Origin of the sequence: Paracoccus tegillarcae (assembly GCF_002847305.1) — a bacterium.
In the GTDB taxonomy this organism is placed as follows: domain Bacteria; phylum Pseudomonadota; class Alphaproteobacteria; order Rhodobacterales; family Rhodobacteraceae; genus Paracoccus; species Paracoccus tegillarcae.
The window spans coordinates 282570-337804 of the sequence record NZ_CP025408.1; the positions used below are offsets into that span (position 1 = coordinate 282570).

Here is a 55235-nt window from a genome sequence, read left to right on the forward strand (position 1 = left end):
GACGCTGCCCGCCCTGCCCGCACTGGCACAGGACGAGTTGCGGGGCCCTGACGCATTCACCGATATCACCGACGAGGCCGCACGTTCTGCCGCCTTGTTCGAGGAAATGGGCAAGGTCATCACGCATCCACGCTGCCTCAACTGTCACCCCGTCACGGGGGGACCGACGCAGGGCGAGGACATGCATCCGCACAGCCCGCCGATGGTGCGCGGGGCCGCTGATTTCGGTCCCGACGGGATGAACTGCACCACCTGTCACGGGTCCGAGAACGTCGCCTATACAACCAGCCCCGGCTCGATCCCCGGGCATCAGCCGTGGCAATTGGCCCCCGAAAGCATGGGCTGGGTCGGGCTGTCGCTCGGCCAGATCTGCGAGCAGATCAAGGATCCCGAACGCAATGGCGGCCGCGACCTTGAAGAGATCCACGAACACCACGCCACCGACGGTCTGGTCGGATGGGGCTGGGAACCGGGCGAGGGCCGCGCGTCGGCACCCGGCTCGCAAGAGGTGTTTGGCCAGTTGACCCGCGCCTGGATCGACACAGGGGCCGCCTGCCCGGGCGCCTGACCTTCTGCTGATTGGCGGCAAAAATGGAAATGCCCCGCAGATTGCTCTGCGGGGCATTTCCATGTCGGGTCAAGGGATCGGATCGTGTCAGGCGCTTAGCGCCTCTGGTTCCTGATCGTCGCTTTCATCCGGGGCGATCATCTCGGCCACGGTCTTGGACAAGGTGATGACGCCCTGTTGCTGACCATTCTCGTCCAGCACATTGGCGCGATTGGTCCCGGCATCGGTCATGGCGCGGGCCGCCTCTTCCAGCAGGGTCGAGTTGGGCAGGCTGACCGGCGTTTCCGCGTGCTGGCCCTTGCGCATGACCTGACGCACGCTGATCACATTGCCGCGCCGCACATCGCGCACAAAGCTGCTGATATAGTCATCTGCAGGGCGCAGCACGATTTCCTCGCCCGTGCCTTTCTGGATGATCTTGCCGTCGCGCAGGATCGCAATCTGATCGCCAAGGCGCAGCGCCTCGTCCAGGTCATGGGTGATGAAAACGATGGTCTTGCGCAACTCTTGCTGCAGATCCAGCAGCACGCTTTGCATGTCGGTGCGGATCAGCGGATCCAGCGCGGAAAACGCCTCGTCCATCAACAGGATCTCGGCGTCATTGGTCAGCGCACGCGCCAGGCCGACGCGTTGCTGCATCCCGCCCGACAGTTGATTGGGATAGCTGCCTTCAAAGCCATCCAGACCCACGCGGCTGATCCAGCGGCGTCCGCGCTCTTCGGCCTCTTTGGCGCTGATGCCACGGACGCTCAGCCCGTAGACGGTGTTTTCCAGCACGGTCCGGTGTGGAAACAGCGCAAACTTCTGGAACACCATCGCGGTCTTGCGACGACGAAATTCGCGCAATTCGTTTTGCGACATCTGCACGATGTCATCCCCGTCAAAGATCACCTTGCCGGCCGTCGGATCGATCAGCCGGTTGATGTGACGGATCAGGGTGGACTTGCCAGACCCTGACAGCCCCATCACCACCTGAATTTGCCCCGCCGGGATGGTCAGGTTGATATCGTCGAGGCCAAGCACATGGTCGTGACGTGCCTTCAACTCATCCTTGGTCATGCCGGCTTTTACATCTGCGACATAGTCGGCGCCGTTGGGGCCGAAGATCTTGTACAGATCGCGGATCTCGATGTCGTGAATGGCATCAGCCATGGATCACCTCCAGGTGTTTCTGCAACCGCTTGCCATATGCCTGGGTCGAACGGTCGAAGATGATGGCGATGGCCACGATGGCCAGTCCGTTCATCACGCCAAGGGTGAAATACTGGTTGTTGATTGCCTGCAGCACCGGCTGGCCCAGCCCGCGCACGCCGATCATCGAGGCGACGACGACCATCGCAAGGCTCATCATGATGGTCTGGTTCACGCCCGCCATGATCGTCGGCAAGGCGAGTGGCAATTGTACGTCCTTCAGTTTCTGACGCGGGTTCGATCCAAAGGCCTCTGCCGCCTCAAGCACATCGGCGGGCACCTGGCGGATCCCCAGATTGGTCAAGCGGATGACCGGCGGGATGGCATAGATAACGACCGCGATCACGCCGGGCACCTTGCCCAGACCAAAGATCATCACGACCGGGATCAGATAGACGAAGCTCGGCATCGTCTGCATCATGTCGAGGATCGGCGTGATGATCGCATTTGCGCGTTTCGAGCGCGCCATCAGAATGCCGATCGGAATGCCAAAGACCACCGCGATCAGCGTACAGACCGCGACCATGGCGATGGTCCGCATGGTGTCTTCCCACATGCCGAAAAAGCCGATCAGCAGCAGCGCGATCACGGTGCCCGTGACGATCTTCCAACTGCGGCTGAGGCCCCAGACGATCAGCGCCAACCCGGCCATGACCAGAATCCACGGGCTTTCGATCAATAGGTCTTCGATAAAGACCAGCAGCACCTGAATGGGATGGAATAATCGTTCCAGCCCCTCGCCGTAAGCGCGGGTAAAGTCGCGAAACGCGGTGTCGATGGCGATGCGCATATCACGCAACTCACCCCGACTCATGGCTGGAAACTCTACGAAATCCATCTTGCCTCGATCTGTTGGTATACACGTCGCTTTGGGGCGTCATGCACGCCCCAAAGCCTTGAACCCTGCCTTAAAGCGCGTCCTGCACCTTGGCGGCGACGTCCTCGGGCAGCCAAGCCTGCCAGACATCCGGGAAGGTCTCGAAGAAGTAATAGGCGCCATCTTCGTTGGTTGCCTGATTGTCACCCATCCAGGCCAGAATGCTGTTCACCGTGTCATTCGACCAGGCGCGAGCCTGCAAATAGTCCATGGTGATCGCATTCTCGCTCGAGAATTCCTTGGTCACGGCGGTAAACACGTCCGAGCGCGGCCATTCGTTCAGCGTAGGCTCTGGGCAATCCTGCACAACGGTACAGTTGTCCCATTCTTCCCGCTCATGTTCGACGCCCAGCTCCAGCATGGTCATGTCGAACTTGCCCAGGATGGCAGTCGGAGCCCAGTAATAGCCGAGCCAGCCTTCCTCACGATTAAAGGCGCGCGCGATCGAGCCGTCCAGACCGGCGGCAGAGCCGGAATCGACCAGTTCAAAGCCTTTTTCCTCGGCCCCGATTGCGCGGTACTGGTTGGCTGTGATGATCTGGCATGCCCAACCCGACGGGCAGTTGAAGAATGCGCCCTTGCTCTGATCCTCGGCACCCGGGAATAGCTCGGGATGGGCCAGCGCGTCCTCGATGGTCACGATGCCATGCTCTTCCGCCAATGCGGTCGGCACCCAAAAGCCCTCGACCCCACCATCGGTCAGAATTTCCGAGGCGATGACGATGCGGTCCTCTGCCACGGCGGCATCAAGCGGTATCTTGACGGCATTGACCCACAATTCCGGCGCAAGATCGGGTTCGCCCTTTTCGTTCATCGACGTGAACGTCGGCACCGTATCGCCATTGACCAGCGACACATCGCAATCATAGCCCTCTTCCAGGATGATCTTGTCGACCCAGGCCGCAAGTCCGGCAGAGGCCCAATTCATCTCGGCAATGGATACATCGCCACAGCTTTCCTGAGCGAATGCGGCGGGCGCAGCAAAAGTCAGGCCCAGAAGAGCCAGCGCAATTTTTGGGGATGTCATGGATTTCCTTCCGTTTCTTCGGTCATCGGTGGGGTCGGATAACCCCTCGATACCCGCCTGGGCGGCGGCCATCAGCATCGTTGCTGCCCGTGGTTTTAAAGTATGCTCGGCAATTTGTCACATCTTAAGCCCCAAATTATCCTAAATTTACCTGACCTCAATTGAATTGGGTTTAATTTTTTCTTTTATTTACAATTGGAAACCACAATCATCTGCAGAACGTGCATATGTGTTTAAAGGGGTCAAAACCCCGCAAAAACCTTCCTGTCGGATGATGGCACCTGCGCGCGATCAACCGCAGCGAGGGGCATTCGGTCAAAAGGCCACCTTGTCTGCACCCTTCAGCGACAGGATCTCTCGCGCCTCATCCGGGCTTGCCACCTCCAGTCCCAGCCCCTCGATGATCTGACGGGCCAACCGCACCTGCTGGGCGTTGCTTTCGGCCAACTTGCCCGGTCCAGCCCAGAGCGAGTCCTCCAAACCCACGCGCACATGCCCGCCCATGGCGGCCGACATGGCGGCGATGGGCATCTGGTTCTTGCCAGCGCCAAGCACCGACCAGCGATACTGATCGCCAAACAGTCGATCCGCGGTGCGCCGCATATGCATGACATCCTCGGGATGGGCGCCGATCCCGCCCATCAGGCCGAACACGGTCTGGATGAACAATGGCCCCTTGACCAGTCCGGCATCAAAGAAGTGTTTCAGATTATAGAGATGCGAGCTGTCATAGCATTCGAATTCGAACCGCGTACCATTGGCGCGGAGCGTCGTCAGAATATGCTCGACATCGCCAAAGGTGTTGCGAAAGACGATATCCTTGTTGCCCAGATAGTCACGCTCCCATTGGTGCTGCAATTGCGCGTCGAACCGGCCCAGCATCGGGAACAGTCCGAAATTCATCGTGCCCATGTTCAGCGATGCCACCTCGGGTTTCCAGGTGGCGGCGGGTCGGATGCGTTGCTCGATGGTCATGGTCGGCGCGCCGCCGGTGGTGATGTTCACGACGCAATCGCTGCGCTGCTTGATCACCTGCAGAAAGGGTTTGAAGGCCTCGGGCGTCTGGTCGGGTCGACCGTCCTTGGGGTCGCGGGCATGCAGATGGATGATCGCCGCGCCAGCCTCGGCTGCGCCTATGGCTGCATCGGCAATCTGGTCGGCGGTCACCGGCAGATGCGGCGACATCGACGGTGTGTGGATCGCACCCGTCACGGCACAGGTAATGATGGTCTTGCGTGTGCTGGCCATATCTACAGTCCTTTCGTGGTGGCAGCGTCGCGGCTGCGCAGATAACGGTCCAGCGCCGCCAGTTCACCGTCGCGCCACGCACTGAGGGCCGCGACCTGATCGGGCGGCGGAAAGGCGGCGGCAATCTTGTCCCCGGCCGCTTTCGTGAACGCCTCGCCCCGCGCGCTGTCATCGGTCAGGCCCGACAGCATGGGGCCATAGCGGTCGATATAGTCGCCCACCCCGGCCGGCGCGTTCAGATAAATCGTGGCCAGCGGCCCCAGAAACGACCACCGCCGCGCCAGCCCGTGGCGGATGGTGTCATCCAGCCCCTCGACGCTGACAATGCCCTGATCGACCAGCGATAGCGCCTCGGCCAGCAGCACCGCCTGCAAGCGGTTGAGCACAAATCCATCGACCTCGCGCGTCAGTCGGACTGGCACCTGCGCCACATCACGCATCAGTTGCTCGGCCCGGTCCATCACGGTCGGATCGGTATCGGGTGAGGGGCACAGTTCGACAACCGGCACCACATGGGGCGGGTTCACCGGATGGGCGACCAGAATGCGCCCGCGCCCGACCAGCCCTGCCGCAAAACGCGAGGCGGTCAGGGCGGAACTGGAAGAGGCAAGGATGGTGTCGCGCGCCGCCAGACTGTCCATCTCGGCGAACAGCGCCTGCTTGGCGTCCAGCCGTTCGGGGCCGTTTTCCTGCGCATAATCTGCAGATTGCAACGCGTCGGCCAGCGTTTCGCAGACGGTGACGCGCTCAACGGCCTCGGGCGGCATATCGCCCGCAGCCAGCGTCTGTGCGATGGCATCGGGCAAGGCGGCGCGCACTGCGGCGTCAGGGTCCCAGGCCCGGACCTGCAGTCCCGCGCGGGCAAAGACGACAGCCCATGACCGGCCGATCAGTCCGGCCCCGATGATGGCGATGGTTGTCATGGTCCCCCCGTGGCGCGGTTGCTGGCCTCATCGAACACCCGTCCGCATTCCGGCGCAAGTGCCCGTTCCCCGAAACCGCGCCCGCCGACGCGCATGAAAAAGGGGGCCGCCCGGATATGGCGGCCCCCTGTCTGCGATCCGGCGGTGCCGGGATCAATCGATGATCGCGCCCTGTTCGTCCTCGCGTTTGTGCATCGAGGCCTTGACGCGCCGACCGATGATAACGGGCAGCAGAAAGCCAATGATGGCGATGGTCCACAGCGTGAGGGCCAGCGGGCTGCTGAACAGCGTCCACCAGTTGCCATTGTCGATCTCGACCGCGCGCCGCAGGTTGTTCTCCATCGTGTTGCCCAACAGCGTGCCAAGGATCACCGGCACCAGCGGCACATCCAGCTTGCGCAGAACCCAACCCATGACGCCAAAGCCGATCATCACCAGCAGATCAAAGCTGGAACCGGAAATGCCGTAGATACCGACAAAACTGACCATCGCCACAATCGGCATCAGGATGCGCGAGGGAACCATCAGCAGGCGGGTGAACAGACCGACCATCGGGATGTTCATGGCCAGCAGCATGAAGTTGGCGATGAACAGCGCCGCGATCAGGCCCCAGACGACATCGGGATTGTTGGCAAAGAGCAGCGGGCCCGGCGTGATGTTCAGTGACAGCAGCACCGCCAGCAGAACCGCCGTCGTGCCCGAGCCCGGAACGCCAAGGGCCAGCATCGGCACCAGGGCACCACCGGCGGCGGCGTTGTTGCCGGCCTCGGGGGCGGCGACGCCACGCGGATCGCCCTTGCCAAAGGTGCCCTCTTTGTCGACCAGGCGCTTTTCCATCGAATAAGAGATGAAAGAGCCAAGCGAGGCCCCCGCACCGGGCAGCACACCCGCCAGAAAGCCCAGAAACGAGGTCCGCAGCATCGTCGGCGTGCATTGCTTGATCATCGACAACGGCGGCGTCAGCCGGCCGATCTTGAGCTTTTTGGCCGTTGCCTCCGAACCGCCGCGGTGGTGTTCCAGAAAGATGAACACCTCCGACAGCGCGAACAACCCGACGATGGCGACAAGGAAATCCAGACCGTCATAAAGGTGCACCTCGCCAAAGGTGAAACGCGGCACGCCGGTCTGGGTATCGACCCCGATGGTCGCCAGCCCAAGGCCAAGCGCCGCCGCAAAGGCCGATTTCGCCTGATTGGTCGAGCTGACCCCGCCGAGTGTCATGAAGGCCAGCGCGAAGAGGGCGAAATATTCAGCCGGTCCGAACAGCAGCGCAATCTTGACCAGTTGCGGCGCCAGCAGGATCAGCCCCCAGGTGGCCAGGAAAGCGCCCACGAATGAGGCGATGCCAGACAGCGACAGTGCCTCGCCCGCCATGCCCTTCTGTGCCATCGGATAGCCGTCCAGACAGGTCATCATCGCGGGCTCGTCACCCGGAATATTCAGCAGAATGGATGATATCCGCCCGCCATACATGGCCCCGTAATAGACCGAGGTCAGCAGGATCAGCGCCGGCGTTGCCGCCAGACCCATGGTAAAGGCCAGCGGGATCAGGATGGCCACGCCATTGGACGGACCAAGGCCCGGCAGCGCGCCCATGATGGTTCCCAGAAAGCAGCCCAGCAACGCAAGGCCGAGGTTCTGCCAGGTCAGCGCGATGGCAAAGCCGTCGCCCAGTGATGAAAGAGTTTCCATGATCGCACCCTAAAAGCCCAACGGGCCGCGGGCCAGCGACAGCCCCAGCACAAGATGGAAAATGACATAGATGCCGACCGAGGTTCCGACGCCGACCAGCACCGCCTCGAGCGGGCGCGACCCCAGACGCCAGGCCAGATAACCCGCCGCAAAGGCCGTCGAGATGACAAAGCCCACCACCGGCAGCAGCTCGGCGTAAAGGACCATCACCAGAACCGCGGCCGCGATTTCGGCCAGACGGCCAAGCGGCGGCCAGACCGGTTCGGGGTCGGGGCGCAGGGCGATCACCGCCGAGGACACGCCAAGAACGGTCGCAATGATCAGGGGAAAGGCCTTCGGGCCCACCACATCAGACAGGAAGCTTTCCTCGATGGCGAACGCGGCCATCACAAATCCGATTGCGAGCAGGATCCCGAACAGGCCAAATATGCGGTCAGTCATGACACATTCCTTCGACATGTTGATGAATGAAGATCAGGGCCGCCACATGGGCGGCCACTGAGGGGTGCCGGACCTGCGCCCGACACCTGTTGGGCATTACTTGATGATGCCGATCTCGCGAGAGATGTCCTGGATCTGGGTCACGGAATCCGCAACGAATTGCTGGAATTCCTCGCCTTGCAGGTCAAGCGGCGCGATGCCGTTGACTGCCATGACCTCTTTCCACTCATCCGAGGCGTAAAGCTCGGCGATCTTGGCGACCCAGGCATCATAGGCTTCGTCCGACATGCCGCCGGGCCCGTAAAAGCCGCGCCAGTTCGCACCGACTGCCTCGACGCCCTGCTCGCGTGCCGTGGGGAATTCGGCGAATTCACCCTCAAGGCGCTCGGGCGCAAGAACGGCGACCACCCGGATATCACCCGATTCGACAAAGCCCTTGGCTTCCGAGATGTCACCGGTAAAGGCCTGGACCGAACCCGCCAGGAGCTGGGTCACAGCCTCGCCACCACCATCAAAGGCGATGTATTTGACCGTGCGCACGTCCTCGATGCCATAGGCATTGGCCGCGATCAGCACCTTGAGGTGATCCCAGCCACCCACAGCCGAACCGCCGGCAACCGACACGCTGGTCGGGTCGCTCTTGATCTGATCCAGCAACTCGGGCAGCGTCTGCACTTCGCTGTCGGCCGCAACCGCGATCACGCCGTAATCGGCGCCGATCGAGGCAATCCAGCGGACCTGGTCCATCGTGTTGCCCGGAAATGCGCCCTGCGCCAGACGGGTCGATGTGGCTGACGATGCGGCCACGATCAGATCGTTGGAATCATTGCGTTTGTTGACCACCTCGGCATAGGCCACGCCACCGCCGCCACCGGCGAGGTTGACGACCTGCATGGTCTTGTCGATCAGCCCCAGATCCTGCAACGACTTGCCCACCTGACGGCAGGTAAAGTCCCAGCCACCGCCGGGATTGGCCGGGGCGATGCATTCGGGGTTCTCGACCGAGTAATCCTGTGCGCTGGCGCCAAAGGCCGAAGCACCCAGAATGGCAACCGCGATCAGGCTGCGTGTTTTGGTAAAGATCATCTGTTTCCTCCTCATCATCGGCAAGGCGCGTTTGTTCCCTGGCCATGCCGCTATTGGGCCCCCACTGTCAGGCGACGCCATGCGCCGTCCCTTGTTGCGAGCTGTAAAAAAGGCATAACGGGTAATCCTGTCACGAAACTGTCCCACCTGTCCGTGACCAAAAAAGGAGCATGCGGTCATGCGCGTCCTGATCGTCGAAGATACCGTCGACCTGGCCGAGGCGGTGATCGCGAGACTGTCTCAGTCAGGCATGGTTTGCGATCATGCCGACCGGATCGACGCGGCCGAGGATTTTCACGCGGTGCAGCGCTATGATGCCATCGTGCTGGACATCAACCTGCCCGATGGCTCGGGTCTGCAATTCCTGCGCAACATCCGCGCGGCGGGCGAACGCACACCGGTGCTGATGCTGACGGCGCTGGCCTCGGTCGATGATCGGGTCAAGGCGCTGGATCTGGGGGCCGACGATTATCTGGGCAAACCCTTCGATCAGCGCGAATTAGAGGCGCGGCTGAGGGCGCTGGTGCGGCGCGATGCCGATCAGAAAAGCGACCGTGTGGAACTGGGAAAGCTGTGTTTTTTCCCATCGGACCAAAGCGCCACGGTCGATGGCCGCCAGTTGAACCTGACCAGGCGAGAGGCCGCGCTGCTGGGCGTGCTGCTGCGTCATCAGGGGCAATATCTCAACAAGACCTGGCTTTACGATTCGCTTTATGGCTTTGATGATGCCGATGTCGGCATCAACGCGATCGAGTTGTATATCGGGCGGCTGCGTAAAAAGTTGACCGGCAGTGGCGCCGCGATCGCAACCCAACGTGGCATCGGTTATCGGTTGGGGCTGGATGACTGAACGGGGGCGCCCACCGCTAAGCCTGGCTGGGCGTGTCCTGCGTGCCGTCTTGCTGATCCTCTTGGCGGGCGGGGTGATGGTGGCGGCGGCGACCTGGTTCAACGGTCGCCAAGCCGCGCGGCAGGCCTATGACCGCATCCTTCTGGGCGCGGCCAGCGACATTGCCGAATCGATCACCATTCAGGACGGCGCGCCGATGGTCGATCTGCCGGTATCGGCCTTTCAGCTACTGGCGCAGGCACCCGACGACCGTATCCTCTACAATGTCATCGGCCCGGGTGGCACATTCATCACCGGGTTCGATCAGTTGCCCGACACCGCCAAGCCAACCGAGGGCACCGGCGTTCTGCCCGTCTTTTACGACGCGCTTTTGCAGGATGAACCGGCCCGCTTTATCCAGATCAAGCGCCGCTTTGCCGAGCGTGACTATTCCGGCGACGTCGCCATCACCGTCGGGCAGACTTTGCGCGCGCGCAAGGCAATGGCGCTGAGCCTGATGTTCGATGCGCTGGTGCCCGCGCTGCTGTCCGGGCTGTTGTTGCTGGTCATGGCCTGGTTCGTCACCCGCTCGGCCCTGCGCCCGCTCGAGGCGCTGTCGGATGGGCTGGCTCTGCGCGATCCCAATGATCTGACGCCGATGCCGACAGACGGCCTGCCGCGCGAATTGCAACTGATGCTGGGCGCGATGAACCGCTTCATGGGCCGGCTGGACCGACAGATCGCGGCGATGCGCAACCTGATCTCTGACACCGCGCATCAGCTGCGCACCCCTGTGGCCGCGATCCGGGCGCAGGCGGAGGCCGTTGTCGAACAGCCCGAACAAAGCCTGCAGCGCCGCGAGTTGGACCGTCTGCTGGCCCGATCTCGGTCACTTGGCACGCTGCTGGATCAGCTGTTGTCTCGGGCGCTGGTAATCCATCGCACCGACAGCGCCCCACGCCTGCCGCTGGATCTGCGCGAGGTGGCGCTGGATATCGTCGAGCGACGCGACCATGAATTGCTGTCCCCCGGCGCTGAGTTGCAACTGGTCATCGGCGAGCAGCCGGTGATGGTGCAGGCCGACAGCTTTTCCGTCACCGAGGCCGCGAAAAATCTGCTGAGCAACGCCCTGAAACATGGTCAGTCGCCGGTGCAGATCGGGGCCGAGCAGCACGGCGCGCATGCGATGCTGTGGGTCCAGGATGCCGGACCCGGACCCGCCCCACACCTTGTTCAGCGGCTTGGCGGGCGGTTCGAACGCAGTGCAACCTCGCCCGAGGACAGCGCCGGCCTGGGCCTGTCCATCGTCAAGGCGGTTGCCTCTGCGCTTGGCGGGCAACTGGATCTTGAACACCGCGACGACGGCTTTCGCATCCAGATGGTGCTGCCCGCCGCGACCGATGATGAGGGCACATGAACCGGCTGTTGCAAATCACCCTGCTGGGCCTGGCCCTGCTGGTCGCGCACCCCGCGCTGGCACAAGAAGATGTGGCCACATTCGGCGATGGCCGGACGCAGATCAAACTGCATTCAACGACGGATATCGGCATCGTCGCGCCGGTGATGCAGGATTTCGTCAGCGCCAACCCCGACCTGTCGATCCGCTATGAACAATGGGGATCGAACGATCTTTTTGCCAACAGCGGCGACGCTTGTGAGGGCAGACGCGAACCAGCCGATGCGGTCTGGTCATCGGCGGTGCAGCAAATGGTCTGGTTGGTCAACGCCGCTTGCGCACATGCCTATCACAGCAGCCTGACCACCGCCCTTCCGCCCGAACGACGCTGGCGCGACGAGGTCTGGGGCATCACCGAAGAGCCGGCCGTCATCATCTATAACAAGCGCGCCATCAGCGGCGATGACGTGCCGCGCAGTCGCTTTGACCTGCTCGACATGATGCGCGCGCGGCCCGAATTTCTTGGCGGGCGGATCGCCACCTATGACATCGACGAATCCGGTCTGGGCTATCTTTTCGCGCATATAGACAGCCTCGAGGCCACGAGTTTTGGTGCAATGATCGAAAGCTTTGCCCGCGTCGGTGCCGTCGCCACCTGCTGCTCGAACGAAATCATCGACGCGGTTGCCGAGGGGCGATTTCTGCTGGCCTATAATGTGCTTGGCTCTTACGTCTCGCAGGAGTTGGACCCGGATGTTGGCGTCGTCTTGCCCGAGGACTACACGCTGATCCTGTCGCGCGCCTACATGATCCCCAAAGGTGCGGCGCAGACAGCCGGTGCCGAGCGGCTGCTGGATTTTCTGCTGTCAGCCACCGCGCAAGAGGGCCTGTCGCGCGCCGGTTTGACGATGATAAGCGATCGTGAGCAGATCGGCCTTTTGCCAAGTGCGCGGCGGTTGATCGCGCTGTCGCCCGCGCTGTTGGTGGCGCTGGACCGGCACCGGCGCGCGGATCTGTTCACCTATTGGCAGGACGCCTTTGACAGCGACCGCGCTGACTGAGCGCGCCCTCCGACCTCGCCCTCTGAATGAAGCTCAGCTTCACTATTCATAAAGTCATGATGATTTTATGATCGCCACCCAGCAGGCATGTTGCGCCCCAGCAAGACCCAAGGAGGAGCACATGCCACAAGGCGCAACCGCGACCATGTCCAATGTTTCACTGGACCGGCGCGCATGGAATATCCGGCGCAAGGCGCTGTTGATGGGCGAGGTTCAGGGGCAAGGCTATATCGGGCAGGCGCTTGGCGTCGCCGATGTGCTGGCCGTGTCCTATTTTCATGCGCTGAACCACCGACCCGGAGATCCCGAATGGCAAGGCCGGGACCGTTTTCTGCTGTCCATCGGCCACTACGCGATCGCGCTTTATGCGGCCCTGATGGAGGCCGGCATTCTGCCCGAGGAAGAACTGGAAACCTATGGCATGGATGACAGCCGGATGCCGATGTCCGGCATGGCCGCCTATACGCCGGGGATGGAAATCACCGGCGGCAGCCTTGGCCACGGGCTGGGCATTGGCGTCGGCATGGCGCTTGGGCTGCGGCAGAAGGGCTCGGACGCCTTTGTCTACAACCTGATGTCTGACGGCGAGTTGGGCGAAGGATCGACCTGGGAGGCCGCGATGAGTGCGGCGCATCACGACCTGTCGAACCTGATCTGCATCGTCGATTTCAACGATCAGCAAGCAGACGGCCCCTCGACCAAGATGCTGTGTTCCGAACCGCTTGACGCAAAATGGGAGGCCTTTGGCTGGTACGTCCAGCGCGTCGACGGCAATGACATACCCGCGCTGGTCGCCGCTTTCGACCGCGCCCGCACGCTGAGCGAAAAACAGCCGCGCGTCATCATCTGCGACACCCGCATGTGCAAGGGCGTGCCGTTTCTGGAGGACCGCGAAATCACCCATTTCGTCCGCGTTGAGCCCGAGGAATGGGCCAAGGCACTGGATGTTCTGGAACAGGGGAAACCGCAATGACCGCCAACTCGCTTGCCCGCAAATATGAGGCCCGCCGCGTCATCCCCAAGGATCAGCGCGTGGCAACCTCGGCCATGATCGCCTCGCTTGCAGCCGAAGGCTATGACACCGTCGATGCGCCCTTTGGTCATGCGCTGGTGGATCTGGCCAAGGACCGTCCCGAAATCGTCGGGCTGACCGCAGATCTGTCGAAATACACCGACCTGCACGTCTTTGCCAAAGCCTGCCCCGACCGTTTTTTCCAGATGGGCATGGCCGAACAGGTGATGCTTTCGGCTGCCGCCGGCCTCGCGCGTGAGGGGTTCATCCCGTTCGCCACAACCTATGCCGTCTTTGCCTCGCGGCGTGCCTATGACTTCATCTGCATGGCCATCGCCGAGGAAAACCTGCCGGTCAAGATCGTCTGCGCCCTGCCCGGCCTGACCACCGGCTACGGCCCCAGCCACCAGGCCTTCGAGGATCTCGCGATCTTTCGCGGCCTGCCCAACCTGACCATCATCGACCCCTGCGATGCCGTCGATATCGCGCAGATGGTGCCCGCCATGGCCGATCATCCCGGCCCCGTTTATGCGCGGCTTTTGCGCGGCAAGGTGCCCAGTGTCATCGACCGCTATCGCCCTGACTACAAGTTCCAGATCGGCAAGGCCGCGTTGTTGCGCGACGGGCGCGACGTGCTGGTCGTCTCGACCGGGCTGATGACCATGCGCGCGCTTGATGCCGCCGAAAAGCTGGCCGCTGACGGTGTGGATGTGGCGGTGCTGCATTGTCCCACGGTCAAGCCACTGGATCGCGAGGCGATCCTTGCCGAGGCGCGGAAATCGGGCCGGCTGGTCGTGACCGCCGAAAACCACACCGTGATCGGCGGTCTTGGCGAAGCCGTGGCAGGCATCCTGATGCGTGAGCGGGTTCATCCCGATTTCCGCATGATCGGCCTGCCCGACGAGTTTCTGGAAGCCGGCGCCCTGCCGACGCTGCACGAGATGTACGGCATCTCGGTCGATGCCGTGGCCGCACAAATCAAGGGCTGGCTGTAAAGCCCGAGGGAGGAAAAGATGGGACTACTGGACGGACGCTATGCCGCCATCACAGGGGCGGCCGGTCCGCGCGGTCTGGGTCGCGCCATGGCGCAGATTTTTGCGGACCATGGCGCAACGATCGCCGTGCTGGACCTGGACGTGCAGCAGGCGCAGGCGGTCGCGGCGGAACTGGGGCCGGATCATGTCGGGCTTGCCTGCGATGTGACCGACAAGGCAGCCTGCGATGCGGCCATGTCCGAGTTGATCGGGCGTTGGGGCCGGATCGACATTCTGGTCAACAATGCCGGCATTACCCAGCCACTGAAACTCATGCAGATCGAGGCGCAGAATTACGATGCGGTGCTGGATGTGAACCTGCGGGGGACGCTGTACGCCAGCCAGGCCGTCATTCCGCAGATGCGCCAGCAGAATTCGGGCGCGATCGTGAACATCTCGTCGGTATCGGCGCAGCGTGGCGGTGGCATCTTTGGCGGGCCGCATTACTCGGCGGCCAAGGCTGGCATTCTGGGGCTGACCAAGGCGATGGCACGCGAATTGGCGCCTGACGGGATCCGGGTAAACGCGATCTGCCCCGGCTTTATCGGCACTGACATCACAGCGGGAAAGCTGACGCCCGAGATGAAGGAACAGATCATTGCCGGCATCCCCATGGGTCGCGTGGGCGATGCGCGCGATGTGGCGGGATGCGCACTGTTTCTGGCCTCTGACCTCTCAGCCTATGTCACCGGCTCCGAGGTCGATGTGAACGGCGGTTCGCTTATTCACTGAACGCGCCATCATCGAGGCGCGCCTGCGCCTTCAACCCCAGATCCTGCATCAGCGAGGCGGCCTGCTTTTGAAAGCCGGCGGCCTCGTCCCTGATCCAGTCAAAGAACAACCGCACCACGCGCCGATTGGTGTGGCGCGGCGGGCAGACGAGCCAATAGGCCGGAAAGCGGACGGTGCCCAAACGGGCGTCCAACGGCACCAGCCGTCCGGCCTTCAGATCGTCATGGGCCAGCGTCACCGAATCCATCGCCAGCCCCATGCCGTCACGTGCCAGCTGCAGTGACATCTGCGACCGATCCAGCCCGGTACGCGTGCTGCCCGACGGCCGGGCGATGTCTCGCTCGGTCATCCACAGATCCCACGGGTGCTGGCCCTTCACATTGTCGATAAGACGCGCGCGGGAGATCTGCTCCAAGGGGTCAGCAGATAGCCCGCGCAACCAATCGCGATAGGCCGGACTGCAAAGCGGCAGGACGTGATCCTCAAGGATCGGTTCGACATACAGACCCGACCAGTCGCCGGCCCCATAGCGCAGATCGAAATCCACCGCCTCGGTCTGAAAATCCGACAGGTCGGTGGTGGCGTCGATCCGCGTATCCCAACCGTCATGCTGCGTCAGGAATTGCGATAACCTCGGCGCCAGCCAGATCTGTCCAAAGCTGGGGCTGACGCGCAGGATCAACTGGCGCTGTTCACGCTGGCGCAGGATCGTGGCACGCGCGTCGCGCAACGCGTGAAAAGCCTGCGTCGCGGCGCGGTACAGCCGCTCGCCATCCATGGTCAGGATCAGCCGCCGCCCTTCGCGCCGGAACAGCTTGACGCCGAATTGCTGCTCGATGGCGCGCACCTGCTGACTGACCGCAGAAGGCGACACGCCCAGTTCGGCGGCCGCCTTGGCGACTTGACCCAAGCGGGCCACAGCCTCGAAATAGGCCATCGAATTCAGGTTTAGGTCGTTGATCATGTCAAAAGATTAGCTGAGCTTCATTAATGATTAAGCAATATTGCTGTTTTTTCAAGGCTGCGGGTGGAATTCTGTTCGCAGGTGATGGCCGCCCTGGTGGAGAAGCGCAGCCATCCTGACAATTGAGGAGGAAAGAATATGAAAACCCTGTTCGCAGGAGCCCTGACCGCATTTGCCCTTTTGGCGGGCGGCGTCTCGGCCGAGGTGCTGAAGATGGCGCATAACGCCGCACCCGGAAATCCCAAGGATCTGGCCTCGCAACGCTTTGCCGAACTGGTCGAGGAAAAGACCGAAGGGCGGATCACCGTCGATGTCGGCGGATCGGCCCAATATGGCGACGATGTCGAGGCGCTGACGCAGATGCGGCTTGGCACGCTTGCTCTGGCCGCAAATTCGCAGGGCTCGACCTCTGGCGTGGTCGAGGAATTTGCCGTGATCGGCCTGCCCTTCCTGTTCAGCGACCTGTCGCAGGCCTGGGAGGTTCTGGACGGCGAGGTCGGGCAAAAGCTGGACGAAGCCGCACAGGCGCAGGGTCTTAAGGTTCTGGCCTTTTGGGATAACGGCATCCGCCAGATCTCGAACAACACGCGCCCGATCACCACGACCGCCGATCTCGAGGGGCTGAAAATCCGCACTCCGCCCGATCCCATGACGCTGGAAATCTTTGAAACACTGGGGGCCAACCCGACTCCGATGGCTTTTTCGGAACTGTATGTCGCATTGCAGCAAGGCGTCGTTGACGGGCAGGAAAACCCGCTGATGAACATCGAAAGTTCTAAACTCTACGAGGTGCAGAAATATATCAGCCTGACCGGGCACAAATACGAAAGCACCCCGGTTCTGGTTTCCAGGATGATCTGGGACGGGCTGGAAGCCGCGGATCAGCAGGCCCTGCTGGATGCCGCAGCCGAAGCCGGAGAGTATAACCGCGAACTGTCGCAGAAATCAGATGCCGAACTGCGCCCCAAGCTGGAAGAGGCCGGCGTGACCTTCAACGAGGTCGACACCGCCCCCTTCATCGAGGCCACAGCCGGTATCACCGCGGAATGGCGCGAAAAGTATCCCGATCTGGTGGATACGCTGATGAGCGCGACCGGTCGCTGATCCGATGTCGCAAGAGCAGATGACACAACCGGGGGGCGGCGCGCGCGCCGCCCTGATGATCGACCGGCTGCTGACCGCCATGTCCACGCTGGCCATCCTGCTGACCCTTGGCGGGCTGTTCCTGTCGATGATGGCCGAAGTCGTCATCCGCTATGCGACCCGGTCCAGCCTGGGCTGGCCGAATGAAATGCCGGCCCTGCTGTTTCCCTGGCTGACCATGGCAGGCGCGGTGCTGGCGGCACAATATGGTCGCCACATCGCCGTGCAACTGTTGGCGCAAAGCCTGCCTGCGGGCGCCGCGCGGCTGCTGATGGCAGCGGGTGCGGTGCTGGCCGCCTGCACCTTTGGCTTTCTGACCTGGCACGGGATGAAGGTAATGAAGATCACCGGCGGCGAGGTCTATCCGGTCACCGGCCTGACCGCCAACATCCCCTATGCGGCGTTGATCGCGGGCTTTGTCGGGCTGGCCCTGACCGCGCTGACCACCCTGCCGCTGATCTTTCGCGCCGAAGATCCCGTTTTTGCACGCAACATCGCCGAGGAACACTGATGGCCATCCTGATGACGCTGACCTTCTTTGTGCTGATGTTCGCATCGGTGCCCGTGGCCTATGCGCTGATCATCGGGGGCAGCGTGGCGGTGCTGTCAACCGGCATGGCACAGGCCCCCCTGGTGATCGTGAAACTGTTCACACCCACCCAAAGCTATCCGCTGCTGGCCATCCCGTTTTTTATCCTCGCGGGCAGCCTGATGATGTCAGGCTCGCTTGGCAAAAGGCTGGTCGGCTTTGCCGCCGCGCTGGTCGGGCGCTATCCGGGTGGGCTGGGTCAGGTGTCGGTGGTCGGCTCGACTGTCTTCGGCGGCGTCTCGGGCTCGGCCGTGGCAGAGGCCTCGGCGCTTGGCTCTATGCTGATCCCCTGGCAAAAACGCGAGGGCTATCCGCCGGCCTTCGCTGCCGCCATCACGGCCTCGTCCTCGGTCATTGCCGGGCTGATCCCACCATCCATTCCACTGATCATCTATGCCACTGTGTCGAACACCTCGATCGCGGCTCTCTTTATCGCGGGCATTCTTCCGGGGCTGCTGCTGGCGGTGGGGCTGATGGCGGTCTGCTATCTGTCCGCCAAACGACGCGGATTTCCGGTGATCAGCCGCGAACAGGCGGGGCAGATCAGGGACAATCTGTGGGGCGCACTGCCTGCATTGGCGATGCCGGTCTTTATCCTCGTGCTGCTGCGCGCGGGCATCGCCACCCCGACCGAGGTCAGCGTCGTCGCCGTGGCCTATGCGCTGGTCATCAGCACGCTGCTTTATCGTGACATGAGCTTCGCGCGCCTGATCGCCGCGCTAAAGGAAACCGGCGTCGCAACCGGCGTGGTGATGATGGTCATCATGGGGTCCAACCTTGTGGGCTATGTGCTGACGGTCGAGCGTATCCCCGACACGGTCGCGCAATGGGCCATTGACACTTTGGGCTCGCCTGCACTGATACTTCTTGTGATGAACCTGCTATTGCTGGTGATCGGAATGTTTCTGGACCTTCCTGCCGCGATCCTTTTGCTGGGCCCGACTCTGGTGGGCCTTGGTCAGGCCATCGGTATTGATCCAGTGCAGCTTGGCATCATCGTCGCGGTCAACCTGTCGATCGGATTGTTCACACCGCCCATAGGAACGACGCTGTTCATATCATCCTCGATCGCGCGCCAGCCCATCGGCGCCGTGGTCAGGGAACTGTGGCCATTCTATCTGGTCGCCATTACCGTGCTGATGCTGTTCACCTTCATACCCCAACTGACGATCTACTGAGGAGCAAGGCGATGACGGAAAAGGCAAGGATCGGCTTCGTGGGGCTGGGCTCGATGGGTCTGCCGATGGCCTGCAATCTGGCCGCCGCCGGCTACGCGGTCAGCGGCCATGACATCCGGGCCGAGCCGATGGCCACGCTGCGCGCAGATGGCGGAACCGAGGCAAAGACCGCATTGGATGCGGCGCAGGGTGCCGATCTGCTGATCCTGATGGTGGTCAATGCCGCGCAGGCGCGTCAGGTGCTGCTTGATCAGGGCGCCGCCGCCGCGATGGCCGAGGGCGGCGTGATCGCGTTGATGTCCACCTGCGCCCCCGGCGAGGTCGAGGCCCTTGCAAGCGCCGTCGCCGAAACGGGCCGCATGCTGGTGGATGCGCCGGTCTCGGGCGGCGTGGTGGGTGCCGAGGCGGGGTCGCTGTCGATCATGGTGTCCGGCGCACCGGACGCGGTTGAGAGTATGCGTCCCGTTTTCGATATACTGGGCGCAAACATCTATATCGTCGGTGAAAACCCGGGTCAGGGCGCTGTGGCCAAGGCGGTGAACCAGTTGATGTGCGGCGTTCATATCGCCACCGCCGCCGAGGCGCTGTCGCTGGCCGAGCAATTGGGGCTGGATCGGCAGGTGATGCTGGAGATCGTGTCGGGCTCGGCTGCATCCAGCTGGATGCTCAGGGATCGTGGCCCGCGCATGATCGAGCAGCCGGGCGCGGTGACAAGTGCCGTCGATATCTTTGTCAAGGATCTGGGCATCGTCGCCCAGACAGGGCGCGACGCAAGGGTGCCCCTGCCACTGGCGGCAGCGGCGTTGCAGATGTTTCTGGCCGCATCCGTGGCCGGCGATGGTCCGCTGGATGACAGCCAGGTCATCCGCGCCTATCGCCGCCTGACGGGACGCCCCGAAACCGGCTAGGCGCAGGATGGCGCTCAGGACGCAGCGAAGGGGCGGCCCAGATAACCCGACAGGAAGGCCGCCAGCGAAGTCGTCAGATCGGGTGACAGATAACCGCCCTCTTGCACCAGCACCGTGGGCAGACCCGCCTGCGCGATCATCCGCCCGGCCCGGTGAAAGCCATCAAAGCTGATCTTCATCCCCAACAGCGGGTCGTTTTCATGCGCGTCCAGCCCCAGTGACAGAACCAGCGCGTCGGGTGCGAAGTCCTCGATCCGCGCCAACCCGTCCGCGATGGCCGCGCACCAGTCGTCATCCGTGGTCGCACGCGACAGCGGCAGGTTGAGGTTGAAACTCTCGCCCCTGCCGCGCCCGATCTCATCCGCATAGCCCGTAAAAAAGGGATAGTAATCCTCGGTCGCGGCATGAACCGAGACGATCAGCACGTCGTCGCGCTCGTAAAAGATATCCTGCGTGCCATTGCCGTGATGAACGTCGATATCCAGCACAGCAACGTTGCCGTACCGCTGGCGCAGCGCCTCGACCGCGATGGCCGAATTGTTCAGCAGGCAATGCCCCGCCGCCACCTCTGCCGCCGTGTGATGACCCGGTGGGCGGCATAGCGCATAGGCAGCATCCTCGCCCCCCAGAACGGCCAGCGCCGCAGAGTGGGCGGTTGCCGCCGCAGCCAGCGCCGCCTGCCAGCTGTGCTGCCCGATGGGGGCCGACGTATCGCTGCAATGCCAGCCCGCGCGCGCGACGATATGGCCGGGATAGGTCTTTTCAGCGTTCATGGGATGGGTGTTGGGCACCACCTCGGGGCCGGCACCGGGCAGTTTTTGCCAATCCTCCCACGCGGTTTCGACGAAATCCAGAAACCGCTCGCTGTGAACGCGCAGCAGGGCCTCGCGCGGGATCGTGCCCGGTTCTTCGGTGGTCAGACCCAGTTGCGCCAGCCCCTGCAACAGCAGATGCGCGCGTTCGGCCTGTTCGGCATTGCGGACCACAGTCCCGGCGGTCAGCCGAAAGATCGGATCATGCAGTTCGGTCGCGGCAGCGTAAAAGCACTTCATGGCTGTCTGTCTTCCCTGTTGGAAACGGCAAAGATGGGCGCCGCAACTGCTGCGGCGAACGCATCCCTGATCCCGCCCCGCTTTACCCTGATGCAGATTAAATGCCCAACTGAGGATTGTCGAAGCCTGATCTGGCCGGCCGCCGCCCAACCCTTGCCTCAACGGACCGGGCAAGGGTCGAGCTGACTACAGATAGCGGGCGCGTATGTCGTTGATGCACCGCTGTCGCGAAGATCGCGCAACCTCGTGTGGGGCGAAATCCGATGCGACGAGGTCCAGCATTGCCACGGCCTCGGCCAGCAGGGCTTGGTCCTGCTCGGTCAATGTCTCTGCCGGCGGCGCGGTCAGAGCCTCGATAAACATGACGCCTGCCTGTTTCAGAAAGATCGTCTCGGGCTGGCCATCACGGGTGCAGACACCATAGACGCCATCCAGAAAATTCCCCCATGTCGCGTCGGCATGCGCGCGGTCAAAGGCATCGGGCACATTCGGCGCCGCCCGAATGAGCCGCTGTCCAAGCCGCCCGTTCAGAAAGGCACTGCGCGCCGCATCATACCGGGCGGTGAATACTGCGCGCGCAGCCGTTTCATCGGCGATCCCCAGCCGTTCGATCTGCTCCAGCCAGCGCAGATGGCCCTTGAGATGGAACCGGCAGGGCCGCTGTTCGTCATGCGTCGCGACAAAGGAACGTACGCTCAGGGTGACATCCAGCCGGTAAGAGGCATCGGGACAAAGCCGCCCGGCGATATGCGAGCGCAACCCCGCAGAAGACAGGCCGGCCTGCTGCGCAAAATCCGGCTGATCCAGGAAATGAGTATAGAGATAAGTCATCAACATGGCCCTGCTTAGCAGCAGCGGATTGATCGATGCTTCGTCGCGGATCGAATTGTTTGCAGCAGCCCCTAGCGCCGCTCGCTGTTGTCGCCCTGCGTGATCAGACGGGCTGAATTCTGCCCGGTCACAAAGCTCCACAGCCAACTGAGCGCGACGGCCAGGCGAGAGCGGGTTCCGATCAGGAAATAGATATGGGCAATGCCCCAGGCCCACCAGGCGGGCCAGCCCCTGAGCCGCCATTTCTTGTACTCGATCACCGCCGAATTGCGTCCGATCGTGGCCAGATTGCCCATCGAGCGATAGCGGAACGGATCGGGGGCTTCGGCCCCTGTCAACCGCGCCCGGATCACCCGCGCAGCATATTGCCCCTGCTGCTTGGCCGCGGGTGCGATGCCGGGCACCATCTGGCCGTCGCTTTCGACATGGGCGGTATCGCCCAGCACGAAGATATCGGGGTGGCCGTCAACCGTCAGCGCAGGCGTCACCATCACGCGCCCGGCGCGGTCGGCCTCGGCGTCCAGCCATTCGGCAGCGGGCGAAGCCTGCACGCCGGCGGCCCAGATGACGGTTCTGGCCGGAATGAAATCATCGCCAACGGTGATTCCCTGCGCCGTGATCTGGGTGACAGGCGTGCCGGTCAGGATCTGGACCCCGCCCTTCTTTTCCAGCGCGTCGGCCGCATATTGCGACAGCTCCGGATCAAAGGCTGCCAGAATACGCGGGCCGGCCTCGACCAGCAGGATGCGGGCGCGATGCGTGTCGATCTGGCGGAATTCCCTGGGCAGGATCCGATGGGCCAGTTCGGCGATGATGCCGACAAGTTCGACGCCGGTCGGCCCGGCACCGATCACCGCAAATGTCAGCTCTGCCGCGCGTTCATCGGGATCGGTCGTGGTTTCCGCGCGTTCAAAGGCCAGCAGGATACGGCGGCGAATGGTCGTCGCGTCCTCCAGCGTCTTCAGTCCGGGCGCGTGTTCGGCCCATTCGTCATGGCCGAAATAGGCGTGACGCGCACCGGTGGCGATGACCAGCGTATCATAGGAAATCGCACTGCCGTCCTCTAGCCGGACCTCGCGCGCGGTGGCATCGACTCCGATGACCGTCCCCAGCAGCGTGGTCACATCATCGCGGTCGCGAAACAGGCGTCGGATCGGCCAGGCGATTTCAGAGGTCGCCAGCAGCGTGGTCGCGACCTGATAGAGCAGGGGCTGGAACAGATGGTGGTTGCGCTGATCGATCAGGGTGATGCGAACGCCCGCCCCTTTCAGATCCTTGATGAATTGCAGCCCGGCAAAGCCTGCCCCGACCACGACGATGTGCCGCCCGTTTTCATCCATTGCCCCGACCTCAACCAGATACACAGTCGCGGTTTCAGTTTGTGGCAAAGCGGCGCGAAGTAAAAGGGCAAGGCCGTCGCCTGGAGGATCCCCAAAAAGCAAATCGGCCCCGCATCGCTGCGGGGCCGGTTCATTCAGATCACGCAGGCCCGATCAATGTGCGTGCTGGTGATCCCAGTCCTCGCGCTTCGGCAGTTGCTCGAACGTGTGCTCGGGCGGGGGCGAAGGCAGGGTCCATTCCAGCGTGTCGGCGTATTCGTTCCAATAGTTATTCTCGGTCACGCGTTTACCGTAGAACAGCGTGTAGAAAACGATGCCGATGAAGAACAGGAAGGACGCAAAGGACAGATAGGCGCCAAGCGAACTGATGTTGTTCCAGTACGCAAACTCGACCGGATAGTCGATGTAACGGCGCGGCATGCCCTGACGGCCAAGGAAGTGCTGCGGGAAGAAGATGATGTTCGAACCGATGAACATCATCCAGAAGTGAACCTTGCCCGCCCATTCAGGATACTGGCGACCGCTCATCTTGCCGATCCAGAAATAGACCCCGGCAAAGATCGCAAAGACCGCACCAAGCGACATCACATAGTGGAAGTGCGCCACGACGTAATAGGTGTCGTGATAGACCCGGTCCAGCGGGGCCTGCGACAGAACCACCCCGGTCACACCGCCAACGGTGAACAGGAACAGGAAGCCAAAGGCCCAGAGCATCGGGGTTTTGAACTCGACCGAGCCGCCCCACATCGTTGCGATCCACGAAAAGACCTTGATGCCGGTCGGCACGGCGATCGTCATGGTGGCCAGCATGAAATAGCTTTGCTGGGTCAGCGACATACCCACCGTGTACATGTGGTGTGCCCAGACGACGAAACCCAGCACCCCGATCGCAATCATGGCCAGAACCATCGGCAGATAGCCGAAGATCGGCTTTTTCGAGAAGGTGGCGATCACATGGCTGATGATCCCGAAGCCCGGCACGATGATGATATACACCTCGGGATGGCCGAAGAACCACAGGATATGCTGGTACAAGATCGGGTCGCCGCCGCCTGACGGATCAAAGAAGGCGGTGCCGAAATTGCGGTCCATCAGCAGCATGGTGATTGCGCCTGCCAGAACCGGCAGTGCCAGAAGGATCATCCAGGCGGTGATGAAAACCGACCAGGCGAACAGCGGCACCTTGAACAGGGTCATGCCCGGTGCACGCATGTTCAGGAAGGTGGTGATGATGTTGATCGCGCCAAGGATCGACGAGGCACCCGAGACGTGGACGGCAAAGATTGCCAGATCCATCGAGTAACCGCCCTCGGTCGTCGACAGCGGCGGATACAGCACCCAGCCCACGCCAGAGCCGGCCTGCTGGTTACCACCAGGCGCAAACAGCGATGCGAGGCCAAGGCAGACACCGACGACATACATCCAGTAGCTGAGGTTGTTCAGCCGCGGAAAGCTCATATCCGGGGCGCCAAGCTGCAAGGGCATGAAATAGTTGCCGAAACCGCCGAACAGCGCGGGGATCACGACGAAGAACATCATCAGCACACCGTGATAGGTGATCATGACGTTCCACAGATGGCCGTTGGGCGTGCATTCGGCCGACGCATCCGCGATCAAGCGCGCGCCCTCCATGCACATGTACTGAACACCGGGATGCTGCAGCTCCATCCGCATATAGACGGTAAAGCTGACCGAAATCAGACCCACCAGACCAGCGGTGAACAGATACAGGATGCCGATGTCCTTGTGGTTGGTGGACATGAACCAGCGGGTAAAGAACCCGCGCTGGTCGTGATGGTCGTCGTGGCCGTGAACAGCTGCGTCTGCCATGCGCGATCTCCCTCGTAAGTCGTGCGACCGTCCCTTTGGGCGGTGATATTGGCCGCCTTTGTAGACGAGCCCTTCAAACCCGGCAATGCGTCGTTTGCCCTAAAAGAGAACGCCCCCGCCAAAAATAACACATTCGGCGAGGGCGATATCAATTTTGGCAGCGACGCATTGTCGCACCAGACCGGTTAGTTCGACGCCGCCGGGGCATCTGCGTCTGCTGCATCCGCCGAATCGCCCGCGGGTGCATCGGGCGAGACCGAGACCAGATAGGCGACCAGATCTTCTTGGGCCTTGCGCATCTTGAAGGTCATCTTGGTCTTGCCATCGCCGCCATTGGCGTCGATCCAGGCCTGCGGGTCGGTCACGTACTCCGTCAGGTGAGCCTCGTCCCAGACCATGTCCGGGTTTGCCGCGGCAACCGAAGCAATGCCGTCACCGTAGGAAAACCCCTCCAGCGATGCGACATTCCGGCCAACGACATTCCACAGGTTCGGGCCAACGCCGCCACCTTTGACGATATCGGTGCCATCAGCGTCCTGGATCATGTGGCAGGCCTTGCATTTGCGAAATTCCTTTTCGCCATTGGCGACATCCTGCGCGATGGTGGGGGTCACGACCGAAAAAATGGCCGCGACACTGAAAACTGCAAGTTTCATTGCTCTTCCTCACTTCAGCATCAAAGCTCGTATCCGCCTTGTTATACGGCGATCGAAACCGCCCTGCAAACTGGCCTAAGGTCGCAAACACCAAGAGGTGATGAAAAATCTGCCGCCAAAGCGCCGACGAACAGGACATTAGTCCTGAAACAATAATGTAGCCCGGCGCAACAAAGCTGGGTTTGCAAGGGCCCATACCTAAGGCTTAGGTTCTCGTTATCGAACGGCAGTCCGCGAGCCGACGACCTCTGCAAAGGAGCTTGAAATGCATGATAAAGCACCTCCTGTCATGCCTTTCCAAGTGTCCTGGCGTTGTCACCCTGGGGGGGGATATCAGACGACCGCTGAAAACCTGGGTTCGCTCGATTGCGCAAACCGCCGTTTGATCACGGCCCTGACCCAAAACAGGGCCGTGACACATGGGGAATATTTAGAGGCACGTCTTTCGCGTTTCGAACCATTCCCTTAGGGCGGCCGCAGTCTGGGAAGCGACACCCAGTCTTGCGGCCTTTACTTAGCGAGGGTGTCGCGCCTGACACCCTCGTGCTTTTTCATTTTTTGCATTTAATGGTAGAGTCTGACATTCAAACTTTTGATTTCATCTCAAAAGAACGATTGGGCCCAATCCCCATGTCCGTTCTGCTCGTATTTGGTTCGAACCTAAGAAAACTGACGGCACTGCGCGGCTCGCAAACAGCCGTGGCAAACGACTTGGACATCAGCCGGGTCCAGTTCCAGCGATATCTGCGGTCGGAATCCTTCCCAAAACCCAATATGCTGAAGCGGATCTGTGACTATTTCGGCGTGGATGCTCGGATCCTGACCGATCCGCTTAGCGAAGAACAGCTGCAATTGGCAAAAGCCGGCCAGTATGAGGCCAAGATTCCCGCAGCCGGCACCACCGTCATGCAGCAAGCCATTTCATACTGCGCAATCGACCAGAATTATTTCGAGCCAAGCCAGGAACTCCGCGACGGGATCTATTCGGCGTGGCGGGGGTCCTATTCACGTCCGGGCTGCGCCGTGCGCCAGATGGTGCAGATCAAGACCCTTGGCCTGGCACGCGTGGTCAACGGCTTTGATCCGCGCGAACTGTACCCTGAACACATGAAGGTCACGGGCCGAATGCGGGAATTTCGCGGTGTCGTCCTGCGCCCCGAGGTGGGTTTTGTGATCCTGTACTTCCATGCGGACCCGTCGCGTTATGTTTCGATGGAACATCTGGAACATGTTATGGTCGGTCACACGCCCGCACTTGCAGGCACCATATTTCTTGGCCGTGGCGCGCATGCGAAACAACGGCGGATGGCACGCACCTTTATGTCACGACTGCCCGATGATTGGTCTGTGGTGATGCAGGTCGCGCGCAGGCCGATGTTTGTGGACATGGCCGATGTGCCGGCCTCGGTCCTGCCCTTCATCGAGCCGTCGCCCGAAACATTCTAGCCGCCGCAGGCCTAAGCCACTGCACAGGCCTAAGCCGCGCCAAACACCTGATCAAAACTGCGGCTCAGGGCCAGGTCCAGATCGCCCATCCCGACCGGCAGACCCAGATCGACAAGGCTGGTCACGCCGTGACCGCTGATGCCGCAGGGCACGATGCCCCCGTAATGTGACAGATCCGGTTCGACATTGATGGAAATGCCGTGAAAGCTGACCCAACGGCGCAGCTTGACCCCGATGGCTGCAATCTTGTCCTCGCGCGGGGAGCCATCGAACAGGGGCGGCTTTTCAGGTCGCGCGACCCATACGCCCACCCTGCCCTCGCGCACCTCGCCCCTGACGCCAAATTCGGCCAGCGAGGCGATCACCCAAGCTTCCATCTTCTGCACAAAGACCCGCACATCGCGTCCGCGCCGGTTCAGGTCCAGCATGACATAGACAACCCGCTGTCCCGGCCCGTGATAGGTATATTGCCCGCCCCGACCGACCTGATGCACCGGAAACCGCGCCTGCAACAGATCGGCGGGTTTGGCGCTGGTGCCGGCAGTATACAGCGGCGGGTGTTCGACCAGCCAGATCAGCTCATCCGCCTCGCCCGCGTGAATGGCGGCGACGCGCGCCTCCATCGTGGCAAGGGCATCGTCATAATCGGTCAGGCCGGGCGCTGTGATCCATTCGGGCATGGCAATCATGTGGCACCACCTGCGTTCAGGCGCAAGTTCAGTCACCCAGCAGATAGCGCGGTCCCGGCCCATCGGCGGCGGAGCGGTCATCGGGGTTATACAGCGGGCAGGTATCCAGCGACAGGCAGCCGCAGCGGATGCAGCCATCCAGCCGCTCGCGCATGCGTTGCAGATCGGCAATGCGGGCGTCGATCTTGACGCGGAAATCGTCGGAAATCCGTTCCCAATCACGGCGGTTCGGCGCGCGATGCGGCGGCAGGTCGGCCAGATGGCTCGCGATCTCGGCCAGCGCAAACCCCATATTCTGCGCCGCGATCACGAAAGACAGCCTGCGAATATCCGACCGCGCATAACGCCGATGCCCACCCGCATTGCGCACGGGCGCCAGAATGCCATGCGATTCGTAAAACCGGATCGCGGACACCGCCAGACCGGTCCGCTGTGACAGATCGCCGATGGTCAGACCCTGAGCAGGAAGTGTGGCCATTTTTTCCCTTGATCTAAAGCTAACTTGAGAAATTACACATGGATTCGCGGCACAAGTCCAGCCGCCAATTTTTACGAGGATCTCAAGATGACCCGACTGGAACATGTGAACGTGACCGTTGCCGACCCCGACGCCACCGCGAAACTGCTCTGCGATCTCTTCGGCTGGCATGTCCGCTGGTCCGGCGAGGCAATGCAGAACGGGCGCACCGTGCATGTCGGCAGCGATGACAGTTATGTCGCGCTGTTTTCCCATGGCGACGATCAGGCAGGGCCGATTGACAGCTACCGCACCCGCGCCGGGCTGAACCACATCGCCGTGGTGGTCGACGATCTGGCCGCGACCGAGGCGCGGGTCGTCAGGGCGGGCTACGTGCCGGGCAAACATGCCGACTACGAACCGGGCCACAGGTTTTACTTTACCGAGGAAAACGGCGTCGAGATCGAGGTGGTCAACTATGACTGATCTTGGATTTTCGCGCCGGCGGTGGGCAGGCCCACGGTTCCGCATCAACGCCCTTGCCGCGCGGCTGGCCAAGCCGCCGCGCGGCAAACTCGCGCCGTTGCCGACCAACCTGCATCTGCGCCGCGACATCGGTTTGCCGGCAGAAAGGTATGAGCCCACCGATCGCAGTCAGCTCAGATTTCCGGGCTTCTGATCCGCCCGTCGGTTGAACTTTCGACGCGGCACCCACATTTCGCATTGCCAAGCGCAGACAAAAAACAGGACCGATCATGACCACCGAATACACCCCGCCCAAGGTCTGGACATGGGACAGCAAGAATGGCGGCGAGTTCGCCAGCATCAACCGCCCCATCGCCGGCCCCACGCATGACAAGGACCTGCCGGTCGGCAAGCACCCGCTGCAGCTTTATTCGCTGGCCACACCCAACGGCCAGAAGGTCACGATCCTGCTGGAGGAGCTGCTGGCCCTTGGCAAGGACGCCGAATATGACGCCTGGCTGATCAAGATCGGCGATGGTGATCAGTTCGGCAGCGGCTTTGTCGATGTGAACCCGAACTCGAAAATTCCAGCGCTGATGGATCATTCCGTCAATCCGCCGCAGCGTGTCTTCGAATCCGGCTCGATCCTGCTGTATCTGGCCGAGAAATTCGGGGCTTTCCTGCCCACCGATCCCGGCGCGCGGACCGAGGCGCTGAACTGGCTGTTCTGGCAGATGGGCGCTGGCCCCTATCTGGGCGGCGGTTTCGGGCATTTCTATCACTACGCGCCCGAAAAGATCGAATACGCCATCGACCGCTTCACGATGGAGGTCAAACGCCAGCTTGACGTGCTGGACCGTCACCTTGCCGATCGCCGCTTTATGGCGGGCGAGGAGTATTCGATTGCCGATATGGCGATCTGGCCGTGGTATGGGCGGCTGCTGACCGGCGACGCCTATGGCGATGCGGCCAGTTTCCTTGATGCGCAGATCTATAAGAACGTGCTGCGCTGGCAGGCCGAAATCGCCGCCCGCCCCGCCGTTCAACGCGGCATCATGGTCAACAAGACCTCGGGCGAGCCATCCGAACAACTGCACGAACGCCACGACGCGTCCGATTTCGAGACCCGGACGCAGGACAAGCTGGAACCGCAGGCATAGGCGGCAGCCCGCTGATCCCCAATCGCATCAGAGGGCAAGCGCCTGTCCGTGGGGTGGCGCCCCGAACCTGTGGTCTGCGCGCTCTATCGCGCCATCCACATGTTTTCGTCGCACTAAGCACCAGCATCACCAAAGCGCCTGCCCGCCCGGACGGGCAGGCGCTTGCCCGGCGGGCCTGCGGCCGTTGCTCCGGGCGGGAGGTTTGGTCAATCCTCGATTGTGATTGAAGAGGCGTTGAAAAGACGTGGCCCTTCGACCGCAGAGGATGACATACGTCCACCAAGTCCACGCTTGATTCCAGCTACAAACTCTTCGAGCGTAGCGACCCTGAGATAGTCACCCTTAAAGCGGGTTGGTGAAACGACATACATTCCATCGCTATGCTTGTGAGGCTTTACAATCTCACCAGCCTTCGCTCAACGCGAAACCGTCGCGTATACCTTCATTGCATTTTCCCCCCATGTTTATTCAAGCGACAGTCGTCAGCAAGAAGAGGCCCGGAACTGCATCCGGGCCTCTTCACATCCAATAGCGCTGAAATCAGTTCCGCGCTTTGTCCACCATCTTGCCCTTGGAGATCCAGGGCATCATCTCGCGCAGCTTGGCACCGACCTGCTCGATCTGGTGTTCGTCGTTGATGCGGCGGGTGGCCTTGAACGACGGCTGGCCGACGGCGTTTTCCTGCATGAAGTCACGCACGAATTTGCCGGTCTGGATGTCGGTCAGAACGGCTTTCATCCGGGCCTTGGTTTCGTCATAGGGCAGGATGCGCGGGCCGCTGACATATTCGCCGAATTCAGCCGTGTTGCTGATCGAATAGTTCATGTTGGCGATACCGCCTTCATAGATCAGGTCAACGATCAGCTTCACTTCGTGCAAACACTCGAAATAGGCCATTTCGGGCTCGTAGCCAGCCTCGACCAGCGTCTCGAAACCCATGCGGATCAGTTCGACCAAGCCGCCACACAGCACGGCCTGCTCGCCGAACAGGTCGGTTTCGCATTCCTCGCGGAAGTTGGTTTCGATGATGCCCGAACGGCCGCCACCGATGGCGCTGCAATAGGACAGGCCCAGTTCCATCGCCTTGCCGGATGCGTCCTGATGAACGGCCACAAGACAGGGCACGCCGCCGCCTTTGACATATTCGCCGCGCACGGTGTGACCGGGGCCCTTGGGGGCCATCATGATCACGTCAACGCCGGGCTTGGGCTCGATCAGGCCGAAATGCACGTTCAGGCCGTGGGCGAATGCAATCGCCGCACCTTCGCGCAGGTTGTCATGGACGTATTTCTTGTAGGTTTCCGCCTGCAGTTCATCGGGCATGGTGAACATGATCAGGTCGGCCCATTTGGCGGCCTCTTCGATACCCATTACCTGCAGGCCCTCGCCCTCGGCCTTGGCTTTCGAGGGGCTGCCCTCGCGCAGCGCGACGACGACATTCTTGGCGCCCGAATCGCGCAGGTTCAGCGCGTGGGCATGACCCTGGCTGCCATAGCCCAGAATGACGACTTTCTTGTCCTTGATCAGGTTCACATCGCAATCGCGATCATAATAGACACGCATATCGTGTTCCTTTGTTATCCGATGACGTGCTTTCTAAGCCGTTAACCTGCCGCTGTCCTGTTCATTCATCACGATTTCTGGCAGTATATCGAAAAGATCATGCTCGTTTAATTATCATGTCGAAAAAATCATGCCTGATATCACAGATCGCCGCATTCTGCGCCACCTGCTAGCCGATCCCGACGCGCCAGCAGCCGAACTGGCGGAACGCGCGGGCATCACCACTGCCAGCTTGTGGCGACGTCTGGAAAAGCTGCGCGCCCAGGGGGTGTTGAAGGCGATTGAACAGCGCATCGACTGGCGCGCCCTGGGCTGGGAGGTCGAGGTCAGCCTGCGCTTTACCCTCGACAAGACCGAGCCGCGCGCATTTGACGAATTCCTCGACGCCGCCCGCGCGGTTCCCGAGGTCACCGAAATCCAGACCTTTCTGGGCAGCGTCGATCTGCGCCTGTCGGTCATTGCCCGCGACATGGCGCATTGGCAGCGGATCTATCGCGACAGCATCCTGTCGCTGCCCCATGTCGCCGACAGCGATGCGTTGATGCTGGTCTCGACCATCAAGAACAGCACTGAGCTGGCATTGTGACCACGTTTGACGACACCGATCAGGCGATCCTGCGCATTCTGTCGCGCGATGCGACGCAAAGTGCGGCCTCTATTGGCCGCGCCCTTGGTCTGACCCAGCCCGCGACATGGCGACGAATCAAGCGGCTGACCGATTCCGGTGTGCTGGCCGGGCGGCGCGTGGTGCTGGACCATGCTGCGCTTGGCTTTGGCGTGACGGTATTTCTGGGCATCCGCCTTGCCACCAAGGGCCGCACCAGCCTTGAGGATTTCGAACGCGCCGTGACCGCCATCCCCGAGGTGCAACTGGTTCAGCATGTGTTGGGCCAATTCGATTACCGCCTGCGCGTTACCGCCCGCGACATCAGCGATTTCGAGCGCATCCTGCGTCGCCGTATCATGACCCTGCCCGGCGTCGGTCAGGTCGAGGCGAACGTCATGCTGTCCGAGGAACGCCGCCCCGGCCCCTTGGGATAAGTCCGAGCCTTGCTGAATCGCAATTAGACCCGATCAACCGGGGCAAGGTGACGCGACGGCTGATACTGACCGCTACGGCAGTGCCACGCGCCACGTTGCAGCGCATAGCGGATCGCACCGAGCCCCCCCCGATCGACGATCATCCCGGATGGCCGGCCCAAAGCGCGACAAGCTGACTATTGCGCGGCGGCCTTTGGCGCGGCAAACAGCGTTCATGCCCTATGACTGGCGCGATATCGGGGAAGGCGAGGCCAGGCTGGTGCTGTGGCCTTTTCGCTCATTGCCGCGCAAGGGATTTGTCTGGTTTATCGCGGTGACGGTGACGCTGCTGGCCATGCCGCTGCTCGCGGTGCTGGGCTCTGTGATCCTGTGGGGGCTGTTGCCGTTCATGGCGCTGACGGTCTGGGGGATGTGGTATGCGCTGCAACGCAGCTATCGCAGTGGCGAGACGCGCGAAGTGCTGATGCTGAGCCCCACCCGCCTGTCCCTGATCCGCAGCGATCCGGGGCGCAGCGAACGCCACTGGGAAACCAACCCCTACTGGGTACGGCCCATCCTGCGCGCAGGCCCGGTCGAGGATTACCTGACCCTGACGGATGGCGCGCGCGAGATCGAACTGGGCGCCTTTCTGACACCCGAGGAACGCCGCACCCTGCATGACCAGCTTCTGCGTCGGCTTGCCGATCTGCGCTAGCGGCCGCCCGCCAGCCCCGCCCTCTACACAGAAAAACGGCGCCCGATACAGTCGGACGCCGCAATCATCGCTGAGCGGTCAGTGAACGCCGCCGTCAGGCCAGCAGCTTTTCCTTGACCATCGGACCGACCGTGCCGAAATCCATCTGACCGGCGTGACGGGTCCGCAATTCGGCCATCACCCGGCCCATATCGCGCACCGATTCGGCACCCAGATCATTGATCGCCTTTTCGACAGCGCCGGCGGTTTCATCCGCCGACATCTGTTTGGGCAGGAATTCCTGGATCACGCCGATCTCGTTCTGTTCCTTTTCGGCCAACTCCATCCGGCAGCCTTCTTCATAGGCCCGCGCCGATTCCTGGCGCTGCTTGACCATCTTGGACAGAATCGCGATCAGATCGGCATCGGCCAGTACCGCCTCGTCGCCCGCACCGCTGCGGGCCGCGATCTCGCGGTCCTTGATGGCTGCGCTGATCAGGCGCAGTGTCGACAGGCGCTCGCTGTTGCGGGCCTTCATCGCCTCTTTCGTGGCGGATTGCAGTTGCACACGCAAATCCATGATATCACCTTTGATGACGTACCGCCCAGATGGCGGGAAGCCCGGCATTTAGTGCCTTGGGCGACGCAATTCAAGCGACGCCCGCTTGACCCCGGGCCCCACGGCCCCTATTCACACGACGATTTCACGTCAGAGGTGCCACATGGCCAACAAACCCACAGCCTGCCTGGCGCTCGCCGATGGCACCGTGTTTTATGGCCAAGGCTTTGGCGCAACCGGCGAAGTGGTGGCCGAACTGGTCTTCAACACCGCCATGACCGGCTATCAAGAGATCATGACCGATCCCTCCTATGCCAGCCAGATCGTCACCTTCACCTTCCCCCATATCGGCAATACCGGCATCACCCCCGAGGATGACGAGGCGCCCGAGCCCGTGGCCAGTGGCATCGTCGTCAAATGGGACCCGACCGAGCCGTCGAACTGGCGCGCAGCAGGCGATCTGGTCGACTGGATGGAACGGCGCGGCCGCATCGGCATCGGCGGCGTCGATACCCGCCGCCTGACGCGCGCGATCCGCATGCAAGGGGCACCCCATGTCGTGCTGGCTCATGACCCCGAGGGCAATTTCGACATCGCCGCACTGGTGGCCAAGGCGCGCGACTGGAAAGGCCTTGTCGGTCTGGACCTCGCGCGCGAGGTCAGCTGCGCCCAGAGCTATCGGTGGGATCAGGGCCTGTGGTCCTGGGGCAAGGGCTTTGCCGAGGGCGCGACACAGGAAAAACCCTTCCGCGTTGTCGCACTGGATTACGGCGCCAAGCGCAATATCCTGCGGTCGCTGGCCTCGATTGGGGCCGAGGTCACGGTTCTACCCGCCACCGCGACAGCCGAAGACGTGCTGGCCCATGATCCCGAGGGTGTGTTTCTGTCCAACGGCCCCGGTGATCCCGAGGCGACCGGCGACTATGCGGTGCCGATGATCCAGTCGCTGCTGGGCCGCGACCTGCCGATCTTTGGCATCTGTCTGGGCCATCAGATGCTGGCGCTGGCACTGGGAGCCAAGACCATCAAGATGAACCACGGCCATCACGGTGCGAACCATCCGGTCAAGGATAAAGAGACCGGCAAGGTCGAAATCACCTCGATGAACCACGGTTTCGCCGTTGACAGCCAAACCCTGCCCACCGGCGTCAAGGAAACCCATATCAGCCTGTTTGACGGCAGCAATTGCGGCCTGCGGGTCGAGGATAAGCCCGTCTTTTCAGTGCAATACCACCCCGAGGCGGCGCCGGGTCCGCAGGACAGTTATTACCTCTTTGAACGCTTTGCCGATGCAATGGGGCAAAGGCGGCCAGGATAAATGCCTGCCTTAACAGGTTCTTAAGACCTGACATGCGAGCAATGGGCGAGTTTCAGGATTTCGCCCATGCAGCAGATTGCTTCTCAACTCGCGAAAATGCCGGTCGACGGGACAACACCCGTTGACCTGCCGGACAATGTCCTGCCGCTACCGGGCCTGGGGCAACCGCCCGCAGGCCGGGGTGACCAGGCAACGCCCAACGCCCCGCCCGCCCGCAACTTGCGGCCGCTTGGGCAAATCCTGCTGGAAGACGGCGCGATCAGCCCTGACCTGTTGCTCAAGGCCAGCATTCTGCGCAAGCGACAGGATGTGCGGCTCGGGGAAATCCTGCTGGCTCATGGCTGGCTGACCGAAGAGGCGCTGACCCGTGCGCTGTCACGTCAATGGCGCACGAATACGGTCGATCTGGCACAAACACCCCCCGATCCGCGCCTGATCGACATGCTGGGCAGCGAATTTTGCCTGACCAATGCCGTGGTGCCGTGGCGTCGGACGGGCGGGCTGACCTGGGTTGCCACTGCGCGGCCCGAGGCATTCGCCGATCTGACCGATCAAATGCCCGCGGCTTTCGGTCATGTCCGGATGCTGCTTTGTTCAGAGGTTCAGGCGCAAGAGGCCATTCTGGCGACCCGCCGCACCGCCCTGATCCGCACCGCCGAAACCCGCGTGCCGGCCCATGAAAGCTGCCGCGACAGGGTCGAGGGGCGTTCGACCCGGCTGGCCCTTGCCGCGCTGACGATCCTTTTTGCAGGGATCAGCCTTGCGCCGTTTCTGACGTTCTCGGTGTTGGCCGGCTGGACGATCCTGACCCTGCTGACGGCTGCAATATTAAAGCTGCTGGCCTTTGACGCGGCCAGGAAAGAAGACGCGGAACAGGCTGTGCATCGGGCCAAACTTGCCTCTGGCCAGGTCACACCCGATGAGATGACCGGGCCCTTTCCGATGATCTCGGTAATGGTGCCGCTTTTTGCCGAAAGCGATATCGCCGGCAAGCTCGTCGCACGGCTGACGCGGCTGACCTATCCCCGCGAGTTGACTGATATCGTTCTGGTCGTCGAGGAAAACGACCAGATCACCCGCAACGCGCTGGCCGATACGGGTCTGCCGCGCTGGATCCGCGTCGTGACCGTGCCGGATGGACCGATCCAGACCAAGCCAAGGGCGTTGAACTTTGCGCTCAGTTTCTGCCGTGCGCAGATCGTCGGTGTCTGGGATGCCGAGGATCGGCCGGAACCCGATCAGTTGCACAAGATCGCCCGCCGCTTTCATTTCGCACCTGACAACGTCGCCTGCCTGCAGGGACGGCTGGATTTCTACAATCCGCGCACCAACTGGCTGGCGCGCTGCTTTACCGTCGAATACGCAACCTGGTTTCGCGCCATTCTGCCCGGCGTGGCGCGCATGGGGCTGGTTGTGCCACTGGGCGGGACGACACTGTTCTTTCGCCGCGCGGCTTTGGAAAAAGTGGGGGCCTGGGACGCGTGGAACGTGACCGAGGACGCCGATCTGGGTGTCCGGCTTGCCCGCCGCGGCTACCGGACCGAGATCGTCGACACCACCACAGACGAAGAGGCGAATTGCCGCGCCCTGCCCTGGATCAAGCAGCGTTCGCGCTGGCTCAAGGGCTATGCGATGACCTGGGCGGTGCATATGCGCGATCCGCGCGCCTTGTTGCGCGATCTGGGTCCCAAGCGGTTCATCGGGTTTCAGGTGCAGTTTCTGGGCACGCTGTCGCAATATTTGCTGGCGCCGATTCTGATCAGCTTTTGGGCGATCACCGCCGGCTTGCCCCATCCGCTTGGCCCGACACTGGCGCATCTGTGGGGTGGTCATGCCTTCACCGCCCTCTTCATGCTGTTTGTCGGGGCCGAGGTTCTGAACATCGTCATCGGTGTCTGGGCAGTGCGCATCGACAAGCTGCGGCATCTGCGGCTGTGGGTGCCAACGCTGCACTTCTACCACCCGCTTGGCTGTCTTGCCGCGTGGAAGGCAATCTATGAGGTGATTGCCAAACCCTTCTACTGGGACAAGACGGCGCATGGCGTGTTCGACGACAGCCATATCGAACCCGTCAGCCAGCCCGGCGCGATCACTGCGGCACAAGTGCCGGATCCGGTATCACGGCTCAGGCCAACCGGTATGCTGCCCGATACGGTCGGCATCCCTTTTCTCGGGCAGCTTGATGACAGCCGCGCTTTGGCAGTGGAACGACAAGCGGCCGATCCGGCCGCTGGCCATCGCGACGATGTGACACAAAACCCGGACCCGACCGATATGGGTGAACCGCAGCGCGCCTGCATCCCACCGAGGCGCAAGATCGTCGGCATGAGATCACCCGGAAGCTAGAAGTAAAGCCTGTCCCCGACGTTCGGACAGACCGAGGTCGCAAGGGTGAAATGTTGGTCGCGACGAGAAAGGTCCTTTAGCTCACATCGGCAGCATCGCCCTCGGGCCGCAGATCCAACGCGCAACGAAACGCCCGGCGCGCCCTGCACGAAAGGCGCTGCCCGCGGACAGCGCCTTTGGCTGATTTTGAACTCTGTCATGCAACAGGTGTGAGCGGCACAACCGCCGCTCACCATTTCTGGAGCCAAAAAATCATGCGTCCAGTTTGTCGATCCGACGGCCGTCCAGCTTGGCAATTTCGATCTGGCGGGGCTTCAGCGCCTCGGGGATCTCGCGCAGCAGGTCGATATGCAGCATGCCATCGACATGGCTGGCACCGTCGACACGAACATGATCGGCCAGGGTGAATTTGCGCTCGAACGCGCGGGTGGCGATACCGCGATGCAGAAAGGTCCGGTCTTCGCCCTCATCGGCCTTGCGCGCGGCGATCACGACGGCGCCGTCGCGGACCTCGACCGACAGGTCGTCAGCCGCGAAACCAGCCACGGCGATGGAGATGCGATAGGCATTCTCGCCGGTTTTCTCGATGTTATAGGGGGGGTATCCGGTCTGGGCCAGGTCGCTGGCCAGGGCGCGGTCCATGGCATCGGCCATACGATCAAAGCCAACAGAGGCCCGGTAAAGCGGGGCCAGGTCAAGATTACGCATTGTGACATCCTTTCAAAGCGATGCGTGTCTGCCCCCCGAAAACCGGGCGGGCAATCAGCTGGCGCGTTTGACGCCATCCAGCATGACAGAAAGCTGGGGAGGTCAGGCGATTTTTTCAAGACCTGCGTGGTGCAGCGCCGCAGGCTTCGGCCCGCCGGTCGCCCAGTCCAGCAATTGCACCGTGTGGACGATGGGCAGTTCGGTCCCGCCCTCGATCTGGACCATGCAACCGATATTTCCGGCGGCGATGATATCGGGCGCGATAGCCTCGAGCGTGGTCACCTTGCGCTCGCGCAACTTGGCCGAAATCTCGGGCTGCAACAGATTGTAGGTCCCCGCCGAGCCACAACACAGATGCGGATCGGCAGGTTCGACCACCGTAAAACCGACCTCGGCCAGCAGTGTCTTGGGCGCGGTCTTGACCTTTTGGCCGTGCTGCAAGGAACAGGCCGAATGATAGGCCACGCGCCCGGTGGCCTGGCCCGGGGGCAGCCCGTGGCGTTCCAGAAACTCGGTGATGTCCAGTGCCAGCGCCGAGACGCGGCTGGCCTCGGCCTCGATCGGGTCGCCCTCGAACAGGTGCCCGTAATCCTTGATCGTGGTGCCACAGCCCGAGGTGTTGATGACGATGGCATCCAGCGCGCCTCGTGCCTCGCAGGCCAGCAGCCGCCCGATGCTGTCGCGGGCGCTGGCTCGCGCGGCATCGGTACGCCCCATATGCAAGGTCAGCGCACCGCAGCAGCCGAACGCATCGGGGATCACCACCTCGCAACCGGCGCGTGTCAGCAGACGAATGGTCGCATCGTTGATTTCGGTATCCAGTGCACGCTGCGCGCAGCCGATCATCAACGCCACACGGGCACGCGTCGGACCCTCGGCCGGGAAGGTCTGCCCATCGTCGTTGCGGCTGACCGGCGGTATCGATTTCGGCGCCATCGCGATCATCGCGCGAAGGCGCGCATCAGGGATCAGACGCGAAAAGGGCCGCGCCAGCTTGGCCCCGAACAGCGCCAGACGAAAGCGGCGGTGATGGGGCACAACAGCCCCCAACATCCAGCGCAGCGCGCGGTCGCGCCATGGGCGGCGATAGGTCTGTTCGACATGTTCGCGGCCATGTTCGATCAGTTGCGCGTAATTCACCCCCGAGGGGCAAGTCGTCACGCAAGCAAGACAGCCAAGGCAGCGGTCCAGATGCAGCGCGGTTTTGGCATCGGCGGGCCGACCGGATTCCAGCATCTCTTTCATCAGATAGATGCGGCCGCGCGGGCTGTCCAATTCATCGCCCAGCACCTGATAGCTGGGACAGGTCGCGGTGCAAAACCCGCAATGCACACAAGCGCGCAGTTGCCTGTTGGAGCGTGCGATCTGCGGGTCTTGCAGCTGTTCGTCGGTAAAATTCGTCTGCATTCAACCTGCCCCCTGCAAGATCGCGCGCGGGTCGAAACGGCCCTGCAATTCCGCATTCAGCCGTGCCGTGACCGGGTCGGGCGCGGGCAGGATCACCTGAGTGTCGCCGCTGATCCGGGTGGCATGGCCGGAGAATTTCGGCAAGGCAGGCTGGGTACCCGCTGGCACCAGCGCGTGGATCAGCGCCCCGCCCCAATCAACCGCGACCACATGTGGCAGGCTGGCAATCAGCGCTGGCGCCTCGCCCGGTCGGCAGATGATGCGCCAGAGGTCGCCGTCGGAATGGATATTTGGATGAAGAAGAAGCCAGGCTTGCGGATCACCCTCCGTCAATTCACCGAACTCGGCCAGCCGTGCGGACAGGGCCTTGCGCCGGATGCTGACGCTGCGCTCCAGCCCCTCCAAACGCAGGATCGCGCCGTGACCCGGCAGCCATGCCGCGCCTGAGATTTCATAAGGGCCGGTCAGGGCGGAGGTGAGTGCCGCGATGGCGGCGGTCGCATCGAGGCCAGGCAATGAGAGTGTCTGGCTGACCGGTGCGATGGGCGTGGTTCGAAAGCTGAGTTCGGTCAGGACGCCAAGCGTACCGCGGCTGCCGGCCATCAGTTTGGACAGATCATAGCCGGTGACATTTTTCATCACCCGGCCGCCATTCTTGACGATCTGGCCGTCGCCGGTGACGAAACGCACCCCGATCAGCGCATCGCGGCAGGCGCCGACCTGCACCCGGCGCGGACCCGAGGCGTTGGCCGCGACCACACCGCCGATGGTCGAACCGGGGCGCGCATCGGGTTCAAAGCCCAGCATCTGCCCTTCGGCTTTCAGCGCGGCCTGAACATCGGCCAGTGGCGTGCCGGCCCGGACGACCAATATCAGCGCCTCGGGTTCATAAAGCGTGATGCCCCGCAATGCCGTTGTCCGCAGCCGGTCTGCCTGTCCTTCGCCGGGGCGCAGCCGGGTTCCGCCGCCGATGATCGACAGCGGCGCACGGGCCTTGCGGATGATGTCGGCTAGGGCGAGCTCTGTCTCAGGCTGCATTCGGTCGCCCCTCGCGGCGGCTGGCAGAGGCATCCAGCGGAAACACCTTGGCCGCGTTCAAGAGCCAGCGCGGGTCGAACACGTCCTTGACCTGCATCTGCGCCTCAAGATCGACCGGCGCGAACTGCACCCCCATCAGGTCACGCTTTTCGATACCTACCCCGTGTTCACCTGTCAGGCAGCCGCCGACCTCTACACACAGCCGCAGGATATCGGCGCCCAGGGCCTCGCAGCGTTCCAGATCGCCGGGCTTGTTGGCGTTATAGAGGATCAGCGGGTGCATATTGCCGTCGCCCGCGTGAAAGACATTGGCCACGCCCAGACCGGCCTCGGCGGACATATCAGCGATGCGCGCCAGCACCTTGGGCAGCGCGGAAACCGGGATGGTGCCGTCGAGGCACATGTAATCGTTGATCTGCCCCATCGCGCCAAAGGCCGATTTACGACCCAGCCAGATGCGCGCGGATTCCGCCTCACTGCGCGATTCGCGAAATTCTATGGGCGCGTGACGCATGGCGATGGCGCGGATCAGAGCAAGCTGTTCGTCGATTTCAGGGGCGGTGCCTTCGACCTCGATAATCAGCAGTGCCTCGCAATCGGGATATCCGGCCTTGGCGAATTCTTCGGTCGCGCGGATGCAGGGGCGGTCCATGAATTCGATGGCCACCGGCAGGATGCCTGCGCGGATGATGTCGGCCACGCAGGCACCCGCGACCTCGCTGCTGTCAAAGGCGACCAGCAAGGGCCGCGCGCCCGACGGCTTGGGCAGGATACGCAGAGTCGCCTCGGTGACGATGCCCAGTTGCCCCTCGGAGCCGCAGACGACACCCAACAGATCCAGCCCCGCCGCCTCGCCCATCGGGCCGCCCAGCTCGACGATACTGCCGTCCATCAGCACCATGGTGACGCCCAGCAGGTTGTTCGTGGTGACGCCATATTTCAGACAATGCGCGCCGCCGGAATTCATGCCGATATTGCCGCCAATGGCACAGGCAAGCTGGCTGGAAGGATCGGGCGCGTAGAAAAAGCCCAACCCGTCCACCGCACCTGAAACCGACAGGTTGGTGCGCCCGGTCTGCACCCGGATCAGGCGGTCATCGGTGCTGATTTCCAGCACCTCGGTCATCCGCGCCAGCCCGATCACGACCGCATCTGCAGTCGGCATGGAGCCCCCGGCAAGGCTGGTCCCCGCACCCCGCGGCACGACGGGAACCCCTTCGGCATGGCAGATGCGCAGGATCGCCGCGACCTCTGCCGTGCTGGCCGGCAGCACCACGGCCAGAGGTGGGCACCGATAGGCCGCCAATGCGTCGCATTCATAGGCCCGCGTCTCTGCCGGATCGTCGATCACGGCATCGGGAACGGCGGCCCGCAGCGCCGCTGAAATGGCATCGCGGCGGGCGATGACGCGCTGATCAGGTTCTGGCATCTGCATCGGAAAACCCTCCCGGTTCCGGCCTTGCCGCGATCAGTTGCGGCTCATGATTGCTGCAATTTCATCCTTCAGATGCGCGCGCTTGTGGCGCAGTTCTTTTTCCGCATCGTCCGTGATTGGCGGATTGTAGGTGACAGCGCTATGAACCTTGTCATTCACTTGATCATAGTCATCCAGCAGTCGCGCGAAATGCGCGTCCGACAGTTTGAGCTCATGGATTTTCACTGCGTCGTCCGGAAACTCTTCGTGAATCGCATGCGGCGTCGCCATGGCCTTGCCCTTTCGTGGCTGGGGTCGTTAGCATGACGATAAGACAGCGATCAGGGGCTTTCAATGGCGCGGGCCGCGACATAAGGACATGCAATGATGCCCGACCTGCCTTTCCCTCTCATCCTTGGCGTCACAGATGTCGTGGCACTGGCTTTGCTGTTTGGCGGGTGGCTGCTGATTGGCTGGTTTACCGAGCATCCGCCGCAGGGCAAGCCCTCTGTCTCGGTGCTGATGAAAAGATACCGCCGCGAATGGATGCGCCATTTCGTGACCCGCGAACCCCGGATTTTCGACGGCAATATCCTGAACAGCCTGCGCGAAGGCACCGCCTTTTTCGCCTCGGCCTGCATGATCGCCATCGGCGGCACGCTGGCACTGATTGGCAATACCGACCAGTTGCGCGGACTGGCGCGCGAGTTCGAGTTGGGTCAGGGCACCGCGTTGCTGTGGGAGATCAAACTGCTGGTCCCGATGTTCTTTGTCGTGAACGCATTTCTGAAATTTGTCTGGGCGCATCGGTTGTTCGGCTATTGCGCGATCATGATGGGATCGGTGCCGAATAATGCCGACGACCCCGAGGCGCTGCCGCGCGCCGATCAGGCAGCCGAGTTGAACATCACCGCCGCCCGCAGCTTCAATTCCGGGCTGCGCAGCGTCTACTTCGCGATCAGTGCGCTGGCCTGGCTGGCCGGGCCCTGGGCACTGCTTGCGGGGGCGGCGCTGGTGCTGTTCATCACATGGCGGCGTGAATTTGCCAGTCGGTCGCGCGCCGTGATCATGCAGGCCCTGCCCGCGCCGCGCCTGTCGGTCGGGACCAAATTGCCCGGTCTGGAACCACCGCCTGCGTCGCGCTGAGGGCAGCACCGACCCAACGCCGGGTGGCAGGTCAAAGGCCCGTCTTTGCCCATGCCAAGCGTTGAGGACCCGGCGGGTTTGCGCAGATCTAACCTTGCCAGCGCGGTTTGCGCTTGTCGAAAAAGGCCGTGATGCCTTCGGGGGCCTCGTCGCCCTCCCACGCCGCGACCAGGCGGTCTATGCTGTCGCTGATGCGCGCCTCGTCGATCACCGGACCGTAGGCACGGCATTGCGCCTTGGCGGCGGCGACAGCGCCGGGCGCGGCCTGCAGGAACGGGGCAATCTCGGCCTCGATGGCGGCGTCCAGATCACCGCTATCAACGGCCCGGGCGGCAAGGTTCAAATGCGCCGCCTCATCGGCGTCGAACAACCGCGCCGAGAAATAGACCCGCCGCGCCTTGTCCTCGCCCATCCGCGCCAGAACATAGGGGCCGATGGTCGCGGGGATCAGGCCCAGCCTGACCTCGGTCAGCCCGAATTTCGCACCGCGCGCGGCAATGGCGATGTCGCTGACGGCCATCATGCCGATGCCGCCGCCAAAGGCATTGCCGTGCACGCGCGCGATCAGCGGTTTGGGCAGCAGGTTCAGCCCGTTGAGCATCATCGCCAGATTGCGCGCGCCCTTGCGGCGCGTGTCGGCATCGGCCCCGATCTGCTGGCGCATCCAGCCCAGATCGCCACCCGCGCAAAAGCTGGCGCCCTCGGCGGCCAGAACGACGACCCGCACATCCGGGTCCGCCCCAAGCTGCTGGGCCGCCTCGGTCAGTTCGGCGATCATCTCGGCAGACAGGGCGTTGTGCTTGTCGGGCCGGGCCAGCCAAAGCGTGGCCACGCCGCGCGGGTCGGTGTCGATGCGGATGGTGTTGAACATGGCGGGTTTCCTTAACCGATATCGAATTGCCAGACAGGTGACATGGTGCATGCCCCGCCGCCTGCCTGCTGCGCAGAGAACGGGCCCAGCCACAGGCGATAGTGACCAGCGGGCAGCGCACCGGCCTGCCCCAATGCCGGCACCAGCGGCACCGACATCACCGCGCCCGTGGCAAGCTGCGCTGCCGATACGCCACTGCTGCGGCCGGCGGCACTGGCCCTCATGGGCAGATCCTGCCATCCGGCGCCGGTCTGCCGTTGCAGCCTTGACGCGGTTCCGGGCACATTTAGCGTGACGTTGCCCCCGGTCGCGCGATAGGACCGCGCCTGCAGAAACAGCGCCTGCCCTGCGCCCGAGGCGGTCACGCGCTGCGGGGCGTAAAGCTGAATGTCGAAACCGTTGCAATTGCGATAACCGATCCGCCGCAACCCGGCGCGTTGCGCCCCAAATTGCGCCTGCGCGCTGGCCATATCCGGCACCGGAGAGGTCGAGGCAGGTGGTTGCGACATGGATGCGCTCGGGGCCTGCCCGCCGGTCGCGGCACATCCCGCCAGCAGCGCCACCGCCATCAGCCCCACCCGCGCGGTCATGACGCCACCCGCATCGCGCGCGCCATTAGCGCCGCCTTGTCGATGACCGTCATGTCCAGTCCGGTCTGATAGCCCTGCGACGCCAGATGGCCCGCGACGCGTTCGGTCGCGACATTGCCCTTGGCGCCCGGCGCATAGGGACAGCCGCCCAAACCGCCAACTGCGGCGTCAAAGACTCGCAGCCCGCGCGCCAGTGAGGCGTCGATATTCATCAGCGCGCGACCGGCCGTGTCGTGATAATGCCCCGCCAGATTGGCCGGCGCGACCTCGTCCAGAACCGCCGACAGCATCGCGTCGATCTTTTCCGGTGTGCCCTGCCCGATCGTGTCGCCAAGACTGATTTCATAGCATCCCATATCGCGCAGCGCCGCCGCTACGCGGGCCACGTTTTCAGGCGGGGTCGGTCCGTCGAAGGGGCAGTCGGTTACCACGCTGACATAGCCGCGCACCGGAATGCCATCGGCCTGTGCAGCCTGCGCCACGGGCGCCAGACGTTCCAGACTTTCTGCGATGGTGGCGTTCAGGTTGGCCTTGCTGAACCCTTCGGACGCGCTGGCAAAGATCGCCACTTCGCTGGCCTGCGCCGCGCGCGCGCCCTCGTATCCCTTCATGTTCGGCGTCAACACGGCATAGCTGACGCCGGGCTCGCGGGTGATCCCCGCCATGACCTGCGCCGCATCGGCCATCTGCGGCACCCATTTCGGGCTGACAAAGCTGGTCACTTCGATCCGCCGAAACCCGGCAGTCGACAAGAGGTCGACCAGCGCAATCTTTTCCGCGGCGGGGATCAGGCGCTTTTCGTTCTGCAACCCGTCGCGCGGACCCATTTCGAATATCTCGACCCGGTCAGGCATCGGGGATCTCGTAAAAGTCGCGGGCATACATGCTGTCGCCGCCCTTTTCTATTGCTCGCAGATAGGCCGGGCGCGCCTCCATGCGGTCGCGATATCCGGCCAGCGCCGGATAGTCGGCAGCAGGGACATAGCGAAACAGCGCGTCGATATTGAAGCCCATCATGCAGTCAGCGGCGGAAAAACCGCTGCGCAGCAAGGTTTCCCGATCGCTGAGCTGATTTTCGAGCGCCCGCGCGGTGACGGCCAGCCGTTTGGTTTCCAGCTTCATCATGGGAATTGAGCGAGCCGCCTCGGGGCGCAGAAAGATATGCTGGATATTCAGCGACTGCAGCGTGGCGCCCTGCGTTTCGGCATAGCTGACCCATTCCAGAAAATCGGCACGTTCGGGATCGCCGGGCTGGGGCGCGAGACGGCCCTCGCGTTCGGTCAGGTATTGCACGATCGCACCGGATTCGAAGATCGCGCGATCATCTATTTCCAGCGCCGGGATGCGGCCTGCGGGTGACATGGCCAGAAATTCGGGGCTGCGCAGCGAGCCATCGGTCAGCGACCAGTGCTGCAGATCATAGGACAGGCCCAGTTCTTCCAGCAGCCACAGCACCCGCATCGAGCGCGAGCCGGGGATGTGATGCAAGCGGATCATGCGTCTTCCTCTTCCAGTCGGATCAGGGGGGCGCCGGCTTCGACCTGATCGCCTGCCGCTGCCAGCACTTCGGCCACGACGCCGTCGCGGGCGGCAGTCAGGCTGTGTTCCATCTTCATCGCCTCCAGCACGGCCAGACGGTCGCCCGCGCTGACCTGCTGCCCGGCCTCTACATGGACGGATTTCACCAGCCCCGGCATCGGCGACAGGGTCAGCGCCGTATCGCCCGCAGCCCCCGCATCGCGGGCCAGCGGGTCCAGCGGGATCAGGGTAAAGGCGCGCCCGCCAAAGACGCTGACGCCTGCATCATGCTCGACGATCCGGTTGCGCCGCAGCGCATCGTTCACCCACCAGCGATCACCCTGCCAGCGCACCTCATGGCGCGTGCCGTCCAGGGTCACTCGCGCCGCACCAGGACCCAGCACCTCCAGCACGGCCTCGCCGCCATCCCACAAAATCGTGCGGCGCATTGGCTGCCAAAGGGTCATGCCGCCCGTGGTCGTGCGATCCGCCAGGCCTGCCAGTCCGATGACCCCAAGTGCGATGGCGGCAGGATCGGGTTGCGCGGCGGCGACCAGATCATCCAGATCGCGTTCGATCAGACCGGTATCGACATCGCCCTGACGAAAGCCCGCATGCCGCGTGAGCGCGATCAGGAAATCCAGGTTGGTCACGCTGCCCGCGACCTCCGTATCAACCAGCGCAGTTTCCAGTTCGCGCAAGGCGATGGCGCGGGTCGGGCCGTGGGTGACGATCTTGGCAATCATCGGGTCGTACCAGGGGCTGATCGTGTCGCCCTGCCGAATGCCGGTTTCAATGCGGGCATGATCCGGGAATTCCAGATGCGCCAGCGTGCCGGTGGCAGGCAGAAAGCCCGCGGGCACATCCTCTGCATAAAGCCGCGCCTCGAACGCGTGGCCCTGAATATGCAGGTCATCCTGTTCGGCGGGCAGTGGCTCGCCACTGGCGACACGCAACTGCCATTCGACCAGATCGACGCCGGTGATGGCCTCGGTCACCGGGTGTTCGACCTGCAGGCGGGTGTTCATTTCCATGAACCAGAAACCGTCCTCGCGCAGGCCATTGCTGCCATCGACGATGAATTCGATGGTTCCCGCGCCCTTATAGCCGATGGCCTCGGCGGCGCGGGTGGCGGCGGCGCCCATGATCTTGCGAATTTCCGGCGTCATGTCGGGGGCGGGTGCTTCCTCGATCACCTTCTGGTGGCGGCGTTGCAGGGAACAATCGCGTTCGTACAGATGGACCGCACGCTCACCGTCGCCAAAGACCTGCACCTCGATATGGCGCGGTTGCAGGATGTATTTCTCGATCAGCACATCGGGGTTGCCAAAGGCGTTCTTGGCCTCTGACCGGGCCGATTGCAGCCCGTCGTTGAACCCTTTGGGATCATCGACACGGCGCATGCCCTTGCCACCGCCGCCCGCCACGGCCTTGATCAGCACCGGATAGCCGATCTGCTCGGCCTGCTGGGCCAGATGGGCCGGATCCTGATTGCTGCCGTGATAGCCCGGCACGACGGGTACGCCTGCCTCTTCCATCAGCGCCTTGGCCGCGTCCTTCAGGCCCATGGCACGGATCGCCCTGGCAGATGGGCCGATGAAAACCAGCCCCGCTGCCTCGACCGCTTCGACGAAGCCCGGGTTTTCGGACAGGAAACCATAGCCCGGATGGATTGCCTGCGCCCCTGTGTCCCGCGCGGCCTGAATGATGGCGTCGTCGCGCAGATAGCTGTCGGCGGGCGCGGGGCCGCCCAGGTAAACGGCCTCATCGGCCATGGCGACGTGGCGCGCGGCGCGGTCGGCGTCTGAATAGACTGCCACGGTGGCCACCCCCATCCGGCGGCAACTGTCGATGACGCGGCAGGCGATTTCGCCGCGATTGGCGATCAGGATCTTGTGGAACATGGGTGCCCCTCGGGTTGGCGGCAGCCGGGGGCTTCGCGCCCCCGGACCCCCGCGGGATATTTGTATGAAGAAGAATCGGTCATGCCAGTACCTCGACCAGCCGAAAGCGTTCGCAGACCAGCATCATGTCGGGATCGAAGCCGCCATTTCGGGTGAAAAAGGCGATGTGGCCCTGTTGCCAATCCTCAAAGCTGCCTTCGCCCTCGGCCAGTGCAAAATCTTCGGGCACGTCGCGAAAGCGGCAGGTCGTCACCTCGACCGTTTCGATCAGCAGGGCCGGATTTTCGTCCCAGTCCAGCGCGATGTCGCGGCGGCCAACAACCGGCATCGCCTCGCCGCCCTCGTCGAAATCACGCAGCGCGCCGCAGGTCGCGGTCTTGGCGCCAGAGCGCACCAGCGACAGAAGCTGTTCGTTCAACTGGCGCGAATCGCCGAATTTGAAGCCGACCTGTTCCATCGCCTACATCCTGAAGACGCCAAAGCGCGTCGGCTCGATCGGTGCATTCAGCGACGCACGCAGGCTGAGCGACAGCACGTCGCGGGTCTTGCGCGGGTCAACGATGCCGTCATCCCAAAGCCGCGCGCTGGCATAAAGCGGGTGCGACTGGCGTTCGAACATCTCGACCGTCGGGCGTTTGAATTCGGCCTCTTCCTCGGGTGACCAAGTGTCGCCCTTGCGTTCGATGCCGTCGCGCTTGACCGTCGCCAGAACGCCGGCCGCCTGTTCACCGCCCATGACCGAGATGCGGCTGTTGGGCCAGGTCCAGAGGAAACGCGGGCTATAGGCGCGACCGGCCATGCCGTAATTGCCCGCCCCGAACGAGCCGCCGACCAGCATGGTGATCTTGGGCACATTGGTGGTCGCCACCGCCGTCACCATCTTGGCGCCGTGGCGGGCAATGCCTTCGTTTTCGTATTTGCGGCCGACCATGAAGCCGGTGATGTTTTGCAGAAAAATCAGCGGGATGCCGCGCTGGCTGCACAATTCGATGAAATGTGCGCCCTTCTGCGCGGCCTCGGAGAACAGCACACCGTTATTGGCCACGATGCCCACGGGGCAGCCGTCGATATGCGCAAATCCGGTGACCAGCGTTTCGCCAAAGCGCGCCTTGAATTCGTCGAAACGGCTGCCATCGACGGTGCGGGCGATCACCTCGCGGATGTCATAGGGGGTGCGCAGATCGCCGGGCACCACGCCCAGCATTTCCTCGGGGTCATAGGCGGGGGCCTCGGGGCTTTGCCAGGTCACCGTCTGCGGCAGGCGGCGGTTCAGGTTGGCGACGGCGCGGCGGGCCTGTGCCAGCGCATGGGCGTCATCCTCTGCCAGATAATCGGCCACGCCCGACAGGCGCGTATGCACATCACCGCCGCCCAGATCCTCGGCTGTCACCACCTCGCCGGTGGCGGCCTTGACCAGCGGCGGGCCGGCCAGAAAGATGGTGCCCTGATCGCGCACGATGATCGACACATCGCACATGGCCGGCACATAGGCCCCGCCCGCCGTGCTTGATCCCATGACCACGGCGATCTGCGGGATGCCCTTGGCGCTCATCCGTGCCTGATTGTAGAAGATGCGCCCGAAATGGTCGCGATCGGGGAACACTTCGTCCTGATTGGGCAGGTTCGCGCCGCCAGAATCGACCAGATAGACGCAGGGCAGGTTGCATTGTTCGGCGATCTCTTGCGCGCGAAGGTGCTTTTTCACCGTCATCGGGTAATAGGTGCCGCCCTTGACCGTCGCGTCATTGGCCACGACCATCACGTCCTGCCCATGAACGCGCCCGATCCCCGCGATCACGCCTGCGCCCGGTGCAGCGCCGTCATACATGCCATGCGCCGCCGTGGCGCCGATTTCCAGAAACGGCGAGCCGGGGTCCAGCAGGTTTGCCACCCGTTCACGCGGCGGCATCTTGCCGCGCGATGTGTGACGCTCCATCGCTTTGGGGCCGCCGCCCGCCAGCACAGCGTCAGCCGCCTCGCGCGCGGTCGCCAGCAGATCCAGATGTGCCTCACGGTTGGCACGGAAGGCGTCGGAAGTGGTCAGGGCGGCGGAGGTCAGTTTCATGTCAGAATCCCTGCAGGTCGCGCAATTGAAAGGTGCGTTGCGCTGTATGGCGCATTCGGCAGTCGGCAGCCGAGATGACCCGCATCGAGCCATCGCCGTATCGGTCATAGGCAAGCGTGCAATCCGCGTCACGAAAGGCGATCCACGCGCGCTGCGCCGTCAGCAGCGCATCGGCAAGGCCGGGCTGGTCGGAAAAGGCGTCGCGGGTTTTCTGGTATTCGCGGTTCAGCAGGCTGTCCCAATCGTTTGTTTCAGCCATCATGCACTGGCTGATGGCAAAGGTCGTGTCGGGTTGTTCCTGAGCGCTGGAACAGGCCGAGGCGGCGTTACCGACGCAGTCTGGCGTGCCTTCGCCCCGCGCGGTCGCGTCAAAGCAGGCCTCGACCGCGCCCGGTTCGACCGATGCCTCTTGCGCGGCCAATGGGGCCGACAGCAACAGGAGGGCAAGCAGTGGATATCGCATCATTCGGCCTCCGCCAGTTTGCGCAGCTCTCGCCGCATGACCTTGCCCGTGACCGTCATTGGCAGGGCGTCCAGAAAGGCGATCTCGCGCGGGTAGGAATGGGCTGCGGACAAGCGCCTTGCGTGGGTTTGCAGCTCAACGCCCAGTTCATCCGACGCATGAAAACCATCTCGCAAGACAATGTAAGCCTTGACGATTTCGGTGCGTACCGGATCAGGCTTGCCGATCACGCCGGCCTGCGCAACGGCTGGATGTTTCAGCAGGCAATCCTCTATCTCGGACGGGCCGATGCGGTAACCGGCGCTGGTGATCACATCGTCGTCGCGCCCGACAAAGCGGATATAGCCGTCCTCGATCACGCCCCGGTCGCCGGTCACGAGCCAATCGCCGCGAAACTTCTGCGCGGTGGCATCAGAGCGGTTCCAATATTCCAACATCATGCTGGCCGCGCCGCGTCGCACGGCGATATCGCCCTCGCTCTCGGTCGGCTCGCCGGTTTGGTCGATGATCTGCACATCGAACCCCGGCACGGCCTTGCCGATGGCGCCCGGTTGGGCGGCAAACAGCGCGCCCGATGATGCGGCCACCATGTTGCATTCGGTCTGGCCGTAGAATTCGTTGATCGTCAGCCCAAAGGCCTGCCTGCCCCAATCCAGCATCTCGGCCCCAAGCGTCTCTCCGCCCGATGCGACGCTGCGCAGTCCGGGAATGGAAATGTCGGCGGCTTTCAGCATCTTCAGCGCGGTCGGCGGGAAAAAGACGTTCCGCACGCCGCAATCGGCAATCAGACGGGACACGGCGGCGGGGTCGAACTTGGCCATCCGTGCCGCGACGACAGGAACGCCAAGCGCCAGACCCGGCATCAGAACGTCGAACAGCCCGCCGATCCATGCCCAATCGGCGGGGGTCCACAGGCAATCGCCGTCTTGGCCAAGCTGATCGTGGCTCATGCTGACGCCAGGCAGATGGCCGGTCAGAACGCGATGCCCGTGCAGCGCGCCTTTGGGTGCGCCGGTCGTGCCAGAGGTATAGATGATGACCGCCGGATCTGCCGGGCCGGTCGCCACGACCTTCAACGGCCCCGCATCTGGCAGGCCGTCTTCCGGCACAATGACGCGCAGGTCGGGAAAGCCTGCCAGCATCTCGCGGCCCTCAGCATCCGCGAGCACGGTGCGGATGCCGGCATCACGCAGGCGCAGGTCCAGTGCGTCAGGCCCGAACAGTTTGAACAGCGGCACCGAGATTGCGCCCGAGGCCCAGATCGCCAGATGGGCAGCAGCGGTCCAGGCAGACTGCGTGCGCAGCACCGCCACGCGGTCGCCGGCCTGCGCATCAAGCACGGCGGCGAGGCGTGCGGTCATCGAGGTCAGATCACCAAAGCTGACCCGATGCGGGCTGCCGTCATATTCGATGATCGCCGTCGCATCGGCGGCATGGTTCAGGCATTGCTCGGCCATGTTCAGCCGCGCCGGCAGGTTCCAGTGAAACCCGTCGCGCATTGCCTGATAATCATGGCCGGTCGGTGCTGTCATGTCGTCTCACCCGGCAGGGCAAAGCCGAATGCCTGACCTTCCTTGAACGCTTTGCGGTCATTGCCTTCGGTCGGGATGCCGGGCTGCAGCATGCGGGCCAGATGCATCAGGTTCCAGCACATGATCGTCGTGTTGCGGCGGGTGAAATCATTGTCAAAGCCCACGCGTCCGCCATCTTCACGTTGATCGCCAAAGCTTGGCCCCGGCCCCGCCTCTCCGATCCAGCCGCAATCGGCCTGCGGTGGAATGGTATAGCCCAGATGGTTCATCGCGAAGGTCAGCGTCATCGCCGTATGCTTGATGCCGTCTTCATTGCCGGTGATCACGCAACCGCCGGTCTTGCCGTAAAAGATCGACTGCCCCTTGTCGTTCAGCATCCCCGACATTGCGTAAAGCCGTTCGATCAGGATGCGGCAGACGCTGCTTTCCTCGCCCAGCCACAAGGGCGTGCCAATGACCAGAATATCGGCGTCGCGGACCTTGGGCCACAGCGCATCGGGCCAGTCGTCGCGGTCCCAGCCATGCTCGCGCATATCGGGATAGATACCGGGCGGGACGTGATGATTCAGCATATGGATATGCTCGACGGCCAGGCCCTGCCCGGCCATCAGATCGCCAGCGGCCTGCAACAACACCTGCGTGTGACTGTCCGCACTGCGTTTTTGCAGCGAACAGTTCACGAAAAGCGCGCTGAGGCCCTGTTCGGTCATCCCACCAGACCCATCAACTCGCGACCGACCAGCATGCGGCGGATCTCGCTGGTGCCGGCACCGATCTCCATCAGCTTGGCATCGCGGAACAGGCGGCTGACCACGCTGTCATTCAGGAAGCCCGCGCCGCCAAGCGCCTGCACGGCCTGATGCGCCTGCACCATGGCCTGTTCGCTGCAATAAAGGACCGCACCCGCCGCGTCCTGCCGCGTGACCTTGCCCGCATCGCAGGCCCGCGCGACCTCGTAGAGATAGGCGCGCGAGGTGTTCAGCGCGACATACATATCCGCAATCTTGCCCTGCATCAGCTGGAACGAGCCGATCGGCTTGCCGAACTGCTTGCGCTCGGCCAGATAGGGCAGCACCTCGTCAAGACAGGCGGCCATGATGCCTGTGCCGATGCCTGACAGCACCACGCGTTCGTAATCCAGACCCGACATCAGCACGCGCACGCCACGGCCTTCCTCGCCCAGAACATTCTCGAACGGGATTTCGCAATTTTCAAAGATCAACTCGCCGGTGTTCGACCCGCGCATCCCCAGCTTGTCGAAATGCGGGCTGGTCGAGAAACCGTCCATGCCACGTTCGACGATAAAGGCGGTGATGCCCTTGCTGCCGGCATCCGGGTCGGTCTTGGCGTAAACCACCAGCGTTTCCGCGTCGGGTGCATTGGTGATCCAGTATTTGTTGCCGTTCAGAACATAGCGGTCATTCCGCTTTTCGGCCCGCAGCTTCATGCTGACCACATCGCTGCCTGCGCCCTCTTCGGACATGGCCAGCGCGCCGACATGCTCGCCGCTGCAAAGCTTGGGCAGGTATTTCGCGCGCTGTTCATCGCTGCCGTTCAGCTTGATCTGATTGACGCACAGGTTCGAATGCGCGCCGTAAGACAGGCTGACACTGGCGCTGGCGCGGGCGATTTCCTCGACCGCAATGGTATGGGCCAGATAGCCCATGCCCGAGCCGCCATATTCCTCGGAAACGGTGATGCCCAGCAGACCCAGTTCGCCCATTTCGCGCCACAGATCGTTGGGGAATTCATTGGTCTGATCTACCTCGGCGGCGATCGGTTTGACGCGCTCTTGCGCCCAACGGTGCACCATATCGCGCAACGCATTCACGTCTTCGCCCAGATCGAATTCCATCCCTTGCGTGAACATCGCAGGCCTCCTCCCCCATTTATTGAACGTACGTTCATTTAATCTTATGCGCGACCCCGCCCCCTTGCGTCAAGCAAAAGCCTGCGCCGTGCAGCACGATCCGTCAACCGCCGGCAGAAAGCCGCGCGTTCGCATCGCTAGGGAAAACCCGACCGATCTGTTACGATGACCGCGTTCAATGAAAGAGGCTGACAATGCGTTTGATCTTTGTTTTCATTGCCTTGGCGACATTGCCAATCGGCGTCCTGCCTGCGGCGGCGGCTTGCGCAACAGGTGGACAAAGCGTCTTTTCCTGCAGTTTTCATGGCGGCAGCAAAGAGGTTCAGCTTTGCCTGCATACTGACCGCGTCACCTATGCATTCGGCCGTCCGGGCCAACGATCCGAGCTGCAATTGGCCGCGCCTCTTGATCAGTCGGAGTTTCTGCCCTGGCCGGGAATCGGTCCGACGATGTTCAACACGATGGTCTTTTTCAACAACCGCCATGGCTATGCAGTCACTGGCACGCTGGAACGCGGCACTCAGGAAAACCAGCCCGTGGCCGAGCCGGGCGGACTGATCGAGGTCAGCCGTGACGGCCAGTCGCTGGCAACCCTGCGCTGTGATGCGGGTTCGGTCCGCGATGGGCTGGACGCGATCCATGATGCCAAGCGGGCCGCCGGCGCGTGCTGGGACCACAGCCGGCAGGTCTGGGCTGCATGCCGGAACTGAGCGCAGAGTGCGGACTCGTTTCGTTGACAGATGCGTGCGGCGACGCCAACCTGTCGAAGACCGGCGGCACGCAGAACCGCCCCATCAACGCCCGACAAGGAGAAGACGACATGACCCGACAGATCAGCCTGATCGCGCTGCTGGCAATGGCCAGCCCGGCGCTGGCACAGACCAGCTGGGACATGGCCACGCCCTACGGCGACACCGTGTTCCACACCCAGAATATCAGCCAGTTCGCAGAAGAGGTTGCCACCGCAACCGATGGCGGCCTGACCATCACGGTCCATTCGGCGGGCAGCCTGTTCGGCCATCCCGAGATCAAGGATTCCGTGCGTCGCGGGCTGGCCCCGATCGGCGAGGTGCTGATGAGCCGGCTGGCCAATGAAGACCCGGTCTTCGAGGTCGACTCGATCCCGTTTCTCGCCACCGGCTACGATCAGGCCAAGCGCCTGTGGGATGCCAGCCGCGAGACCATCACCCAAAAGCTGGCCGATCAGGGGCTGACGCTGCTCTTTGCCGTGCCGTGGCCCGGACAGGGCACCTATACGCAGGCACCTGTCGAGGACGCGTCGGCCTTCCAGGGCCAGAACATGCGCGCCTATAACGCCGCGACCGAGCGGCTGGCGCAACTGCTGGGCGCGACCCCCACGCAGATCGAGGCCGGCGACATTCCA

57 protein-coding genes (2 of these 57 cut by a window edge) are annotated in these 55235 nt (G+C 62.8%); 23 read left to right on the forward strand and 34 right to left on the reverse strand.

Going from position 1 to position 55235, the window contains the following annotated elements; all coding sequences use genetic code 11:
- A protein-coding gene (locus tag CUV01_RS01385) for an Isoquinoline 1-oxidoreductase subunit (RefSeq protein ID WP_101461779.1) crosses the window boundary here: on the forward strand, positions 1-568 show its 3' portion. 35 nt of this gene lie to the left of the window's left edge; only the last 568 of its 603 coding nucleotides appear in the window; the start codon falls outside the window, past its left edge; it ends in the stop codon at positions 566-568.
- Between the two features lie 87 nt (positions 569-655).
- Here CUV01_RS01385 and CUV01_RS01390 read toward each other — a convergent pair whose 3' ends face one another.
- The 8 genes from CUV01_RS01390 to CUV01_RS01425 form a co-directional block, all read right to left on the reverse strand.
- Positions 656-1720 carry a quaternary amine ABC transporter ATP-binding protein gene (locus tag CUV01_RS01390; RefSeq protein ID WP_101458906.1) on the reverse strand — a complete coding sequence of 355 codons (1065 nt, stop codon included), beginning with the start codon at positions 1718-1720 and terminating at the stop codon, positions 656-658.
- Complete coding sequence (locus CUV01_RS01395; RefSeq protein ID WP_101458907.1) at positions 1713-2597, reverse strand: ABC transporter permease; 885 nt, start codon at positions 2595-2597, stop codon at positions 1713-1715. Before CUV01_RS01395 ends, CUV01_RS01390 begins: the two co-directional genes overlap by 8 nt.
- Positions 2598-2667: 70 nt before the next feature.
- Positions 2668-3663: a glycine betaine ABC transporter substrate-binding protein gene (locus CUV01_RS01400; RefSeq protein WP_101461780.1), complete on the reverse strand. Its 996-nt coding sequence runs from the start codon at positions 3661-3663 to the stop codon at positions 2668-2670.
- Positions 3664-3978: 315 nt separating this feature from the next.
- On the reverse strand, positions 3979-4911 hold the full coding sequence (gene kce / locus CUV01_RS01405; protein ID WP_101458908.1) for a 3,5-dioxohexanoate:acetyl-CoA acetone transferase: 933 nt from the start codon (positions 4909-4911) through the stop codon (positions 3979-3981).
- A 2-nt stretch (positions 4912-4913) separates the two neighbouring features.
- Positions 4914-5834: a 3-hydroxyacyl-CoA dehydrogenase gene (locus CUV01_RS01410; RefSeq protein WP_101458909.1), complete on the reverse strand. Its 921-nt coding sequence runs from the start codon at positions 5832-5834 to the stop codon at positions 4914-4916.
- A 153-nt stretch (positions 5835-5987) separates the two neighbouring features.
- Entirely contained in the window at positions 5988-7526 is a 1539-nt protein-coding gene (locus tag CUV01_RS01415; RefSeq protein WP_101458910.1) for a tripartite tricarboxylate transporter permease, read from the reverse strand.
- 9 nt (positions 7527-7535) lie between these two features.
- Positions 7536-7967: a tripartite tricarboxylate transporter TctB family protein gene (locus CUV01_RS01420; RefSeq protein ID WP_101461781.1), complete on the reverse strand. Its 432-nt coding sequence runs from the start codon at positions 7965-7967 to the stop codon at positions 7536-7538.
- 96 nt (positions 7968-8063) lie between these two features.
- Positions 8064-9053, reverse strand: coding sequence for a Bug family tripartite tricarboxylate transporter substrate binding protein (locus CUV01_RS01425; RefSeq protein ID WP_101458911.1), 990 nt, complete (start codon positions 9051-9053; stop codon positions 8064-8066).
- Positions 9054-9231: 178 nt separating this feature from the next.
- Here CUV01_RS01425 and CUV01_RS01430 point away from each other — a divergent pair, with 178 nt between their 5' ends.
- From CUV01_RS01430 to CUV01_RS01455, 6 genes are all read left to right on the forward strand, one after another.
- The gene (locus tag CUV01_RS01430) at positions 9232-9903 is read left to right on the forward strand and encodes a response regulator transcription factor (RefSeq protein WP_101458912.1); all 672 of its coding nucleotides are present in this window, start codon (positions 9232-9234) and stop codon (positions 9901-9903) included.
- Positions 9896-11299 carry a sensor histidine kinase gene (locus CUV01_RS01435; RefSeq protein WP_101458913.1) on the forward strand — a complete coding sequence of 468 codons (1404 nt, stop codon included), beginning with the start codon at positions 9896-9898 and terminating at the stop codon, positions 11297-11299. The genes CUV01_RS01430 and CUV01_RS01435 overlap by 8 nt, the downstream gene beginning before the upstream one ends.
- On the forward strand, positions 11296-12339 hold the full coding sequence (locus CUV01_RS01440) for an ABC transporter substrate-binding protein (RefSeq protein WP_101458914.1): 1044 nt from the start codon (positions 11296-11298) through the stop codon (positions 12337-12339). Before CUV01_RS01435 ends, CUV01_RS01440 begins: the two co-directional genes overlap by 4 nt.
- 121 nt (positions 12340-12460) lie before the next feature.
- On the forward strand, positions 12461-13312 hold the full coding sequence (locus CUV01_RS01445) for a transketolase (protein ID WP_101458915.1): 852 nt from the start codon (positions 12461-12463) through the stop codon (positions 13310-13312).
- Complete coding sequence (locus tag CUV01_RS01450; protein ID WP_101458916.1) at positions 13309-14346, forward strand: transketolase family protein; 1038 nt, start codon at positions 13309-13311, stop codon at positions 14344-14346. Before CUV01_RS01445 ends, CUV01_RS01450 begins: the two co-directional genes overlap by 4 nt.
- Positions 14347-14364: 18 nt before the next feature.
- Positions 14365-15117, forward strand: coding sequence for an SDR family NAD(P)-dependent oxidoreductase (locus CUV01_RS01455; RefSeq protein ID WP_101458917.1), 753 nt, complete (start codon positions 14365-14367; stop codon positions 15115-15117).
- On the opposite strand, the gene CUV01_RS01460 is transcribed toward CUV01_RS01455, so the two are convergent.
- On the reverse strand, positions 15107-16081 hold the full coding sequence (locus tag CUV01_RS01460) for a LysR substrate-binding domain-containing protein (RefSeq protein WP_101458918.1): 975 nt from the start codon (positions 16079-16081) through the stop codon (positions 15107-15109). The genes CUV01_RS01455 and CUV01_RS01460 overlap by 11 nt on opposite strands.
- Positions 16082-16219: 138 nt before the next feature.
- On the opposite strand from CUV01_RS01460, the gene CUV01_RS01465 reads away from it, so the two are divergent.
- Genes CUV01_RS01465 through CUV01_RS01480 form a run of 4 tightly spaced genes read left to right on the forward strand, consistent with a single transcriptional unit; the run spans position 16220 to position 19899 of the window.
- Positions 16220-17185, forward strand: coding sequence for a TRAP transporter substrate-binding protein (locus CUV01_RS01465; RefSeq protein WP_101458919.1), 966 nt, complete (start codon positions 16220-16222; stop codon positions 17183-17185).
- 19 nt (positions 17186-17204) lie between these two features.
- Positions 17205-17735, forward strand: coding sequence for a TRAP transporter small permease (locus CUV01_RS01470; RefSeq protein WP_157994750.1), 531 nt, complete (start codon positions 17205-17207; stop codon positions 17733-17735).
- Positions 17735-18991, forward strand: coding sequence for a TRAP transporter large permease (locus tag CUV01_RS01475; protein ID WP_101458921.1), 1257 nt, complete (start codon positions 17735-17737; stop codon positions 18989-18991). Before CUV01_RS01470 ends, CUV01_RS01475 begins: the two co-directional genes overlap by 1 nt.
- Before the next feature lie 11 nt (positions 18992-19002).
- A complete protein-coding gene (locus tag CUV01_RS01480; RefSeq protein ID WP_101458922.1) occupies positions 19003-19899 on the forward strand; it encodes an NAD(P)-dependent oxidoreductase in 897 nt (298 codons plus the stop codon).
- Between the two features lie 14 nt (positions 19900-19913).
- Here the strand turns inward: CUV01_RS01480 and CUV01_RS01485 are convergent, their stop codons facing one another.
- From CUV01_RS01485 to CUV01_RS01505, 5 genes are all read right to left on the reverse strand, one after another.
- Entirely contained in the window at positions 19914-20951 is a 1038-nt protein-coding gene (locus CUV01_RS01485; RefSeq protein ID WP_101458923.1) for a histone deacetylase family protein, read from the reverse strand.
- Positions 20952-21137: 186 nt separating this feature from the next.
- Positions 21138-21782, reverse strand: coding sequence for a DUF6058 family natural product biosynthesis protein (locus CUV01_RS01490; protein ID WP_157994751.1), 645 nt, complete (start codon positions 21780-21782; stop codon positions 21138-21140).
- Between the two features lie 71 nt (positions 21783-21853).
- Positions 21854-23122, reverse strand: a complete 1269-nt coding sequence (locus CUV01_RS01495; protein WP_101461782.1) for an NAD(P)/FAD-dependent oxidoreductase — start codon at positions 23120-23122, stop codon at positions 21854-21856.
- A gap of 153 nt (positions 23123-23275) precedes the next feature.
- The gene (locus CUV01_RS01500) at positions 23276-24952 is read right to left on the reverse strand and encodes a cytochrome c oxidase subunit I (RefSeq protein WP_101458925.1); all 1677 of its coding nucleotides are present in this window, start codon (positions 24950-24952) and stop codon (positions 23276-23278) included.
- A gap of 185 nt (positions 24953-25137) precedes the next feature.
- Positions 25138-25608: a c-type cytochrome gene (locus CUV01_RS01505; protein ID WP_101458926.1), complete on the reverse strand. Its 471-nt coding sequence runs from the start codon at positions 25606-25608 to the stop codon at positions 25138-25140.
- A 543-nt stretch (positions 25609-26151) separates the two neighbouring features.
- Here CUV01_RS01505 and CUV01_RS01510 point away from each other — a divergent pair.
- Positions 26152-27054 (forward strand): helix-turn-helix domain-containing protein, encoded by a 903-nt coding sequence (locus CUV01_RS01510; RefSeq protein ID WP_157994752.1) that lies wholly within the window; start codon positions 26152-26154, stop codon positions 27052-27054.
- A gap of 29 nt (positions 27055-27083) precedes the next feature.
- Here the strand turns inward: CUV01_RS01510 and lipB are convergent, their stop codons facing one another.
- A complete protein-coding gene (gene lipB, locus CUV01_RS01515; protein WP_101461783.1) occupies positions 27084-27734 on the reverse strand; it encodes a lipoyl(octanoyl) transferase LipB in 651 nt (216 codons plus the stop codon).
- 37 nt (positions 27735-27771) lie between these two features.
- Positions 27772-28221, reverse strand: coding sequence for a redox-sensitive transcriptional activator SoxR (soxR, locus tag CUV01_RS01520; RefSeq protein ID WP_101458928.1), 450 nt, complete (start codon positions 28219-28221; stop codon positions 27772-27774).
- An 87-nt stretch (positions 28222-28308) separates the two neighbouring features.
- On the opposite strand from soxR, the gene CUV01_RS01525 reads away from it, so the two are divergent.
- The 3 genes from CUV01_RS01525 (at position 28309) to yghU (ending at position 29825) form a co-directional block, all read left to right on the forward strand.
- Positions 28309-28686: a VOC family protein gene (locus tag CUV01_RS01525; RefSeq protein WP_101458929.1), complete on the forward strand. Its 378-nt coding sequence runs from the start codon at positions 28309-28311 to the stop codon at positions 28684-28686.
- Positions 28679-28879 (forward strand): hypothetical protein, encoded by a 201-nt coding sequence (locus tag CUV01_RS01530; RefSeq protein WP_101458930.1) that lies wholly within the window; start codon positions 28679-28681, stop codon positions 28877-28879. The genes CUV01_RS01525 and CUV01_RS01530 overlap by 8 nt, the downstream gene beginning before the upstream one ends.
- Positions 28880-28955: 76 nt before the next feature.
- Positions 28956-29825, forward strand: a complete 870-nt coding sequence (gene yghU / locus CUV01_RS01535) for a glutathione-dependent disulfide-bond oxidoreductase (RefSeq protein ID WP_101458931.1) — start codon at positions 28956-28958, stop codon at positions 29823-29825.
- A 540-nt stretch (positions 29826-30365) separates the two neighbouring features.
- Here yghU and ilvC read toward each other — a convergent pair.
- A complete protein-coding gene (gene ilvC / locus CUV01_RS01540) occupies positions 30366-31388 on the reverse strand; it encodes a ketol-acid reductoisomerase (RefSeq protein ID WP_101458932.1) in 1023 nt (340 codons plus the stop codon).
- Positions 31389-31518: 130 nt separating this feature from the next.
- Here ilvC and CUV01_RS01545 point away from each other — a divergent pair, with 130 nt between their 5' ends.
- From CUV01_RS01545 to CUV01_RS01555, 3 genes are all read left to right on the forward strand, one after another.
- Positions 31519-31974 (forward strand): Lrp/AsnC family transcriptional regulator, encoded by a 456-nt coding sequence (locus CUV01_RS01545; RefSeq protein WP_101458933.1) that lies wholly within the window; start codon positions 31519-31521, stop codon positions 31972-31974.
- The gene (locus CUV01_RS01550) at positions 31971-32429 is read left to right on the forward strand and encodes an Lrp/AsnC family transcriptional regulator (protein ID WP_101458934.1); all 459 of its coding nucleotides are present in this window, start codon (positions 31971-31973) and stop codon (positions 32427-32429) included. Before CUV01_RS01545 ends, CUV01_RS01550 begins: the two co-directional genes overlap by 4 nt.
- Positions 32430-32577: 148 nt before the next feature.
- Positions 32578-33123 carry a DUF2244 domain-containing protein gene (locus tag CUV01_RS01555; RefSeq protein WP_338418332.1) on the forward strand — a complete coding sequence of 182 codons (546 nt, stop codon included), beginning with the start codon at positions 32578-32580 and terminating at the stop codon, positions 33121-33123.
- Positions 33124-33217: 94 nt separating this feature from the next.
- On the opposite strand, the gene CUV01_RS01560 is transcribed toward CUV01_RS01555, so the two are convergent.
- Positions 33218-33682, reverse strand: a complete 465-nt coding sequence (locus CUV01_RS01560) for a GatB/YqeY domain-containing protein (protein ID WP_101461785.1) — start codon at positions 33680-33682, stop codon at positions 33218-33220.
- A gap of 142 nt (positions 33683-33824) precedes the next feature.
- Here CUV01_RS01560 and carA point away from each other — a divergent pair, with 142 nt between their 5' ends.
- A complete protein-coding gene (gene carA, locus CUV01_RS01565; RefSeq protein WP_101458935.1) occupies positions 33825-34979 on the forward strand; it encodes a glutamine-hydrolyzing carbamoyl-phosphate synthase small subunit in 1155 nt (384 codons plus the stop codon).
- 66 nt (positions 34980-35045) lie between these two features.
- Entirely contained in the window at positions 35046-37325 is a 2280-nt protein-coding gene (locus tag CUV01_RS01570) for a glycosyltransferase (protein WP_232962412.1), read from the forward strand.
- A 252-nt stretch (positions 37326-37577) separates the two neighbouring features.
- Here CUV01_RS01570 and CUV01_RS01575 read toward each other — a convergent pair whose 3' ends face one another.
- The 5 genes from CUV01_RS01575 to CUV01_RS01595 form a co-directional block, all read right to left on the reverse strand.
- Complete coding sequence (locus CUV01_RS01575; RefSeq protein ID WP_101458937.1) at positions 37578-38033, reverse strand: Hsp20 family protein; 456 nt, start codon at positions 38031-38033, stop codon at positions 37578-37580.
- Positions 38034-38135: 102 nt separating this feature from the next.
- Positions 38136-39440, reverse strand: a complete 1305-nt coding sequence (glcF, locus tag CUV01_RS01580) for a glycolate oxidase subunit GlcF (protein ID WP_101458938.1) — start codon at positions 39438-39440, stop codon at positions 38136-38138.
- Positions 39441-40478, reverse strand: a complete 1038-nt coding sequence (locus tag CUV01_RS01585) for an FAD-binding protein (protein WP_101458939.1) — start codon at positions 40476-40478, stop codon at positions 39441-39443.
- Entirely contained in the window at positions 40468-41913 is a 1446-nt protein-coding gene (locus CUV01_RS01590; RefSeq protein WP_101458940.1) for an FAD-linked oxidase C-terminal domain-containing protein, read from the reverse strand. The genes CUV01_RS01585 and CUV01_RS01590 overlap by 11 nt, the downstream gene beginning before the upstream one ends.
- Before the next feature lie 33 nt (positions 41914-41946).
- Positions 41947-42183: an HP1242/YdcH family protein gene (locus tag CUV01_RS01595; RefSeq protein WP_101458941.1), complete on the reverse strand. Its 237-nt coding sequence runs from the start codon at positions 42181-42183 to the stop codon at positions 41947-41949.
- Between the two features lie 93 nt (positions 42184-42276).
- On the opposite strand from CUV01_RS01595, the gene CUV01_RS01600 reads away from it, so the two are divergent.
- Positions 42277-43038 carry a DUF599 domain-containing protein gene (locus CUV01_RS01600; RefSeq protein ID WP_101458942.1) on the forward strand — a complete coding sequence of 254 codons (762 nt, stop codon included), beginning with the start codon at positions 42277-42279 and terminating at the stop codon, positions 43036-43038.
- 88 nt (positions 43039-43126) lie between these two features.
- On the opposite strand, the gene CUV01_RS01605 is transcribed toward CUV01_RS01600, so the two are convergent.
- The 11 genes from CUV01_RS01605 to CUV01_RS01655 all read right to left on the reverse strand — a co-directional run bounded on the left by CUV01_RS01605 (position 43127) and on the right by CUV01_RS01655 (position 53851).
- Positions 43127-43909, reverse strand: coding sequence for a crotonase/enoyl-CoA hydratase family protein (locus CUV01_RS01605; RefSeq protein WP_101458943.1), 783 nt, complete (start codon positions 43907-43909; stop codon positions 43127-43129).
- A gap of 11 nt (positions 43910-43920) precedes the next feature.
- Positions 43921-44499 (reverse strand): hypothetical protein, encoded by a 579-nt coding sequence (locus CUV01_RS01610; protein WP_101458944.1) that lies wholly within the window; start codon positions 44497-44499, stop codon positions 43921-43923.
- Entirely contained in the window at positions 44496-45353 is an 858-nt protein-coding gene (locus CUV01_RS01615) for a hydroxymethylglutaryl-CoA lyase (protein ID WP_101458945.1), read from the reverse strand. The genes CUV01_RS01610 and CUV01_RS01615 overlap by 4 nt, the downstream gene beginning before the upstream one ends.
- Positions 45346-45996 (reverse strand): glutathione S-transferase family protein, encoded by a 651-nt coding sequence (locus tag CUV01_RS01620; RefSeq protein ID WP_198731860.1) that lies wholly within the window; start codon positions 45994-45996, stop codon positions 45346-45348. Before CUV01_RS01620 ends, CUV01_RS01615 begins: the two co-directional genes overlap by 8 nt.
- Complete coding sequence (locus CUV01_RS01625) at positions 45993-47921, reverse strand: acetyl-CoA carboxylase biotin carboxylase subunit (RefSeq protein ID WP_101458946.1); 1929 nt, start codon at positions 47919-47921, stop codon at positions 45993-45995. Before CUV01_RS01625 ends, CUV01_RS01620 begins: the two co-directional genes overlap by 4 nt.
- A 79-nt stretch (positions 47922-48000) precedes the next feature.
- On the reverse strand, positions 48001-48378 hold the full coding sequence (locus CUV01_RS01630; protein ID WP_101458947.1) for an ASCH domain-containing protein: 378 nt from the start codon (positions 48376-48378) through the stop codon (positions 48001-48003).
- Positions 48379-48381: 3 nt separating this feature from the next.
- Positions 48382-49986: a carboxyl transferase domain-containing protein gene (locus CUV01_RS01635; RefSeq protein ID WP_101458948.1), complete on the reverse strand. Its 1605-nt coding sequence runs from the start codon at positions 49984-49986 to the stop codon at positions 48382-48384.
- Position 49987: 1 nt separating this feature from the next.
- On the reverse strand, positions 49988-50452 hold the full coding sequence (locus tag CUV01_RS01640) for a lysozyme inhibitor LprI family protein (protein ID WP_101458949.1): 465 nt from the start codon (positions 50450-50452) through the stop codon (positions 49988-49990).
- Positions 50449-51981: an AMP-binding protein gene (locus CUV01_RS01645; protein ID WP_198731861.1), complete on the reverse strand. Its 1533-nt coding sequence runs from the start codon at positions 51979-51981 to the stop codon at positions 50449-50451. The genes CUV01_RS01640 and CUV01_RS01645 overlap by 4 nt, the downstream gene beginning before the upstream one ends.
- A complete protein-coding gene (locus CUV01_RS01650) occupies positions 51978-52691 on the reverse strand; it encodes a flavodoxin family protein (protein WP_101458950.1) in 714 nt (237 codons plus the stop codon). Before CUV01_RS01650 ends, CUV01_RS01645 begins: the two co-directional genes overlap by 4 nt.
- Positions 52688-53851: an isovaleryl-CoA dehydrogenase gene (locus CUV01_RS01655; RefSeq protein ID WP_101458951.1), complete on the reverse strand. Its 1164-nt coding sequence runs from the start codon at positions 53849-53851 to the stop codon at positions 52688-52690. Before CUV01_RS01655 ends, CUV01_RS01650 begins: the two co-directional genes overlap by 4 nt.
- A gap of 194 nt (positions 53852-54045) precedes the next feature.
- On the opposite strand from CUV01_RS01655, the gene CUV01_RS01660 reads away from it, so the two are divergent.
- Entirely contained in the window at positions 54046-54561 is a 516-nt protein-coding gene (locus CUV01_RS01660; protein WP_101458952.1) for a hypothetical protein, read from the forward strand.
- Between the two features lie 110 nt (positions 54562-54671).
- Positions 54672-55235, forward strand: the 5' portion of a protein-coding gene (locus CUV01_RS01665) for a TRAP transporter substrate-binding protein (protein ID WP_232962414.1). The gene runs 402 nt beyond the window's last position; the window shows 564 of its 966 coding nt (coding positions 1-564); its start codon is at positions 54672-54674; its stop codon lies off the right edge, out of view.

What these genes read in the sequence shown, in the direction of transcription:
- CUV01_RS01395 (WP_101458907.1), bottom strand. Translation starts at nt 2,597, where the DNA reads ATGGATTTCGTAGAGTTTCCAGCCATGAGTCGGGGTGAGTTGCGTGAT.
- CUV01_RS01475 (WP_101458921.1), top strand. Translation starts at nt 17,735, where the DNA reads ATGGCCATCCTGATGACGCTGACCTTCTTTGTGCTGATGTTCGCATCG.
- CUV01_RS01485 (WP_101458923.1), bottom strand. Translation starts at nt 20,951, where the DNA reads ATGAAGTGCTTTTACGCTGCCGCGACCGAACTGCATGATCCGATCTTT.
- CUV01_RS01525 (WP_101458929.1), top strand. Translation starts at nt 28,309, where the DNA reads ATGACCCGACTGGAACATGTGAACGTGACCGTTGCCGACCCCGACGCC.
- CUV01_RS01625 (WP_101458946.1), bottom strand. Translation starts at nt 47,921, where the DNA reads ATGTTCCACAAGATCCTGATCGCCAATCGCGGCGAAATCGCCTGCCGC.
- lipB (WP_101461783.1), bottom strand. Translation starts at nt 27,734, where the DNA reads ATGCCCGAATGGATCACAGCGCCCGGCCTGACCGATTATGACGATGCC.
- CUV01_RS01600 (WP_101458942.1), top strand. Translation starts at nt 42,277, where the DNA reads ATGATGCCCGACCTGCCTTTCCCTCTCATCCTTGGCGTCACAGATGTC.
- CUV01_RS01420 (WP_101461781.1), bottom strand. Translation starts at nt 7,967, where the DNA reads ATGACTGACCGCATATTTGGCCTGTTCGGGATCCTGCTCGCAATCGGA.
- CUV01_RS01575 (WP_101458937.1), bottom strand. Translation starts at nt 38,033, where the DNA reads ATGCGTAATCTTGACCTGGCCCCGCTTTACCGGGCCTCTGTTGGCTTT.
- CUV01_RS01560 (WP_101461785.1), bottom strand. Translation starts at nt 33,682, where the DNA reads ATGGATTTGCGTGTGCAACTGCAATCCGCCACGAAAGAGGCGATGAAG.
- CUV01_RS01605 (WP_101458943.1), bottom strand. Translation starts at nt 43,909, where the DNA reads ATGTTCAACACCATCCGCATCGACACCGACCCGCGCGGCGTGGCCACG.
- CUV01_RS01450 (WP_101458916.1), top strand. Translation starts at nt 13,309, where the DNA reads ATGACCGCCAACTCGCTTGCCCGCAAATATGAGGCCCGCCGCGTCATC.
- CUV01_RS01390 (WP_101458906.1), bottom strand. Translation starts at nt 1,720, where the DNA reads ATGGCTGATGCCATTCACGACATCGAGATCCGCGATCTGTACAAGATC.
- CUV01_RS01480 (WP_101458922.1), top strand. Translation starts at nt 19,003, where the DNA reads ATGACGGAAAAGGCAAGGATCGGCTTCGTGGGGCTGGGCTCGATGGGT.
- CUV01_RS01545 (WP_101458933.1), top strand. Translation starts at nt 31,519, where the DNA reads ATGCCTGATATCACAGATCGCCGCATTCTGCGCCACCTGCTAGCCGAT.
- CUV01_RS01500 (WP_101458925.1), bottom strand. Translation starts at nt 24,952, where the DNA reads ATGGCAGACGCAGCTGTTCACGGCCACGACGACCATCACGACCAGCGC.
- CUV01_RS01455 (WP_101458917.1), top strand. Translation starts at nt 14,365, where the DNA reads ATGGGACTACTGGACGGACGCTATGCCGCCATCACAGGGGCGGCCGGT.
- CUV01_RS01610 (WP_101458944.1), bottom strand. Translation starts at nt 44,499, where the DNA reads ATGACCGCGCGGGTGGGGCTGATGGCGGTGGCGCTGCTGGCGGGATGT.
- carA (WP_101458935.1), top strand. Translation starts at nt 33,825, where the DNA reads ATGGCCAACAAACCCACAGCCTGCCTGGCGCTCGCCGATGGCACCGTG.
- CUV01_RS01440 (WP_101458914.1), top strand. Translation starts at nt 11,296, where the DNA reads ATGAACCGGCTGTTGCAAATCACCCTGCTGGGCCTGGCCCTGCTGGTC.
- CUV01_RS01445 (WP_101458915.1), top strand. Translation starts at nt 12,461, where the DNA reads ATGCCACAAGGCGCAACCGCGACCATGTCCAATGTTTCACTGGACCGG.
- CUV01_RS01635 (WP_101458948.1), bottom strand. Translation starts at nt 49,986, where the DNA reads ATGAAACTGACCTCCGCCGCCCTGACCACTTCCGACGCCTTCCGTGCC.
- CUV01_RS01490 (WP_157994751.1), bottom strand. Translation starts at nt 21,782, where the DNA reads ATGACTTATCTCTATACTCATTTCCTGGATCAGCCGGATTTTGCGCAG.
- CUV01_RS01595 (WP_101458941.1), bottom strand. Translation starts at nt 42,183, where the DNA reads ATGGCGACGCCGCATGCGATTCACGAAGAGTTTCCGGACGACGCAGTG.
- yghU (WP_101458931.1), top strand. Translation starts at nt 28,956, where the DNA reads ATGACCACCGAATACACCCCGCCCAAGGTCTGGACATGGGACAGCAAG.
- CUV01_RS01465 (WP_101458919.1), top strand. Translation starts at nt 16,220, where the DNA reads ATGAAAACCCTGTTCGCAGGAGCCCTGACCGCATTTGCCCTTTTGGCG.
- CUV01_RS01505 (WP_101458926.1), bottom strand. Translation starts at nt 25,608, where the DNA reads ATGAAACTTGCAGTTTTCAGTGTCGCGGCCATTTTTTCGGTCGTGACC.
- soxR (WP_101458928.1), bottom strand. Translation starts at nt 28,221, where the DNA reads ATGGCCACACTTCCTGCTCAGGGTCTGACCATCGGCGATCTGTCACAG.
- kce (WP_101458908.1), bottom strand. Translation starts at nt 4,911, where the DNA reads ATGGCCAGCACACGCAAGACCATCATTACCTGTGCCGTGACGGGTGCG.
- glcF (WP_101458938.1), bottom strand. Translation starts at nt 39,440, where the DNA reads ATGCAGACGAATTTTACCGACGAACAGCTGCAAGACCCGCAGATCGCA.
- CUV01_RS01660 (WP_101458952.1), top strand. Translation starts at nt 54,046, where the DNA reads ATGCGTTTGATCTTTGTTTTCATTGCCTTGGCGACATTGCCAATCGGC.
- ilvC (WP_101458932.1), bottom strand. Translation starts at nt 31,388, where the DNA reads ATGCGTGTCTATTATGATCGCGATTGCGATGTGAACCTGATCAAGGAC.
- CUV01_RS01640 (WP_101458949.1), bottom strand. Translation starts at nt 50,452, where the DNA reads ATGATGCGATATCCACTGCTTGCCCTCCTGTTGCTGTCGGCCCCATTG.
- CUV01_RS01590 (WP_101458940.1), bottom strand. Translation starts at nt 41,913, where the DNA reads ATGCAGATGCCAGAACCTGATCAGCGCGTCATCGCCCGCCGCGATGCC.
- CUV01_RS01495 (WP_101461782.1), bottom strand. Translation starts at nt 23,122, where the DNA reads ATGGATGAAAACGGGCGGCACATCGTCGTGGTCGGGGCAGGCTTTGCC.
- CUV01_RS01435 (WP_101458913.1), top strand. Translation starts at nt 9,896, where the DNA reads ATGACTGAACGGGGGCGCCCACCGCTAAGCCTGGCTGGGCGTGTCCTG.
- CUV01_RS01400 (WP_101461780.1), bottom strand. Translation starts at nt 3,663, where the DNA reads ATGACATCCCCAAAAATTGCGCTGGCTCTTCTGGGCCTGACTTTTGCT.
- CUV01_RS01585 (WP_101458939.1), bottom strand. Translation starts at nt 40,478, where the DNA reads ATGCAGCCTGAGACAGAGCTCGCCCTAGCCGACATCATCCGCAAGGCC.
- CUV01_RS01555 (WP_338418332.1), top strand. Translation starts at nt 32,578, where the DNA reads ATGGCCGGCCCAAAGCGCGACAAGCTGACTATTGCGCGGCGGCCTTTG.
- CUV01_RS01655 (WP_101458951.1), bottom strand. Translation starts at nt 53,851, where the DNA reads ATGTTCACGCAAGGGATGGAATTCGATCTGGGCGAAGACGTGAATGCG.
- CUV01_RS01645 (WP_198731861.1), bottom strand. Translation starts at nt 51,981, where the DNA reads ATGACAGCACCGACCGGCCATGATTATCAGGCAATGCGCGACGGGTTT.
- CUV01_RS01620 (WP_198731860.1), bottom strand. Translation starts at nt 45,996, where the DNA reads ATGATCCGCTTGCATCACATCCCCGGCTCGCGCTCGATGCGGGTGCTG.
- CUV01_RS01570 (WP_232962412.1), top strand. Translation starts at nt 35,046, where the DNA reads ATGCAGCAGATTGCTTCTCAACTCGCGAAAATGCCGGTCGACGGGACA.
- CUV01_RS01430 (WP_101458912.1), top strand. Translation starts at nt 9,232, where the DNA reads ATGCGCGTCCTGATCGTCGAAGATACCGTCGACCTGGCCGAGGCGGTG.
- CUV01_RS01460 (WP_101458918.1), bottom strand. Translation starts at nt 16,081, where the DNA reads ATGATCAACGACCTAAACCTGAATTCGATGGCCTATTTCGAGGCTGTG.
- CUV01_RS01415 (WP_101458910.1), bottom strand. Translation starts at nt 7,526, where the DNA reads ATGGAAACTCTTTCATCACTGGGCGACGGCTTTGCCATCGCGCTGACC.
- CUV01_RS01410 (WP_101458909.1), bottom strand. Translation starts at nt 5,834, where the DNA reads ATGACAACCATCGCCATCATCGGGGCCGGACTGATCGGCCGGTCATGG.
- CUV01_RS01425 (WP_101458911.1), bottom strand. Translation starts at nt 9,053, where the DNA reads ATGATCTTTACCAAAACACGCAGCCTGATCGCGGTTGCCATTCTGGGT.
- CUV01_RS01630 (WP_101458947.1), bottom strand. Translation starts at nt 48,378, where the DNA reads ATGGAACAGGTCGGCTTCAAATTCGGCGATTCGCGCCAGTTGAACGAA.
- CUV01_RS01470 (WP_157994750.1), top strand. Translation starts at nt 17,205, where the DNA reads ATGACACAACCGGGGGGCGGCGCGCGCGCCGCCCTGATGATCGACCGG.
- CUV01_RS01615 (WP_101458945.1), bottom strand. Translation starts at nt 45,353, where the DNA reads ATGCCTGACCGGGTCGAGATATTCGAAATGGGTCCGCGCGACGGGTTG.
- CUV01_RS01530 (WP_101458930.1), top strand. Translation starts at nt 28,679, where the DNA reads ATGACTGATCTTGGATTTTCGCGCCGGCGGTGGGCAGGCCCACGGTTC.
- CUV01_RS01650 (WP_101458950.1), bottom strand. Translation starts at nt 52,691, where the DNA reads ATGACCGAACAGGGCCTCAGCGCGCTTTTCGTGAACTGTTCGCTGCAA.